The organism is Acinetobacter sp. 70_2 (genome assembly GCF_056736115.1).
Genome location: NZ_JBWZIP010000001.1, coordinates 173,015 through 228,383, shown reverse-complemented (window position 1 = coordinate 228,383; position 55,369 = coordinate 173,015). Strand labels below are relative to the sequence as shown.

Sequence of the window (55,369 nt, the reverse complement as noted above, 5' to 3'; positions counted from 1 at the left end):
GTCAAGTACTTGCTAAACCAGGTACAATCAAGCCGCACACTAAATTCGACGCAGAAGTATACGTACTTTCTAAAGAAGAAGGTGGTCGTCACACTCCATTCTTAAATGGTTACCGTCCACAGTTCTACTTCCGTACAACTGACGTAACTGGTGCGATCCAGTTGAAAGAAGGCGTTGAAATGGTAATGCCAGGTGACAACGTTGAAATGTCAGTAGAATTAATCCACCCAATCGCAATGGACCCAGGTCTACGTTTTGCGATCCGTGAAGGTGGCCGTACTGTAGGTGCTGGTGTTGTTGCGAAAGTAACTGCATAATCACTTTTCAGTGAAAAAGCGCTCCTTTTGGGGCGCTTTTTTTATGCTTAATTGTTCGACAATTCAATAGAAAGCTGGCCTTAACTGATACTTCAATGTCCCTATTTGCACTTAAGCCTTTTTATTAAGTTTGTATGATAAGAATCAAGAAAATGAACAATAAAGTTTAAGTAACTATGGTTACTAGCAAGGAGCTTTCACTATGAACGCTAAAGTGAATATTACGAATCGTGCCGGAGCAAGCTTTCCTGTACGTCGTATGAACTTTGACTTTAATGATGTACCAGAATACTGGATGGATGGTTCTGCTGGTCTTACACATTTTATGACAGCATTATCAGCACTATTTCCTGCTGGTGAGAAGTTCTTTATTGATAGTGTACGTGCAGTGCGTTATCACCCAGCGATTAAAGATAATGAAGAGCTACAAAAAGAAATTAGTGCTTTCATTGGTCAAGAGGCGATGCATACCCAAGAGCATGTGAACTTTAATGCATCTGCACAAAAGTTTGGCCATGATGTCGAGACGTTGGAAAAATTTACTGATACAGCTATTCAGACTGCGCGTAAGACTTTTGCAAAGATCGTAAAACCATTTGGTATGACGCAAGAAATGGTAGATTTAACTGCGACTACGGCTCTTGAGCATTTTACTGCAACGATTGCATCTCAGCTTTTAGTTAATACCCATATTCAAGAGTTGATGACAGATAAAACAATGTCAACGATGTGGTATTGGCATGCAATAGAAGAAAATGAGCATAAAGCCGTTGCTTTTGATGTGTACGAGGGTGTATTCGGTAAAGGTGTTAAAGCTTATGCATTACGCACAAGCTCACTTGTATTTGCGATGGCACTTATTTTCGCAATTCAATCTTCGTTTGTGCTACGTCTTTTAAGACAAGATAAAAAATTAAACTTAGATGAATTGTCTGTGATTTATAAATATGGTTATAGCCCATCCAAAGGTATTATTACGGGCATGGCTAAAGAAATGTTGGCTTATTTTAAACCAGGTTTTCATCCGAATGATTTAGACACAGTGGGTCTATTAAAAACATGGAAAGCCAAACTTGGTCTTTAAGTTAAAAACAAAGTGAAAAGGGCTGTTAGCAGTCCTTTTTTTTGTCTTGAAACTACTGCTCATTTTTTAAAATGATAGGAGTTCATTTTGCTCCAGAAAGGGGCTGGTAATGACCTCATCTGATAATTTGCTGTCCTCATCTGCACTTAAATAGCACTTTTAAAGGCGTATTATTATAAATATTAAGAAAATAAATAAGGATATAAGTGAATTGATGGTTCACTTAAAGGAGTCTGACATGAATGCTAAAGTAAATATTTCTAATCGTGCTGGAGCAAGCTTCCCTGTACGTCGTATGGACTTTGAATTTGCTCAAGTCCCACGCTATTGGGCAAATTACGATGCAGGATTGACTCACTTTATGACAGCATTATCGGCTCTTTTTCCTGAAGGTGAGCAGTTCTTTGTAAATAGTACGCGTGCAGTGCGAAATGATCCTAAACTAGCTGACCCAGCTCTTCAAAAAGAAATAAGTGCTTTTATTGGTCAGGAAGCTATGCATTCTAAAGAACATTTAGCATTTAACGCTTCTGCGCAAGCGTATGGATATGATGTTCGCAAAATGGAAAAGCAAACAGGTACAGTCATTAAAATGGGGACAGCAGTTGTAACCAAGTTAATGAAACCTTTTGGTTATACTAAAGAGATGATTGATTTAACCGGTACCTGTGCTCTAGAACATTTTACATCGACGATTGCAGCTGAACTTTTACAAAATCCTGAAATTCAAGCCATGTTCCAAGATGACACCATGTATCACTTATGGATGTGGCACGCGGTAGAAGAAAATGAACATAAAGCTGTGGCATTTGATGTGTATACAAGTATGTATGGACAAGGGCCAAAAGCTTATTTTATGCGCTCAACTGCTTTAATTATTGCAATGGCTTTAATCTTCGCAACTCAATCTTATTTTACTGCTAAATTACTCAAGACTGATGACAAATTAACTTGGAAAGACACCAAGTACATGCTTAAGTTTATGTATGGCCGTAAAGGTTTTATGACACGTCAAATTCCAGAGTTACTTGATTTCTTAAGACCAAAATTTCATCCAAATGATTCGGATACAAGGGCTTTATTAGCAACTTGGCGTGAAAAGTTAGGGCTTTAACAAACGTATTAAAAAAAGAGCAATTTAATTGCTCTTTTTTTTGCTCGTTTTTTCTATTTAAGTTTCTATAATACGTTTACTTTGAAATCTGAAAATGTGTTGAAACTCATGATTCGTACTATGCAAGCCTCCGATATTGATAGTGTTGCTCAAATTGAGAAGCTTGTTCAGACACATCCATGGTCTAGGCAGCAATTTGTAGAGTCTGTGAACTCTTATCAATGTACGGTAATTGAGTTAAATAATAAGGTTGTTGGTTTTTGTATTTTACAACCTGTGTTAGATGAAGCGAATTTATTGCTTATGGCAATTGATCCTGAAATGCAAGGTAAAGGCTTGGGATATCAATTGTTAGATGTATCGATTGAGCAGTTAGAAAATCAACCTGTACAAATTTTTTTAGAGGTTCGTGAAAGTAATAAAGCGGCAATAGGGCTATACGAAAAAATAGGTTTTCATCAAATTGATGTGCGTCGCAATTATTACCCAATTCAAGAGGGTGGGCGTGAAAATGCCGTTATTATGGTAAAAAGCTGTACCGATGATTTCGCTTCTTTATTTTAAAATGGCTGTCTTGCTGCAGACTTAACAGCAAGACAGAATCGAGCTATTTAATAATTAAATTATTCCACTCAGAAGGTAATGTCGTCATGAGAGAGTTACCTAACTGATTGATCTCTTCAGGCGATAATGATCGATTTAAGCGGCGCCATTGCCCGTCTAGTAAAAGTTCTAGGGGGGTATATTGAGATTTATAATTCATTTTGGCTGAGTGTGGCACCCAATAGCCTAAGTAAAGATATTCTAAACCAAGTGATTTTACATATTCGATTTGATTCAAAATTGAATAAACACCTAAAGATCTACGGTGTTCATCTGGATCAAAGAATGTATAGACCGCAGATAATCCATCATCCATTAAATCACAAGTAGAAACGCTAATAAGACGGTTATCTTTCCATAGTTCCAAGAAGAAACTATCTGTACAGCTATGAACTAGAAATTTTTCAAACTGATCTAAACTTGGTGGAAACATATCACCATCGGCATGGCGCTCGTTAATGTAACGTTCATATAAATCATAATGAATTTGTGCAGCTTGCCGTGTTGGCAGAACAGTCATGGTAAGGTCTTGATTTCGTTTCCATGCTTTTTTTTGCATATTGTTCATTTGGAAGTCGGCAACTGGTACACGACAAGACAAACACTGTCTGCATAAATGACATTCAGGACGATATACAAAGTCACCACTACGACGAAAACCTAATCGCGATAACTCTGAAAGAGTCACCACATCAATTCGGTGAATCGGGTCTAAAAAGACCATACGTGCTGACTTATTTTCTAAATAGCTGCAATCGTGAGGTGGGGTAATATAATATTGCAGATCATTTAAAAGGGACTTCGGGTGATATGATTTCATGATTGGTCCCTCCTGTTATCATTCCATTAATTTTGCATTTAATGCTATTGTTTTACTTGAAAATACACGTTCTTGATACTTTTTCCAATTGATAGAGGGGTGAATAATTACATCTTGTAACGATTTAAGATATTCCTGCCGAGAAAGTGTACAAGCCCCAAGGCTAATTAAGTGACTATTTACCAGTTGGCAGTCGACCCAAGGAAGCTGATTTTCTTGACCGATTAACATTAAAGTATAAAAAGCCATTTTAGAAACATCGGTTTGAGTACTAAACATAGACTCGCCAAAACAACCCTTACCGATCGTTACCCCATATAAACCACCTACCAGCTGTTCGTCTTGCCAAACCTCTACGCTATAGCCATAACCTGAATTAAATAACGCACCATATCCCTGAATAATATCTTCGCTAATCCAGGTTTCGTTTGCATAGCTTCGAGGTAGTGAACATGAGCGGATGACTTGTTCAAAAGCACGATTTACCGTAATGGTGTAATCATGCTTTTTCATGTTCCGAATGAGCGATTTACTTGGTTTATAGTTTTGAGGATAAATCACACAGCGTGGTTCAGGACTCCACCAACAAATAGGCTCATCTTCATTAAACCAAGGAAAAAGTCCGTGGGTATATGCTTCATAGAGCGTAGAAGGGGAGAGGTCAGCACCAATACAAATTAGACCATGACCATCTGGATCGGCTTCCTCTGGATCTGGGAAAATATATTGAGATAGAGGTAGTGTGTTCATAAGACTAAAATAATGTGTGCTTAAGGGTTATGCTATAAAAATTAATTTGAGACAGCCAGTAATTATTATAAATGATAAAAAAACAGCCGTTATAAAACGGCTGTTTGAAATATCTAAATTTAAAGGTTATCTAGATATTTTTCTGCATCTAATGCTGCCATACAGCCTGAACCAGCTGAAGTAATGGCTTGGCGGTAGATACTGTCAGCCACATCACCCGCAGCGAAAACACCTGCTACAGAAGTTGCTGTTGCATTACCTGAAGTACCACTTTGTACTTGAATATAACCATCACGTAAGTTTAACTGGCCTTCAAACATTCCAGTATTTGGCTTGTGACCAATGGCAACGAATAAGCCTTGAACTTGGATATCTTGTTTGCTTTCATCTTTTGTAGATTTTAAGCGAACACCTGTTACACCAGTATTGTCGCCAAGAACTTCTTCAACTTCATGGTTCCAAACAATGCTGATTTTGCCTTCTTTTTCTTTAGCAAATAAGTGATCTTGCAAAATCTTTTCAGAGCGTAAAGAATCACGACGATGAACTAGCGTTACATGTTCAGCAATATTTGATAAATAAAGCGCTTCTTCAACAGCAGTGTTACCACCACCTACAACCATTACTTTTTGGTTTTTATAGAAGAAACCGTCACATGTTGCACATGCGCTCACGCCTTGGCCCATAAAGTTTTGTTCAGACTCTAAACCAAGATATTGAGCTGTCGCACCAGTTGCAATAATTAATGCATCACAAGTGTACTCATCCATATCACCTTTAAGAACAAAAGGACGTACATTTAAGTCCACTTCATTAATATGGTCATAGACGAGTTCAGTACCGAAGCGTTCAGCATGTGCTTGCATACGGTCCATTAAAGCAGGACCAGTCAAACCTTCAGGATCGCCCGGCCAGTTGTCAACTTCGGTTGTTGTTGTAAGTTGGCCGCCAAGTTGTAAACCAGCAATAAGTGTTGGTTTAAGATTTGCACGTGCTGCATATACAGCTGCACTATAACCCGCAGGACCAGAACCGAGAATAATTAACCGAGAATGACGAGCACTCATTGAGGGTATCCTTATTTATTTCGAGAATTTTGAAAATTATACGTGAAATTGCCGACCAATAGCGTGAAATCAATGTGGATAATATTGATCAGGACAATCGAATTAAGTTATATAACAATATAGAAGAGCCTTATGTTAACAACAACTGTAAAGAATCATGCACCTTTTTTGTAAGAACAGGTGCATAATATAAAGTTCATTCGTTGAAGATCTGAAATGTAGGTCTTCACATCTCTAAACCAATAATTAAATGGGTTACAGGACAGTATATGACTGCGGTGTCAAGTGTTTATGCACAGCGCTTATTGATGACATTATTCTTGGTCTCTTTTGGTATTTATATGTTTCTGGCGACAGTAACATATACGCCATTTGATCCGGGCTGGATGCATATTTCAAGTGATACTCAGCAAGTATCCAATGCAAGTGGTATTGCCGGTGCATGGATTGCAGATTTGCTGTTTGGCTTTTTAGGTTGGGCAAGTTTACTTATTCCAATTTTTCTATTTGTTGAAGCTATTCAAGTCTGGTGGCCGCATAGTTTTCTAAACCGTCCATTCCGTTATGCTGCTCAGTTCTTCTTGATTCTTGTTGTGTCGAGTTTGCTTTACTTACATTGGAATGTACCCGCAGATACTTTAGATAATGCGGCAGGTGGGATTATTGGTTATGAGTTGGGACAAAGCTTATCTCAACTGTTAACGATTTATGGTGCGACCTTATTTTTATTGGTTTTCGGAGTGGTATTGTTCACTTTGGCATTTGGGGTGCAGTGGAGCAAAACATGGGTTACGCTCAAAGCGATGCCAAGTTATTTACAAGATTTATTCTATAAGAACGTATCGCCAAATGAATCTGCTTATGACTTAACTACACAGCCTGCAAATAAAACAGCAACGGTAAAAGTTGCCGAGATGCCTAAAGCTGAAGTTGCTGATGAAGCAGAGCTAAATGTTCAGTCAGAAAAAACTCAAGCCAAAGTTGGCTCTACACGACACGATGAAATGGCGGAGCGTTTATTTGCCGATGTGTTAGCGAAAGAGCAAAATCAGCCTGAAACTGTTGAAGAAAAACCAGCTCTTCAGCCAGAAAACTTTGAGCGTACACTTGAACAAGCTCAACAGCTTAAAAAAGACAGTGAGCGTTTAGTGGCGACAGGTGAGGTTTGGCGTGCTTTACAGCGCGATGATGCAAGTCATAAGCAAGAAATTGATGCATTGTTAAGAGCTGCGGATGATTCAAATGAACATCCAAGTCATGAGCAATTCCAAGAAACGGCTTATCAGGCTAAACAAGCACAACCTCAAGCATCGAATAGTCATCAAGGTTTAGATTGGAATGATGATGAGATTTTTGATGAATTGCTTGCCGCAGTTCCAAATAGTAAAACTGCTACTGATGTACATACGCCGTTCGTTCAAGACCATCATGTTGAACCAGCAGTAGCACCGCAAACACCTCATACATCAGTTGAAACATCTGTACCTGTATCGAATTTAAATCAGTCACCTAAAAACTTATCAAATGAACAGGTGTTTGATGATTTCGATGACTTATTAATTGATGAAGATATTGCTCCAGCAGCTCAACCGGTCAAAGCAAGTAGCTATGCGCAATCTTCAGCATTTGTAAAAGCACCTATTCAAACTACGATTGGTGCAGAGAAGCTTTCGAAAGAAGAATTTATTGAAGCTTGGCAAGAAACTGCCGGAAAGCCGGAAGATGATCTTGAAGATGAGTTCGATTTTGATGCGCCATTAACTGATGCATCAGGCCGACCAATGTCTCGTGCAATGCAGGTAGCCAAGAAGCGTTTAGATTTACCAACATTACCAGGCTTTGAACTGCTTGATAAGGTTGATCCAAATAAGAAAGTTAACTTTACCGAAGAGCAGCTTTCGCGTTTGTCTGAATTGCTTGAGATTAAATTACAAGAGTTTAATGTTAAGGCTCAGGTGGTTGAAGCTCAGCCAGGCCCAGTTGTTACGCGTTTTGAATTAGATTTAGCACCGGGTGTGAAAGCATCTAAAGTGACTAATATTTCCCGTGACTTGGCGCGTTCAATGTCTATGGCTTCGGTACGTGTTGTAGAAGTTATTCCGGGTAAACCATATATTGGTATTGAAGTACCAAATAGTGCCCGTGAAATGGTACGTTTGATCGAGCTATTGGAAACTCCAACATATCGTGACCCAAGTGCACTCATTAGTATGGCAATGGGTAAAGATATTTCGGGTAATCCGGTATTAACCGATTTAGCAAAAGCACCGCATATGTTGGTTGCGGGTACCACAGGTTCGGGTAAATCTGTTGCAGTTAACTCGATGATTTTATCGATGTTACTTAAGTATACGCCAGACCAATTGCGTTTAATTTTAATTGACCCAAAACAGCTTGAATTGGCTAACTATAACGATATTCCGCATTTATTAACACCTGTAGTCACTGACATGAAAGATGCAGTTAGTGCATTAAACTGGTGTGTAAATGAAATGGAACGCCGTTATAAACTTATGTCGTTCCTTAAAATTCGTAAGTTAAGTGACTACAACCGAAAAGTTGAAGAAGCGATTGCGAATGGAGAAGACTTGATTGATCCAACATGGAAACCAAGTGATTCAGCGACACAAGAGCGTGCACCTCGTTTAACGCCGTTACCATCAATTGTAATTGTGGCGGATGAGTTTGCCGACATGATTATGCAGGTAGGTAAGAAAGCAGAAGAAATGATTACGCGTTTGGCGCAAAAATCTCGTGCTGCCGGTATTCACCTTTTACTTGCAACTCAGCGTCCATCGGTAGATGTTATTACGGGTCTTATTAAAGCCAATATTCCAACGCGTGTAGCTTTACGTGTAAACAGTAAAATCGACTCACGTACTATTTTGGATGCTGGTGGTGCAGAAGACTTGTTAGGTCATGGTGATATGCTGTTCTTAGGGCCAGGTAAGATTGAGCCAGAACGTGTACATGGTGCATTTATTAGTGATGATGAAGTTAACCGCATTTGTGACGCATGGCGTGAACGTGGTGAACCAGACTACGTAGATGAGATCTTAACGCCATTTGATGAAGAACCTGCATCTCGTGGCTTTGAAGAAGGTGAGGGTGGTTCAGACCGTGATGCACTTTATGACCAATGTGTATCGTTTGTCCTAGAAACTCGCAAAGCATCTACATCTTCATTACAGCGTAAGTTTAGCCTAGGTTATAACCGTGCTGCCCGTATTATCGACCAAATGGAAGAGAACGGTATTGTGAGTGCTATGGGTGCCAATGGTAAGCGCGATATTTTAGTTTAATATCTTCACTTGAAATTAAGCCTCTTCGGAGGCTTTTTTTGTGGTTAAAAATAATAGCTCTGAACTGAGAGTTTGAGATTTTATCAAATAGTAAAAAATGCTAATGTGTGCTTCTAAATAAAAAACAATGAAACAAATCAGGAGGACAACATGTTAGTCGCGTTAATTACGTTAGCTTTTATTCATTTTTGTGCGCTTATTACTCCAGGGCCTGATTTCTTTCTGGTATCGCAGACCGCAGTGAGCCGATCTCGTAAAGAAGCCATGCTGGTTGTTGCAGGAATAACAGCAGGTGTTATGTTTTGGGCATCTTTAGCACTGATGGGCTTAAATATTATTTTTGAGAAAATGGCTTGGTTAAAGCAAGGTTTACTCATCGCAGGTGGTTTGTACCTATGTTGGTTAGGCTATCAAATGTTGCGTTCAGCATTTTCAAAAAATCAGCAGGAAGAGGTTACAGCTGTTGAGTTGCCTAAAGCACCTTACTTATTTTTTATGAAAGGATTACTCACCAATTTATCAAATCCGAAAGCTGTAATTTATTTTGGTAGTGTGTTTTCTTTATTTTTAGCTAACCCTCAGCTTGATCAAGTTCATTGGTTGCTTTTTATTATTGTGTCAGTTGAAACGATTTTATGGTTCTGCTTTGTGACGTTTATTTTCTCCTTACCGAGTTTCAGAGTGGCTTACCGTAATTTTTCAAAATGGATTGATGGTATTTCAGGTGGTATTTTTACCGTATTCGGTATTTTCCTGATTGGAAACCGGTAAATCCAGACAATAAAAAAAGCCTCTTAAAGAGGCTTTTTTTAATTACTAACTTTTAGATCACTTATATAGGAATGATATAACAAAACCGATAAAAATCAGTAGCCATATAATAGATCCTATAATAATTAAAATGATTTGAGAGGTATTGAATTTCTCTTGCTCAATTGTCGTTACTATTTGTTTTTGTGCATAGTTCAGTGCTTTAAATGCGGGTATTAAAAATATAATGTCGCAGAGAGAGATGAGCCAATAAGGATCAGGTAGGCGAACCAGTAAAGATGTAATGAGATATCCTAGATACATCCAACCTGAAGAGAAATCATTAATATACCCTTGTTCTTTTGCATAGTTTTTTATACGATTAAATAGTGAATATAAAAAGAATATAGAAAAAACTGCACGGGCAGCAGGCATAATATTTAATTTATCTTTGATTAGAAAAAATCGCTATGCTTTAAATATCCACCAAATTTGGTATAGGCCAAAGGAAATTATGGATAGAACGATAAACTTATTAAGGCTAATAACTTTTAAATTTTCTATATGATTTGATTGGATAGATTGTGTTTGATTTAAATTAATAGGTTCTGGATTCATGAATTTATATTTGGAATGAAATAGTGCTGATGACTTTATGATTATTTTTTATAAAAGTAAATAATTTAGATACTTGAATAAACCACATAATCTATCTACTAAGTTTTACCAAGATAGATTATGCAGTCTTATTCAAATAAAAAAAGCTTAAGCAAACTTTGCTAAAACTTCTAAAAACGGCGCTGATTGACGCGGAAATTTAGCAATTACGTCATGAATGCGTTCGCCTTCAGAGTTTGTTGCATTGATATCTCGTCCATCTGCAACAAATTTAGTCAAAAGACGTTCATAGTCATTTGGACGCATATGTTTGAAAGCATGGTAGAGCACGTGAAAATCTGCGTTCACACCATTTGGAGGAAGTTGGTTGAGGTAGGCAAAAACACGCTCATCGGACCATTCTTCATTGAAAGTTGCTGGCTGTGATAATGCCATGACAATCTCCTCATTTTAAAAAAGGCAAAATAACTTGCGTTATTTTGCCTTGATTCTGATTTGTTGAATAGTCAGAAATAGAATTATCGTTCTTCAGGTAAATTGATATTCATTTCTAACATTTCGATATTTGCTTCAGAACGAACTTGCATTTGGATATGCTGTTCGCCTACACCGCTTACATAACGACTCACCACCTGCATGATTTCTTTCTTCATTTGGTCAATCTTGTCTTGGCTTAAACGACGGCCTAAACCTTGTTCTGATGCAACAATAACTTTTAAACGATCTTTGGCAGTTTGAGCACTTGATGGTTTTTCTTCACTGCTAAATAATTTACTCCAGAATCCTGCCATATCTACGCTCCAAATAGTCGTGCTAACCAGCCTTTAGGTTGAGCTGTGATGTGTCGATAAGGGCGGTCTTCGCCAAGAAAGCGAGCAACCAAGTCATCATACGCTTGTCCAGCTTTAGTTTCTGAATACAGAATAACTGGCTTACCTTCGTTTGATGCTTGTAATACACTTGGACATTCCGGAATAACACCTAATGTCGGTACGCGTAAAATATCTTTAGAAATATCATCAATCGTCAGCATTTCCTGACGGTCAGCACGTTCAGGGTTAAAACGTGTAATACATAAATGCTTACGTATACGTCCTTCGTTGTGTTCAACTTTTTTAGTTTTGCTGTCTAACATTCCGATGATGCGGTCAGAGTCACGTACTGAAGAAATTTCAGGGTTTGTCACAATGATTGCTTCATCTGCATGGTACATTGCTAAAATTGCACCACGTTCGATCCCCGCAGGTGAGTCACAAATAATGTAATCAAATTCTTGAGCAAGCTCATCAATTACACGAGCAACACCTTCGTCGCTCAAAGCATCTTTATCACGGGTTTGTGAAGCCGGCAAAATATAAAGGTTTTCGATATCTTTATCGCGAATAAGTGCTTGTTGCAGACGTGCTTCATTGTTAATTACATTGACGAAATCATAAACAACACGACGCTCACACCCCATAATTAAATCAAGGTTACGTAAGCCTACATCAAAGTCAATCACAACAGTTTTATGACCACGAAGGGCTAAACCTGTTGCAAAAGATGCACTCGTTGTAGTTTTACCTACACCACCTTTGCCTGATGTTACGACAACAATTTTGGCCACCGAATCCACTCCTATTATGGTCATACATACACCCTTAAAAGGGCTGTTTTTTGGTGATTTGTTTAATAAACTAAAGTTCTAGAGCTTCAAATTCAAGCTCTTGCTTTTCATTTAAATAAATATGTACTGGCTTTTTTACCACATGTTTAGGGATATCATCTGCGACACAATATGTTCCGGCAATGGAAACGAGTTCAGCCTCTAAAGATTGGCAAAAAATGCGTGCAGCAGCGTGCCCACCCGCACCAGCAATGACTCTACCACGAACCGTGCCATAAATATGTATATTTCCTGAAGCAATCACTTCAGATCCACTATTCATGCCAGCTTTTAAAATAATATCGCCTTGGTCTTGTACAAGAGATTGGCCTGTACGCAAAATTTCATCATGATAAGAGGTAATATGGGCAACTGCATTATTATTTAGTGGTTTTTTTGTTTCTGGTGAAGCTTGTGCAGGTGTCGGTTTCTCTACAATTGCAACTTGCTCTGTGGTTGCTTTGATGCGTTGTAATGGCTGGTCGGCTGGTAATACAGGGAACTGAATGGCGCGTGCCTCATCACCTAAAATGCCGTCAATGACCGCCATCGGTTGCAAACCTAAGCTTACTAACAGCTGAATTAAAGCAATAAGCTCTTGCTCAACTGTACTATCTATAATAACGACGGTTCCCTGATAGGAACCTTCATTTAGAATATTTGATAATTGCTGGCGGATCACATCATGATCATTCGTATCGAAGGTTATCCTGCTAAAGTTAACCATTCTGCCGGTAATCCGGATATCAGCCATAAGTCTTCCTTCAAGGCGTTAAAACGAGCTGTAATATCGTTAAGTTTATTGTAAATAGAGCAAATGCTAGAACAAATCGTGCCAATTCTCTAGCGTGTTTCATAAAAAATTAAGTAAATGCTTATTCTTTGATTCGATCACGCTCCGCAAGGGTTTGTTGCCATTGTTTGACTTTAACTTGTTTGCGAATTGCTTCAAGACTTTCAAACACCACAGACTCTACAAGTTGCTCAAGCTCACGGTTATTAATATTCACGTTACTTATTTTTTCTGAAATTAATTGATATGTTGCATTGGGTTGATCTTTTGATCCTTCAATTAAAGGTTCAATTAAACCGGCACTGATATTTTCACCGAGTCGCTGACCAATACTTTGAATTTGCTGTTCGATACGGCCACCCACTAAAGGAATTAAGCGTAATAATTGGGTTAACTCTGGCGTATCTTCTATTGCTTGATCAACAATTTGTCCCACACCTTTTGTGATTGCAGGTTTTTGTTCTTTTAAAGCAGTTGCTAAAGATTCTTGCAATATAGAGGTTAGGGTAATCGTAAATTGTTCGCGATGATGATTAACCAACTCATGAATAATTTGCTTATGTGTTGAGCTAGTTTGAAGCTCATTACGAATGCCATCAATAACCGTAATAACAACACGGTCAGATAACTCTTCCATAACAACACGGTAATAAAATAGTCCAGTTTTTCTCCAGCTTTCAGGAATAACAGGATAACCTAGTTCATATAAGCGATACGCGATAATACCAGCACGAAATAAACGTAAAAAACGTAACTGAGGAATGATGGCTAAAATTTCATACCAGTGAATGAATGGAAAGAAAAACCAACGCTTGTGGTGTTTATAAATAATTGAAATGCCCCAGCGGACAACAAATTCAGTAATTAAAAAGCCAATAAACCAAGCTTCAGTCGTAATTACCCAAGGGTGTAAATAAGTTTTATAAAACGTAAGTACTTGGGGCAGGTGAATATGTTCAAAAAACCATGCCCCAATACTGCTCATTAAAAAGAAATTTGCTGCAAGACAGAACAGATTGAAAATAATGATAAACACCATAAAGATGTCATAAATCAAAAACAGCTTAAATGAAGCGCTGCTTGGGTCCATATGGTAATATTTTGCTTGTTTTCTGGAACTGTTTTGCATAGCTATAAATGCTTTTAATGAGTTGAAGTAGTATATCGAGCTTTCATTTGTTCGATGAGTTGATCTTTTTCAGTCCAGAGTTCATGTACCCATTGTTGAAAACGTTCACGGTACACTGGGTCATCTTCATAGTTACCGCCGAGTACCCAAGCTGGTATTTCAATTTTACGAAGATTTACCGCAATTTGTGAAACATCACCTAACCAGAAATCGCCATAACCCGGTACACCGTCAGGGTAGACAATCGTCATATCAACTAAAGCATCAATTTTGTCGCCCAGAATATTTAAAGCCAGTGCCAAACCACCTGCTTTAGGTTTTAGTAAGTGTTTATATGGCGAATTTTGTTGATCATGTTTTTCCTGAGTAAAGCGTGTACCTTCCAAATAGTTTAATAACGTAAAAGGTTGGCTCAAGAGTTGCTCGCACGCTTTACGTGCTTCCATCATATCGCGGTCTTTAAGCTCAGGGTTTTTCGCAATTTGCTCTTTGGTATGACGCTTCATCATTGGAAAGCCTAAAATTTTAAAGGCTTGACCAACGAAAGGAATAAAGATGAGTTCCCATTTAGTAAAAAAGCGGGTAAGGGGCATACGGGTTAAGCCGAAGTACTGATTTACGGTAGTATCCACCCAGCTTTGATGGTTACAGGTCATTAAGTAACGGCCTTGCATACTTAAATCAAGACCTTCGTCGATCGTAATATCCCATTTTAAATTAGGTAGAACATGGTCAATGAGCCAATTATTGACACTGAGCCAGCTGTTTGTAATTTGAATGTTGGTTTCATCTACTTTGGATGATTTTTTAAATAACTTGGTTAAGCCCAAAGCCAATACAGGTGGTCCATGAAAAAAGGTGCTACCTGTGATGACTGTACCTACAGTGAGTCCACGTGTAATTTTTTTTAGCGCAGATTGCTTATTGGGTGCAGTTGACATATAAATGGCCCCGAATATCCAAAATCCATAGAAAGTTGTTCAACTATAACTATCGTGAAATGAAATACAACGATATCTTAGACAACAATGAAGAAATTGTGATGAGTGCACGTCTTAAAGTGCATCAAAATATTACAAAAAACTAACTAAACTGTTTATTATTAACAAAATATCAATGTTTTATACTTCCTTTTTGTTTCATTATTCACTCAACAACAAAACACTCAAAGTGAGGAGGCATGCAATGCGTGCATTAGTTATTTCAACAGTGGTAGGGGCAGCAGTAGTACTTTCTGGTTGTCAAACAACAGGTAACAACCTTGGTGGCGTTGAATACGATAAAGCCGCATTAGGTACATTAATCGGCGCAGCAGCTGGTTACGGTATTTCTAAATCAAGTGCAAACTCTAGCCGTCAAAACAACCGTGCTGCGGCAATCGGTGCAGTTCTTGGTGCAGCTGGTGGTTTATACCTTGACCAAAAAGAGAAAAAATTACGTCAACAAATGGCTGGTACTGGCGTAGAAGTTGGTCGTAATCCAGACGGTTCTGTTCAATTGATCATGCCTGGTAGCATCACTTTTGATACAAACAAATCAAACATCAAGCCAAACTTCTATGCAACTTTGGATAAAGTAGCGCAAACATTGGCTGAAGATAACAAGAGCGCGATTTTGGTAACTGGTTATACAGATAACACTGGTAATGACTCTATCAATATCCCATTATCTCAATCACGTGCTCAATCAGTTAAAAGCTATTTAGCTGGTAAAGGCGTTCCATCTAGCCGTATCGATGCACAAGGTTATGGTTCTTCTAACCCAATCGCAGACAACTCAACTGCTTCTGGTCGTGAACAAAACCGTCGCGTAGAAATCAGCATTTATGCTAAACAATAAGATTTAGTTTATTGTTTCAAAAACCACCTTCGGGTGGTTTTTTTATGGGTGAAGTACAAGAAATAATCACGACATTCTGCGGCGCATAAATTGCATTATTAGACATCATTTATACATATCCGTAGATTTACTATTGGGATTCTAAAAAAGAGATGACTATAATCATGCTCGAAAAATTAAGAGGTAATACACGATGTCATCTGCCAGTCAACTGAACAACAAGCAAGAAGAAGCCATGAAATATACTCAAGGCCCTTTATTGGTGCTTGCTGGCGCTGGTTCAGGTAAAACATCGGTAATTACGCGTAAAATTGCCTATTTGGTGCAACATTGCCGTATTCCTGCGCATCGTATTACAGCGATGACCTTTACCAATAAAGCTGCGCGTGAAATGAAAGAGCGTGTGACCAAGCTTTTATCTCGTGAAGAAGCAAAAGGTTTATCCGTTTCGACTTTCCATACTTTTGGTTTAAATCTTTTACGTTTAGAACTTAAAAATTTACCTTTAAAAGCTAATTTTTCGATTTTGGATGCAGATGACTGTAAACGCATTTTGATGGATTTGATGCATCGCGATAATTTGTCGGGTGCGGAGAGTAAAGAATTAATTGCCAAGGCAATGAAGAAAATTTCAGATTGGAAGAACGATCTGATTTTGCCTGAACAAGCACATTCGACGTGTGAAACTCCTGAAGATGTGCAGTTTGCTCACCTTTACCAACTTTATGAACGTAATTTACGTGCCTACAATGCTGTCGATTTTGATGACCTCATTGTTATGCCAACGCGATTATTGCAAGAAAATGCAGAAGTACGTGACAAGTGGCAAAACCGTGTTCGTTATTTATTGGTCGATGAATATCAAGATACCAACACCGCGCAATATATTTTAGTGAAACTGTTGGTTGGTGTAATGGGGCAGTTTACAGCTGTGGGTGATGATGACCAGTCAATTTACGCATGGCGTGGAGCGAAGCCTGAAAACATGGCTTTGCTTAAACAGGATTTCCCAAATTTACATATTATTAAGCTTGAGCAAAATTACCGCTCGACCAGCCGTATTTTGAAAGCTGCGAACTGTGTAATTCAAAATAACCCGCATATTTTTGATAAGAAATTGTGGAGTGATAAAGGGCATGGCGAGGTCATCCGAATTATTACCTGTCGTAATGATGATGATGAAGCAGAACGCGTAGTCAAAGACTTACTTACTCATAAGCTCATGAACGGTAAGAACTGGAAAGATTACGCTGTGTTATACCGTGGAAACTTTCAGGCACGTGTATTAGAAACCCAGCTTCGCCAAATGCAAATTCCGTACAAACTCTCTGGCGGTACATCGTTCTTCGCTCGTGCAGAAATTAAAGACGTGATGAGCTACCTGCGTTTGATTATTAACCCTGAAGATGACAGTGCTTTCTTACGTATTATTAATACCCCTAAACGTGCGATTGGCCCAGTTACTCTTGAGAAGCTAGGTTTATTTGCCCAAGAAAATAATTTGTCTTTACTTGGTGCTTCTTCTGACCAACGCTTAAGCATGGTTCTTCCTAAAAAAGCAGAAACACAATTGCACGAGTTTGCAGACTTTATCGCGACATTTACGCGTGAGTTGTTAGAAGATGATGAGCCTGTGCCTAAAGTTCGTCAAATGATGAATGAAGCGGGTTATATCGATTATATTCGTGAACAGTCAGCAACACCTGCTCAAGAGAAAAGTAAACTCGATAACATCGAGAATTTATTTACCAGTATTCAAAATCTGATTAATCGTGCAGAAGATGTTGATGAAAAGAACATTGAAAGTGTTATTCGCAAACTGGTTTTACTTGACCTGTTAGAACAACAGCAAGAAGAAGAGGACACTGACAAAGTAAACCTACTTACTTTGCATGCAGCAAAAGGTTTGGAGTTCCCATATGTGTACATTATGGGACTCGAAGAAGAGCTTTTACCGCATAAAAACTCGATTGCAGCTGAAACCATTGAAGAAGAACGCCGTCTTATGTACGTGGGTATTACCCGCGCACGTCAGGGCTTAACTTTGACTTTGGCAGAACAGCGTAAAAATGGTGGTCAAATGAAACAAATGACCCCAAGCCGTTTCCTTGATGAGCTTCCACAAGACGAACTCGAATGGTTAGGGCGTAAAAAGAAAATTGCAGCAAATGTTGATCCTAAAGAACAGGCTCAACAATATTTGGCAAATTTAAAAGCTTTATTAAAGCGTTAATTTTTTTAATTTTTAGGAAATCCCATGAAAGTTCAAGTTAAATTGCTCGATCCGCGTTTAGGTAAAGAATGGCCTTTACCTTCGTATGCAACAGCAGGATCAGCAGGTTTAGATTTGCGTGCCTGTTTAGATGAAGCAATTGAAATTGAACCAGGCCAAACTGTATTAGTTAAAACAGGTATGGCAATTTATATTCATGATGTGAATTTTGCTGGTTTAATTTTACCGCGTTCAGGTTTAGGCCATAAACACGGTATTGTTCTTGGTAATTTAGTTGGGTTAATTGACTCGGACTATCAAGGTGAATTGATGGTTTCAGTTTGGAACCGTGGTCAAACGACATTCCGTTTAGAACCAGGCGAGCGTTTAGCACAATATGTTTTAGTCCCAGTTGTTCAGGCTGAGTTTGAACAAGTAGAGGAATTTGAAGAAACTTTACGCGGTGCGGGCGGCTTTGGTCACACGGGTAAACAATAATTAACTTATAAAAAATAATGAAAAGAAACGCCTGTTTTACAGGTGTTTCTTTTTATACCTTGAATGTTACAATGAATTATATTACAACACGCTTTACTCATACTCTTTTAACTTTTTTAGCAAATACCCTTTTGAATACTCTATGTTTTTGCGATAGATCAGATTGATCTTTAAATAGAAGATACGCTATGAATGTAAGACACTCATTCCCAAAAAATATTTTCCGTGCTTACGATATTAGAGGCAAACTTTCTTATTTAACTACGGACGTCGTCCGTTCAATTGCCTATGGATTGGCACAACAATATAAACAAGCAGAACAAACTCAACTGGTCATTGGTTATGATGCCCGCCTTACCAGCCCCGCTTATGCGCATTTAATCGAAGAGATACTAGTAGAGCAGGGTTTAACAGTTACAAACATTGGTTGCTGCTCGACCCCGATGATGTATTACATTGCACGTGAGTTTGGTGGTAACGGAATTATGGTGACAGCTAGCCATAATCCGAAATCAGATAATGGCATTAAATGGATTTTAAGAGGTGAACCTCCATCTCCTGAAATGATTCAGCAAGTCGGTGAGTTTGCGCAAACTTATGTTCCAACTCATCCAATTTCATTATTAGAATTATCAACTCCTCAATTTAAATCAGAATTTTGCAAAAAATACCAACAAGCTCTCTTTAATGATATTCAACTCAAACGCCCATTAAAAGTCGTATTAGATGGTTTACACGGTTCGGCAGGGCATTGTGCGAAACTGGTACTTGAAAAAATGGGTTGTGAGGTAATTGCCTTACGTACTACTCCAAATGGCGAGTTCCCTGACCACGCGCCAGACCCTTCACATGCTGCCCATTTAAAAGAATTACGAAAAACGATTATTGAGCAAGCTGCCGATATTGGTATTGCGCTTGATGGTGATGGCGATCGTGTCGTACTGCTCGATGAGAAAGCCAATATACTTACAGCTGACCGTTTATTGTCGCTATTTGCACAAATGTGTCTGGAACAACAGCCAGATAAAGAAATCGTATTTGATGTGAAATGCTCGCTGATGGTCCAAAGAACCGTAGAGCGACTCGGTGGTAAACCGAAAATGATTCGTACAGGTAGTAGTTTTCTTCGTTCTTATTTATCCAAGTCCAAAGGTCATGCCATTTTTGGTGGTGAATATGCTGGCCACTATGTGTTTAATGACGGACGTGGTTTTGGATATGACGATGGTATATATGCTGCACTACGTATAATGGAATATTTCACCGAGTCTAGTGCGGCAACAGTTTCGGATTTATTTTCTATTTATCCTGAAAGATGCTGTACCGAAGATACCTATATCAGTACTCACCAATCAGACCCTAAGCATGTATTGCAAGATATTGAAATTTTGAGCCATCGTTTAGGCGCTCATATTAGTAAAATTGATGGCGTACGTCTTGATTTTGATGATGGTTTTGGCATTATTCGAGCATCAAATACGGGTGAGTATTTTACCGTAAGATTTGATGCTGATAGTCCTTTGCGTTTAAAGGAAATTCAGCAAAAATTTATTGATATGTTGCAAGAGCGTTACCCGCAAATTGCACAAGAACTTTCTGAGGCCTAATAAGGAGAGGCGCAATGCCACAACATCAGCATCTTGGCGTCGACAAAGCAAAAATCTTGATTGAAGCTTTGCCATATATTCAACGTTTTTCTGGTAAGACGCTGGTGGTGAAATACGGTGGTAATGCGATGACTGATCCGGAATTGGAAAGTTCATTCGCTCGCGATATCGTTTTACTTAAAACTGTGGGTTTAAACCCGGTTGTTGTACATGGTGGCGGCCCACAAGTTGACTCTTTCTTAAAACAATTAGGCCGTGAGTCTGATCGTATTGATGGTATGCGTGTGACCGATCAAGCCACTATGGAAGTGGTTGAAATGGTATTAGGCGGTAGCGTAAACAAATCTATTGTTAATTTAATTAATAAACATGGTGGACGTGCGATTGGCTTAACAGGTCAAGATGGCAATCTATTACGTGCCCGTAAATTATTAATGGAAAAGCACGAAGAAGACGGTTCTATCAAGCATATCGACTTAGGTATGGTGGGTGAAGTGACTGGGGTAAAAACAGACGTATTAGAGATGTTTACCCAAAGTGACTTTATTCCAGTTATTGCACCATTAGGTGTCGATGAAAAAGGTAATACCTACAACATTAATGCTGACTTGGTCGCTGGTAAGGTTGCTGAAGCATTAGGTGCAGAAAAATTAATTCTGCTTACCAATATTACTGGCGTATTAGATGAAAACAAAAATCTTTTAACTGGTTTAACTACACAAGAAGTTGACCGTTTAATCGAGACAGGCGTGATTTACGGCGGAATGATTCCTAAAGTAGGTTGTGCGCTTGATGCTGTAAAAGGCGGTGTTGTGAGTGCACACATTGTAGATGGTCGTGTACCACATGCAACATTACTTGAAATCTTTACAGATCACGGTGTGGGTACACTCATTTCTAACCGCTCAAATGCATCTCACTAAAGTGAGTATTTTGATTAAAAGACCACGCTAAGTGGTCTTTTTTTATGTCATTTAATTTTGGTCATTTTTTTGTCATGAGCTTTGACTAGTGTAAGGGGTGTCACTAGGAGCGTTCATTATGCTGGAAAAATTTAATCAATATCGCCAAACGTGGACTTTACCTCTAAATCGTCATAAGACTACGAATCAAACACAATTTCGCTTTGAATGGGTTGATAATTTAAAAGAATTACAAGATGTACAACGGTTTCGCGCACAACAATTTAGTAAACAATTCGGTATTCATTTTGAAGATAACTTAGATCAAGATATTTACGATTTTAGCTGTGAGCATGCAGTATTACGTGAGAAATGGACAGGAGAGATTGTGGCTTATACACGACTCAAACTCTTCCAAGGCCATGAAATAGCGCAAAGCTATAGTGCTCATGAGTTTGATATTGTTCCTCACTTATCCCATTTGCCAAATGTATTAGAAATAGGGCGTACCTGTGTACATCCACGTTTTCGTAATGGTAAGGCACTTTCAACGTTATGGCTAAATCTAGCACCTAAAGTGTTGTGGTCAATGCGAGCTAAATACTTGATGGGCTGTGTAAGTATTCACCTGCAAGATAATTTGGCCAGAGCGTACTATACGCACCGCCAGATTCAACAATTACCAGACAGCAAAACTATCGATATTCGTTCTAAAAAAATTTATGAACCTGAATATCCAGAGTTCAGTTTTCCTCAAGATGAACGTATGCCAAAACTGTTCCAAATGTATTTGAGTATGCAATCTAAACTGTCTAAAGATGCCTTTTTTGATGCTGAATTTAACTGTCTCGATTATTTTGTATTTTTGGAAGTAAATAAAATTGCCACTTCCTTTGTAATGAACAAAATGGCTCAACGATAAAGATATCTTATATTTTGTAATAGCGAGCGCATATTGGGATTTACAAGCTATTTTACTCTCATGCACAATAGTATGTATGAGGTAATGAAGCGAAAAGTTTAGAACAATATGTGCCAGCTATTAGGAATGAATTGTGCAACACCAACGGATATCACTTTTTCTTTCCGTGGTTTTTCACAGCGCGCAGGAATTACCTCGGACCATAGTGATGGTTTTGGTATAGCCTTTTTTGAAGACAAGGCATGCCGTTTATTTGTAGACAACCAGTCTGCGGTTGAATCTCCAATAGCTGATCTTATTCGTAACTATCCCATCAAATCACGTAATGTAATCGCCCATATTCGTAAGGCGACCCAAGGCAAAATCACGCTTGAGAACTCACATCCTTTTATTCGTGAGTTATGGGGACGTCACTGGATTTTTGCCCATAATGGCGATTTACATGATTTTAATCCACCTTTGAGTGGACGTTTTACACCTGTAGGGAATACAGATAGCGAAAGAGCATTTTGTTATTTACTCGATCAACTGGTAGAAGTATTTGGTTATGAAGAGCCAAGTCTTGAACAGATATTTGAAGTGTTAGAGAAAATTTCTCCGCAAATTGCAGAATATGGCACCTTTAATTTCTGTTTATCTAATGGCAAAGCTTTATTTAGTTATGCCATTACTAAATTACATTGGTTAGTTCGCGAATATCCATTTAATAATGCACATTTAATTGATTTAGATGTCGAAGTTGATTTTAGTCAGGTGACTACTCCTGAAGATCGAGTTGCAGTAATTACAACTGAGCCTTTAACACATAATGAAACTTGGACAGCTTATCAACCCGGTGAAATGATTTTATTTCAACATGGTCAGCCTATAAAAAAATCAATAACACATGTTGAAAGATTAATACGTGAAGATAAAAACCCTGAACTTAAACGTATTACTCGGGCAGACCAATATTAATTTTTAAGTAAATGAGTGTAAATGCTTAATTAATATATATATTTACTTAATTAATAATAAAGTATTTTGTTTAAAAAATACTTTATTGTTTTAGTCGGTTAATATTATTTAATTGTTTAAAAATCAAAAACTTAATTCATTATCTATTTTTATTTATATAAAACCGACGAAATAGGTTTGTTTTTATTTATACCCTTTAAAGATAAGATGCGGCTTATGCAACAGTCATTGAACATCATTGGGGGTGGTGTATGAAAATGAAATGGGCTTCAGAATATAATACGGGTATTGATGTTATTGATGAGCAACACAAACGAATACTTGATTATATTAATGAGATTGATGATGTAAAAGATGATGAGGATAGACGTCGTATTAAAGATGTTTTAGATAATATTATCGATTATACGCAGTCACATTTTACCTTTGAAGAAAGTTTGCAAGAAGAAGCTGATTATAAATATAGAGTACCTCATAAACGTGTACATGACTTGTTTATTAAGAAAATAGAGTTATATCGTGAACGTTTTGAAATGGGACATACGATTGAAGCTGAATTACAAGAAATTTTGGCTAAATGGTTAATTAATCATATTCAACATGATGATGCTGATTATGTAGGGGCAGTAAAAGAAAATATGATGGGGATTATTAGAGAAAAAGAAAAGAAGAAAGGAAAGAACTGGTTCGCCCGTTTTTTCTCATAACTTTAACTGGAAGAACTCTAATATACAGTTAGCGCGGCAAACTATCGTTTCGGTGGTTTGCTTTTTTTTATGGCGCAAACTTTGATTTTCATGCATGAGACGGGCAAAATATCTAAAGACTTTTTCAAGGAATGCATAATGCAGGACATACCTATGTCACGTTGGTTATCGCCTCTTATGGCGTTTTGCTTATCTTTTGTCATCATGGCCACTTTGGCACCAACCATGGGCATCCAGATTGATCGTCAGCTCGATTTCTGGTTATTGTGGTTTGGCACAATGTTGTTATTGGCGTTACCAGTTTGTTATTTGGAAATTGCTTTAGCAAAACGATCTAAAACAACCGCTTTAAATGCGTTATCGAGTTTAACTCGTGAAGCAGATAGCTCGCCTAAATGGCGCGTGGTTGGCTGGCTTGCTGTTGCTTTTATTCCTTTCTTGGCGGGTAATGTGCTGAGCACTGCAAGTAATATATTGGTTGCGCAGTTTGCTCCAAGCATTTCAGGTCAAATCATTTTTGCAGGCCTTGCAGTTGCTGCCTTGGTCTTATCATTTATTCCTCGTCAAATTCTTGTTTTGTTAATGACCTTAGGGGTAATCGCTTCTATTGTGTTAGCAAACATGATGGGTACGACTTTACAGCCTTGGCATTGGACCAATGTAGAGTTTAAAGAGTGGGGGAATGCAACTGTACTTGCACTTGTAGCAAGTGGTTTAGGTTTAGGACTTTACTGGCAAAATAGTGTCGGCACTGTTCAGACTCAAGAAGGTGCAACTAAAACTGTTCTTCCAATTTGGTTGGCTCAGCTCATTGCTGTAATTGCTTTTGGTTTCTTCTCGCTTCAAGCTCAATTACCTGTCCTTACGTGGATATTTACAGGCGTGATGACATCAGCATTATTTGTGCAGTTGGCAAGAGAGCAACTTGCTCAGCGTCAGCTTATGCCTGTTTTACAATGGGTGATTCTTGTTGTTGCTATTGCAGTTTGGGCGGTGCCTGAACTTCATCGCTTATTTACGCTTGTTCTTATGCTTTGGGGCTTACTCATTAGTTTGATCTATGCAATTTTTGCAGGTTGGATTATGAAAATTAGTCACTTACGTAAATCAATGAATTTCAGCAATGAGCTTTTCTATAATTTATGGCGTATTGCTGTACGTATTGTATTACCACTTTCAATTATTGTGGCAATGATTGCTGTAATTGGGCAAAGTATCTAATGGAACGCATTCAACAAGTTTGGGTGGCATTTGCGGCGCCAGAGCAACAGTTTCTAATCTCTGTTCCATTTGAACAGGGAATGACTGCTTCACAAGCAGTTCAAGTCAGTGGTTTATCAAATCAAGTTGATTTACCTGAACCACTTCAGCTCGGTGTTTTTGGTGTAAAAGTAGAAGCTGATGCAGTACTACACGCGGGTGATCGAGTTGAGGTTTATAGACCTTTAACGATTAATCCAAAAGACATTCGCCGGAAACGTGCCGCGAAGAATCCTGTAGGCAGATACATTAAAGGCAATCGCTTTAAGCAATCAGCTCAATAAGCAAAACCCCTCAAGTTTTTTCACTTGAGGGGTTTCTTTTTATTAGAAAAAACGATTATAGTGGTGGGGCAGTTAAGATCGCTTCTTTAGAAGCAGGTAAACCTGGTTGCGATTCTGGAATAGTCTCTAAACCTTCAATTTTAGTTACAGTTCCAGTTCCATCAAAGTAAATTTTTAAATGCTGACCATGTGCTGCGGGGATTTTCGCTTTTTTAGCATATGTTCCCGGGATATAGTTGTAGATATAGTCCCAACGTTGTGGATTGAGGGGATCAGTCACTGTTGGGCTACCAAGCAAAAAGCGCACTTGCTGGAAATTCATGCCGACTTGTACTTGAGAGGCTTGAGCTTTAGTCAATGGAGTCCCTTGAGGAATATCAACCTTATATACACCAAAGATTGAACAACCAGCTAGGAGTGAAGTGACGAATAACGTCAGCACGAGTTTTTGCATTTTGCTACACTATCCCAATAAATTATGATGCATTTGATCAAAGGATAGATCATACTTCATATAAATTCTATTGCCTATTCCAACTTGAGATTTGTTGAGAGACCTTTTTTCATGCCTATTTCCAATCAAGATTTGCGCAAAGCTGGACTTAAAGTTACCCTTCCACGAATTAAGATTTTGGAATTATTAGAAAATTCAAAACAGCATCATCTTAGCGCTGAAGATATTTACAAGACTTTGTTAGAGCAAGGGGAAGATGTCGGACTTGCGACAGTTTACCGTGTGTTAACACAATTTGAAGCTGCGGGCATTATTCAACGTCATCATTTTGAAAATAACCATTCTGTTTTCGAAATTATGCAAGAAGATCACCACGATCACTTGGTTTGCCAAAACTGTAACAAAGTTATTGAATTTACTAATGATGTTATCGAGAAAGAACAGCATTCTGTAGCAGAACAACATGGGTTCACCTTAACGGGTCACTCATTAAATCTCTATGGTTACTGTAATGAACCTGAATGTCAGGATGCATTGCGCAAGAAATAATCGTTTTCACATAAAGAAAACAAATAAAAAAGGAAGGTTACGTTTAACCTTCCTTTTTTTATGAAGAAATTACTGACGGTCGAAAGTTAAATGTTGTTTTTCGTCTGTAATTTGATCAGGACCTTCATTTGCAAGCTTAATCGTTAAACGTAAATCGTTTGGTGAGTCGGCATGTTTAAGGGCATCTTTATAAGTAATTTGGCCTGCTTTATATAAATCAAATAAAGCTTGGTCAAAGGTCTGCATACCCAGTTCACGTGAGCGTTTCATCAAGTCCTTAATTTCATGAATTTCGCCTTTACGGATATAGTCTGAAATTAATGGTGAGTTAATTAAAATCTCAATCGCTGCACGACGTGAATTACCATCTGGCGTTGGAATAAGCTGCTGAGCAATCATGGCTTTTAAGTTAAGCGACAGGTCCATGTAGAGCTGGCTATGTCGGTCACTTTCAAAGAAGTGAATAATACGGTCGAGTGCTTGGTTGGCGTTGTTGGCGTGCATTGTTGCTAATACAAGATGACCTGTTTCAGCAAAGCCAATTGCATAGTCCATCACTTCACGCGAACGGATCTCACCAATTAAGATGACATCGGGTGCTTGTCGTAACGTGTTTTTTAAAGCAATTTCAAATGAGTCCGTATCAATACCGACTTCACGTTGAGTAATAATACAACCCGCATGTTCGTGAATAAACTCAATCGGGTCTTCAATGGTAATGATATGGCCTTTAGAGTTATGGTTACGATGGCTGATCATTGAAGCCAATGAAGTCGATTTACCTGTACCTGTTGCACCTACGAAAATAATAATGCCACGTTTGGTCATCGATAAATCTTTAAGCACAGTAGGTAACTGTAAGTCATCAATCGAAGGAATTTTAGTTTCAATTCGACGTAGAACCATACCCGGCATATCGCGTTGCTGAAAAGCACTCACACGAAAACGCGCCGTTTTATCGCGGTTCATAATGGCAAAGTTACATTCACGAGTTTCTGCAAATTCTTTACGCTGTTTGTCACTCATGATGGAATGTAAGAGCTGTCCAATTACTTCGCCAGAAAGGCTATTCTTTGAAATTGGAACAATTTGCCCGTTAATCTTCATTGATGGTGCAACGCCATCTGTAATAAAAAGATCCGATGATTTTTTTTCAACCATGAGGTTGAGCAAGTCATTAAAATCCATAATTGTATTCTCGCTATTTTGTTATTTTTATAGGAATGATTCAGGCTGTTTTGCAGCAGTACGAGCCGTTTGCGGGCTAATTACACCACGAGACACCAAGTTTTTTAAGCTTTGGTCGAGGGTCGTCATACCATGGTTGGCACCCGTCTGAATAGCTGAATACATTTGTGCGACTTTATTTTCACGGATTAAGTTACGAATGGCAGGAATACCAATCATGATTTCATGTGCTGCCACACGACCACCACCGTTCTTTTTAAGTAGAGTCTGCGAAATAACGGCTTGTAAAGATTCAGACAGCATGGCACGAACCATGTCTTTTTCTTCGGCAGGGAATACGTCAATTACACGGTCAATAGTCTTTGCAGCTGACGTGGTGTGAAGCGTACCAAATACCAAGTGACCCGTTTCAGCAGCAGTAAGTGCTAATCGAATCGTTTCAAGGTCACGCATCTCACCGACCAAAATAATATCAGGGTCTTCACGTAGTGCTGAACGAAGTGCTTCATTAAAGCCATGTGTATCACGATGTACTTCACGCTGGTTAATCAGGCATTTCTTTGACTGATGTACAAATTCGATAGGATCTTCAACTGTTAAAATATGGTCATAACGGTTTTCATTAATATAGTCCATCATTGCTGCAAGCGTGGTTGATTTACCCGAACCTGTTGGACCTGTCACCAGTACAATCCCGCGAGGATAATCACAAATATCCTTAAAGATTTGACCTAAGCCTAAATCTTCCATAGTAAGTACTTTAGATGGAATGGTACGAAATACTGCGCCAGCACCACGGTTTTGGTTAAATGCATTCACACGGAAACGTGCAACATTAGGTACTTCAAAAGAAAAGTCAGTTTCAAGCTTTTCTTCATAGTCACGGCGCTGTTTATCGTTCATGATGTCATAAACAAGGCGGTGGACATCTTTATGTTCTAAGGCTGGTAAGTTAATACGACGAACTTCACCATCGACACGAATCATTGGTGGCATGCCAGCAGATAAGTGTAAATCGGATGCGCCATTTTTCACAGAGAAGGCGAGTAGCTCTGTAATATCCATAATTTCCCCAAGTAAATCAAAATATGTCATTATTTTGTAGAATAATATACGGCTTTCACCGAGGCTTACCAACACCTCGCTTTAGGTGAAAAGCAAAAAAGTTTTTTGAAAATGAGAACCTTGTCAATGAATTACCTGCAAGATGCGCGACAGCACGTATTACAGCAAATCAGAACTGCTTGTGAACATGCTCAGCGTGCGCCTGAAACTGTACAACTTTTAGCCGTATCAAAAACACATCCAAGTGAAAGATTGCGTGAAATGTATGCAGCAGGGCAAAGGGCATTCGGAGAAAATTATTTACAAGAAGCTTTGGACAAAATTGAAGCTCTACATGACTTAGACATTGAATGGCATTTTATTGGACATGTTCAACGTAATAAAACTAAGCATTTAGCTGAAAAGTTTGATTGGGTACATGGTGTAGACCGTTTGATTATTGCAGAGCGATTATCTAACCAACGTGGTGATGACCAAGCTGCACTTAATATTTGTTTGCAAGTGAATATAGATGGGCAAGACAGTAAAGATGGCTGTGCACCAGAAGAAGTTGCGGAATTGGTTGCTCAAATTAGTCAACTGCCGAAAATTAAACTACGTGGCTTAATGGTCATTCCGGCACCAGACAATACCGCTGCTTTCGCAGATGCCAAAAAGTTATTTGATGAGATGAAAGGGCAACATGCTCATGTGCAAGACTGGGATACATTAAGCATGGGAATGTCGGGCGATTTAGATGCCGCAATTGCCGCAGGTTCAACCATGGTCCGTGTAGGTACAGCTTTGTTTGGTAAGCGTGACCCGATTGAGAAAAAATAACTTTTAAGGGTTAGTTAAATATTTTGTGGTGGAACTGTAATCAATTAATTTAAATTTAATTTTCCTCGCTTATAACCCAGATATTTTAATATTTGAGTGTGTAATGTATGGATTTGTTGCATGTTTTCATTCTGGCAATCATTCAGGGCTTTGCTGAATTATTGCCAGTTTCTAGTTCCGCACACGTTATTTTAGCTGAAAAGTTAATGGGGTATGATCCATCTGCACCTGACCTGACATTCTTACTTGTAATGTTGCATACAGGTACGATGTTTGCAGTGATCGTTTACTTTTGGAAATCTTGGCGTAAGACCTATTTTTCTTCTTGGGAAAGTTTTAAAAAACAAGCCTTCTATATTATTTTGGCAACCCTAATTACTGGTGTACTTGGTTTAGCGCTCCAATCTATTATTAAACATGTATTCTTCGGCGGCGCGAGCAGTTTCGAAATTGAGCATTTGTTTAGTAACTCAAAACTCATGGCAGCTGCACTAATTTCGGCAGGTGTTCTGATTATTTTATCTTCGCGTTTAGATCGTGGTCAGCAGGGTGAAATCAGTTTGCGTAGTGCTTCTATTATTGGGGCAGTGCAGGCGTTATGTTTACCTTTCCGTGGTTTTTCACGTTCAGGTGCAACCATATCTACAGGTTTATTTTTAGGTGTATCTCGTCAAAAGGCTGAAGAGTTCAGTTTTGCGTTGGCTGTGGTATTAACACCAGCTGTGATTTTAAAAGAATTATATCGTTTAGTTCACGCTCAAGGCTTACAAACAGTTGCTCATGGGCAAGTGTTTCATTCGATGGTTCCAAGCTTGTTGGGTATGTGCTTTAGCTTTGGTGCTGGTCTTTTGGCATTGAAATGGTTGTCTTCATGGTTAGAACATGGCCGCTGGCATTTATTTGGTCTGTACTGTATTGGTTTCGCAATTGTCGTACTCTGTGTGAATTAATTTTTTGATGTTTTAAAAATAAAAATTATTGCAATACCATACAAGAAAGGGGCGTAAATGATACGCCCCTTTGTTATATAAGATTCAATCAAATTTAAGATAAGTACCTACATTAAATTAACCTACGACTTCAATGGTGCTCGCACCAGCACCCAGTGGTTTCACTTGTATTTGTACAGGAATACGTTCATGCATTTCTTGAATGTGTGAAATGAGAATGACCTGACGACCCTGATTTTGCAATTGATCTAAAGCATTCATAACCATGTGCAAAGAAGAAGCATCCAAAGTACCAAAGCCTTCATCAATAAACAGCGATTCAATTTTCATTGAACCCGAGGCCATATTGGCAATCGCTAAAGACAAGGCAAGGGCAGTTAAGAACGACTCACCGCCAGATAAAGATGCAACTGAGCGGGTTTCTCCATCCATATCGTGGTCAATAATCGCTAAACTTAAAGACTGATCTAGACGTTTTAGCGTATAACGTTGCGATAGCATCGCCAATTGCTGGTTGGCATGTTCAACTAAAATATCTAGGTGATATTGCTGCGCATAATCACGGAACTCTTTACCTTTAGCGTCGCCAATGAGACCTGAAATTTTGCTCCAGCGATGTTCTTCTTGCTGAATATTTTGAATTTGCTCGGCGTATTGTTGCTGTTTAGCAAGATTTTGTTGATGCACTTCAAGCTTAAGCTTCAGTCGATCGCGTACTTCAAGTTGGGCTTTAAGCTCTGCAATATTGTCCTGAATGAGGCTAACAAGCTTTTCATGCTCAATATCTGGCTGAGTTTGTAAATGCTCGCTTAATTGCTCTTGCATGGTTTTTAGGGCAGAAGAAGCTTCACTTAATAGACGCTCGGCATGATTAAGACGGTTACGAATGTCTTGCTCTTGTGCAGAATTAATCTGTATGAGCGCCGTAAGATCAGATACCTGAAAATCAGTATGGGCTTTTAACCAGTTTTGAATTTGCCCATCAATCTGCTGTTGATGTTGTTCTGTGTGTTGATACTGATGTTTAAGTTGATCGAGCGCCTGTTTTTGCTGCTCAAAATGCTGTCTGGTTTGTTCGAAGCGTTGTTTAGCTTCATGATACACCGTTTGTTGCTGCTGGCGTTTAGCATCATGCTCAATTAACCATTCATGCGGTTTAATGTCAGCGCGGCCTGTCATTTGCTGAATGAGCGACACTGCTTTTTCATTATTTTGTTGGCCTTTAAGCGTAATCTCTTTGAGATTTTGATCAATCTCATCAATTTGCTTGGTCAATTGCTCAAGGTTAGCAGCTAACATTTTAAGGTCTTGTTGCTGTTGTTCAAAACGCTGTGAAAGCTGTTCTTGCTGCTCAAGTTGTTTCGCACGTGCATCAAGAATAGTCCAAGTTTGCTTAGCTGTTTGGCTACTTGCTTGCTGCCATGCGTGTTGTTCAGTTTCCGATAAACACTCAACAATATGTTGAACTTGTTGTTGCCATTGCTGTGCCGTATTGAGCAAGCTTTCATTACGCTGAATAGATTGAACAAGCTGATTGTGTTGTTTAATGGCTTGGGTTAAACGCAAGTTTTCTGAGTCAAATGAACTTAAAACAGTTTGCGCAGCTTGTCTAAGCTCATTAAGTGTTTGCAAGATTTTTTCAGGAGCTTGATTAAGCTCAATGTGTAACTGATTGAGGCTGAATTGCTGCTCAAGTTCTTGCTGTAAGTTTGTTTGTTTGACTTGAAGTTGAGTTAAGTACTTCTGAACCTGTTCAAGTTCGGCACAGCACTGAGTAAGTGCATGCTGTTGGGTTTGCCATGCATTAAATTTAGTTTGCTCTAATGCAATAGCTTGTTGCTCTTGCTGTTGCTGCAAGTCGAATAAAGCTTTGGAAACTGCACTGTCATCAACACGGTAGGGATGGTGTGTGCTTCCACACACTAAGCAAGCTTCGCCATCTTTAAGATTGGCCCGTAACTGCTCAATATTTTCGGTGTGTAATAAACGCTGCTGTTGCAGAATGTGCTGTAACTTTTCACGTTCAGTTTTAGCTGTTTGATAGTCTTGTTCAGCTAACTGGCAAACGGTTTTAAGCTGCTGCTCTTGGGCTGTGGCTTGGGTATGTTTTTCTGTGAATTGCTGAAGCTCAGCATAGAGCTCATGATAAATTTTTATTTTCTGTTGAATCAGATCTAACTGAGTGATTTGAGCAAGCTTTTGCTCTTTACCTTTATGTTGTTGTTCAAGTTTTAACTCAATTTGTTCAACTGTGCCGAGTGAAGCTGTCAGTTGTTCAAGTTCACTTTTAGCTTCCGATAGCTTTTGGCGAGCAAGGGTAGGGTTACCGAACTGTTCTTCAATTGCTTGGTAATTTTGAATAAATTGCCCAAGTTGATGAAGATGCGCTGAAAGGCCCTTATCTAATACCGCATATTGCTGAGTCTGGAGCAGCTGCTGTTGTAGATGAATTTTGTTCTGCTCAAGCTGTGCAATATGCTGTTGTACAGCGTTTTGCTGCTGTTGTAGTGGGCTTAGTTTTTGCTCAAGTACATGTCTTTTTTCTTTGCACTTTTTATATTCATCGGCAATAAAAGCACGTTCTTGAATGGACTGTCGAACTTGATTTAAAGCTTGTTGATGCTGTTGCTCGAAATCCAGCGTTTGTTTGAGCTGTTGTTCTGCAAGTTGATATTGTTTTTTTTCCGTTTCAAAAACTTGCACCAACTCATTAAACTTGGTCTGAGCTTGCTGAATTTGCGGCTCAAGTTGTTGTAGTGTTTGTAAATTTTGAGCTTGCTGAAAAACTTGTGGGCGTATTTCAGAGAAAACTTCGAGTCGTTTTAATTGCTCGCGTTCACTAGCCAGTTGTTGATATTGATTTTGCTGAGTTTGAAACTGTTGCTGTTTAGCCTGAACTTCTTGCTCAAGTTTGGCTTTACGCTCAAACCATTGTTGTTGTTTGTCTAAGACATTTTTTTGTTGTTCTAACTGTTGATGGTTTTGCTCGGCTTGCTGATATTGTTCGGTAAAAGCCGCAATCTCTTCATCAGATAAAATTTCAATGTGGCCTAAGAATTCTTCAAGCTGTTTACGCTGCTTTGCAATATCTGCTGTTTTACGAAAAGCCAGCTCACCGATTTTAGCGAAGATACTGGAGTTGGTTAGGTATTCAAGTAACTCACCCCGTTCGCTGTCTCGTGCTTTTAAAAATGCAGTCACTTCTGACTGGGCAAGTAATACGGCACGCGTAAACTGTTCAAAAGAAAGCTGGGTAATTTGTTTAACTTTTTCATCAACCGCTTTGGCTTTGTCGGCGAGTACTACACCATCGGTCAGACATTTTAAATGGCGTTGCACGCTTTGTAATTTACCATTTGGGTTTTCACGTGCACGTTTAATTTCCCAACGTGCCAAATAGCGTTTTTGATCTTGTGCGATAAAGCAAAGTTCCGCAAAACCATGTCCTGTACCACGGCGTAAGACAGTCAAAGGTGAGTTAGTGAGTAACTCGGAACCATCAACATCTTTTAACTTACCATCGCTGTCTTTCAAGCGAGGCACCCGATTAAACAAGGCTAGACACATCGCATCTAAAATGGTCGATTTACCTGCGCCTGTTTTCCCTACAATTGCAATGAGACCCGCATGGGCGAGAGGTGCGTTTTCAAAATCAATAAAGTGTTCATCAGAAAGAGATGCCAGATTTTTTATTCGAATGGATAAAATTTTCATGACATATCCTTAGGGGGTTGCATCATTTTCAAGATTTTTTTGTGCTTCTTGTACCAGACTTAGAAAATCTTTTAAGACCGCAGCATCGGCGCTGTAACCTTGTTTTTCCCAGATAGTTTGAAAGAGTTTTTCTGGTGTTGGCGGTTCAAGAGCGATTTGCTGAGTGGTATTTGAATCGGTGGTGTCTTTATTCACATATTGACGTGAAATACGCACTAAGCGGTAGCGGTCAGGCGGTAGAGCCGCTTCAAACTGCTGACGTAAATTAGGTTGTGGCGGCGTTAAACTATAATATTCAATATCGACATATTCACGGTGGTCAATATTCTCAATCACGCCGTTTGGCAGCGCTTTGAGTTGTTGCAGCACTTCGTTTAATTCACCACGAATGCGGTGCAATTGTATGCAACGTGGAATTTCTACAGCTTCAAATTGCAAACGGTTGTCTGTCTCTTGAGTCGGGTCGATTTTGACCTCAACCACTTGATGCTTATAGTTAATTTCACTAAAAGACAGTGGAATAGGCGAACCACTATAACGAATGTGCGGCTGGCCTACTTTTTGTGGTTTATGTAGATGCCCTAAAGCGACATAGTCGACAGCATCTTCAAATAAAGTCGTTGAAAGTGCCTCTTCATTACCAATAATAATTGGGCGTTCAGAGTCAGATGTTTCTCCACCTTGCATGTGGGCATGCGACATCAAAATCAGGGCTTGGTCTGGTGTCTTACGACGTTTGGCTTCGGCAATGAGTTGCTGGTGCAAATAGGCAATCGCATTTTTGCTATTGGTGGTATGCTCGTTAAAGCCCGTAATTTCGGCTGAACGTAAAAAAGGCAGGGCAAGGCACCACGCCACAATATCCTGATTTTGATTATAAATAGGCAAAAGTAGTCGATCGAGATCTAGGGTTTTATCTTCATTCCAGCGAACCACGCCCACGGTTTTTGCATTGTATTTTTCTAGAAGCGGTTCGACCTGTTCAATACGGTAGCCTGAGTCATGGTTACCCGCAATCATGAGCGTTTGCATGTGCGGTGCAATGCGATGTGCATCTGCTAAAAATTGGTAGAGCTGTTTTTGTGCTTGAGAGCCCGGGTTAATGACATCAAAAATATCACCAGCAATGAGCAGGGCATGCGGTTGTTTTTCTTGTATTTGAGTGAGTAACCAGCTTAAAAATTGTTGGTGTTCGTAGTGGCGTGAATGATTATAAAAAAACTGCCCCAAATGCCAGTCAGAAGTATGTAGAAAATGTACGGACATAGAAACAGACATCAAGCCAAAATAAACACAGATACGTTAGCATAAATTGGCAGGAGATTTTATCAAGACATTTTAAAGTGCTCGTTATTTAAGCCTGCCGTAAAACCTGAATTAAATTGTTCACTTTAAACGCTGCTTTGTTACTATCAGGTCAAACCAAGAACTTTGAGAACAAAATGACTATTCATAAATATGAAGTAAAAATACAGTGGGAAGGCAATACGGGCAAAGGCACTTCATCTTATCGTTCATATAAACGAGATTTTAGTATTCAGCATCCGCAAAAGGCTACCATTCAAGGTTCATCAGACCCAGCCTATTTAGGTGATGTGACCAGATGGAACCCAGAGGATTTATTGGTTGCATCAGCTTCAGCTTGTCATAAGCTTTGGTATTTGCACCTATGTGCAGTCAATCATATTCACGTTGTGAGTTATATCGACAAAGCAGTTGGCTTTATGGAAGATGCAGATCCCGTTAAACGCGGTCACTTTACCCACATTATTTTAAGGCCCGAAGTTGTTTTGGAAAAAGGTGCTGACCAAGAGCTTGCTGCAAAACTGCATGAAGAAGCACATCATGAATGTATGATTGCCAATTCGGTAAATTTCCCAATTACATGTGAAGCGAGTTTTAGGTTTGCTGAATAATTAATATGAAATAGCCACCGATAAAAAGGCGGTGGCTATACATTAAAAATAAATAGAGTTATTAGATAAAATCTTTAAGCTGCATTTTCATCGGCTTGAAAAATACCAAAAACGTTGTGGTCTAAATCGACAAAGTAGCCATGCCAAGCGCGACCGGGAATGGCGAATTTATCCATTGCGACAATACCGCCTTGGGCTAAAATTTTTGCAGCAACTTCATCGAAGTTTTCCACATGAACTGAACAGGTAAATGCATTGGTGCCATATTCCATTGGAGGCGTTTGAGCGGGACGTTTTAAAAGGCCGCCCATAATTGAAGGGGTTTCGATACGGTAGTATTCAATTGGTAAGTTTGGATCTAATTCAAATTGCCAGCCGAACACAGCTTGGTAAAACTGCGCGTCGCGAGCAGGGTTTGAAGACTGGATTTCAAAATAGGCAATATTGTTCATATTATTTAAAACATATTTTTATGGTGTAAAAAGTATACGCATGGCTTTCATGGCTATGAAATAACGATTGTGTATGTTGAGCGTAAAATGAAAGTGCTAGAAAATAAAAACCGACGATTCGAGTGATGAGAGAATCGTCGGTCAAAGACTTCATCAAGGGTTTGGCTGCTAACAAAACCTAATCTGAAGGAAGAAAGAGTCGTAATGAAAGGTCACCGAAACAAATTTGCGGATGCCGTGCAAAGGAAGTATTCGGTTGCTGCGACCTTGTTACTCTATATAACGTCAAGAGATTCGGATTGGTTGACAGAAAAATGAAAAAAAATCGAAAAAAATTTATAATTATTTTTTGAACCCATAAATTAGGCAAAAATATGACCAAATTACGTTCTTACTTTCTCTGGTTTTTTGCTATATGCATCATACTTACCTTAATTGTAGGCGTTGTTGCAGCACTATTGCCAGCGAGTGTAGGTGGTATTTTAACAGCCGTTCCATATTTAGGCGCAATGATTTTTGTCCTGTTTAAATTTTTAAAGAAAGAACGCCGTGCTCCGACTGTACAAGAAAAAAAGAAATTTACTTTAGGGTTTACCCTTATATTTTGGGGCTATAACTTATGCGGTGTTTTATTTGGTCTATTTTTATTTTCAAGACAAGACCCTGAAATTTTGCAAAACTTTATGCTTTACCTCAAGCAGCCTCAGTTCTTAAGTATTATGGTCATTATGATTTTAATGTTGGCTATTCCACTTTATTTAATTACCTACTGGTTTTATGGTAAACAGGCACAGCGCATGGCTGACAAAATGTTGAATGTGCAATAGATCACTACAAAAACAGCTACGATTAAATATAAATGAGTTTTATATAATGGAATAAAACAGTTGTCCTCAGCTTAGGAGGAAATATGAATAAGAATGTATTAATCACGGGTGCTAGTGGTTTTATCGGAACGCACTTAATTAAGTTCCTACTACAAAAAAATTATAATGTGATTGCTGTAACACGGCAGGCTGGGAAGACATCTGACCATCCTGCCTTACAGTGGGTACAAAAGTTTGAAGATATTACGACCCGTCAAATTGACTATGTGGTGAATTTGGCTGGTGCAAATATTGGCGAGAAACGCTGGACCGAGTCACGTAAAAAACAACTCATCGAAAGCCGTGTCAATACGACCCGAAAATTGTATGCATGGCTCAAACAATCTGAAATTTTTCCTGAAGCAATTGTTTCTGGCTCGGCCATTGGCTACTATGGTATAGACGATCAAGAAAAGTGGGCAGAGGCGTGCACCGAACAAAGCCCGTCACAACCTATTTTTATGTCTCAGCTTTGCCAAGAATGGGAACAAGCAGCTTTAGCAGACGCTCAGCAAAACACTAAAATTATTCGCTTAGGCGTGGTGTTTGGGCAGGGCGGTGGCATTTTGCCTAAAATGTTATTTCCGATTCGACTCAATTTAGTGGGGCAAATTGGTCATGGGCGTCAGCCTGTGGTTTGGGTACATATTGAAGATGTGTTAAATGCCATCGAGTTTATATTTAAGCATCCTCAATCTACTCAAATTCATAATGTGGTGGCACCAGAAAACGTGACTCAAAAGGTATTTGTTGAACAAGCAGCAGAGGTTTTAAATAAGAAACCAATGTTGTCAGCACCAAGCACGGTTTTTCGCTATTTGTTAGGGGAACAGTCGCAATTGATTTTAAATGGCCAATACGTTAAACCTGCCGCCTTACAAGCAGAAGGATTTGAGTTTGCTTATCCCAAATTAAAAGCAGCTTTAGAAAATATACTCGGCTCAGACTAAGATTTTATTTTGCAAACGCTCTGGAGAATATGCTTTGGCATCAACTAATGTCGGTTGATCCAGCATAAGCTGACGGAGCAATTGCGCAGAGCCTGCGCCCATACAGAGACCATTTCTAAAATGACCAAAGTTTGCCCAGAGGTTATCCATTTCAGGCATTTTGCCAATATAGGGAACGCCATTTGGTGAGCTTGGTCTAAGGCCTGCCCAGCGCTGTACGATCGGGAAATCGGCCAGTTCAGGCACCATTTCTAAACATGCTTCTAAAATATTGTGCTGAGTCGTTTCGTCGGTAGAAGTGTCAAAGCCACGATGTGCCATGCTAGACCCACAGACAATATGCCCGTCCATACGTGGAATCAAATACATGACTCGATTCATACACATGGTCGGTAGCCAGTGAGCAGGGGTTTTAAATAACAGCATTTGACCTTGAACAGGTTCGACTGGAATGTCGAGTTGTAATTGTGAGTTCCAGTAATGGCTCCAAGCGCCCGAAGTTATTACAAAATGATCTGCTGTGTGTTTGCGACCATCTTCGGTTTGTAGCGCCTGTATCACATCACCTTGTTGAATTAGTTTTTTGACAGCAGCGTGTTCAAAAAACTCAACATTTGGATGTTGTTTTAAATAACTAATCAGAGACTGTAATACTCGTGGATTGCGAATATTAGATAGTTCAGGAAAATAAATGGCTTCTTGAAACTGATCAGAGATGTGCGGATTGACTTGTTCTAGCGCATCTCTTTGTAAATATTCACAGCGCTGCATCGGTTCTTGATGCTGCTTGGCGTAAGAAAGTCCAACGTCAAAATCTTCTTCATCAAAAATCAGCATGCCTGTGTCATGTATTTCAAAATCAATCCCTGTAACAGGGTAGAGCTTTTGGTTCCATGCTTGATAAGAGGCTTTGCCAAATTGAGCAAGTTGGTTCACTGCATGCACATAACGCCACGGGTACATCGGAGAAAGAATACCTCCTCCAGCCCAAGAGGCTGCTTGTCCCGCTTGTTGTTGATCAAAAATGCTGACTTTACAGCCTTGTTCAACCAACTCCAGCGCAGACATTAATCCACTTATGCCCGCGCCAATAATTGCAATATGCATGCAGTGTTATCCTTTCTCTGCGAACTTAGTTCATTTCCTTGAGTTTTTCAGCAGCGGTTTCTGCAAAGTAAGTCCAGATTCCGTCTGCACCAGCGCGGCGGCAGCACATGAGTGATTCTAAAATCACTGAATCTGATAACCAGCCATTTTGAATTGCGCCCGCTAACATGGCGTATTCACCACTTACTTGATAAATGAAGGTTGGAACACCAAAGGTATCTTTCACTTCACGTACCACATCCAGATATGGCATGCCCGGTTTTACAATCACCATGTCGGCGCCTTCTTGAATATCAAGCGCGATTTCATGTAACGCTTCGGCACGGTTGGCAAAGTCCATCTGGTAGTTATATTTATTACCACCTTTTAGGTTGGATGCAGAGCCAACAGCATCACGGAATGGGCCATAAAAGCTAGACGCATATTTCGCAGAGTAGGCCATGATGTTGGTATAGATGTGACCATTGGCTTCTAAAGCCTGACGAATCGCGCCAATACGGCCATCCATCATGTCACTTGGAGCAATCACTTCGGCACCTGCTTCTGCGTGACTTAAGGCTTGTTTAATTAAGCATTCTACAGTCTCGTCATTGAGCACATAGCCTGTTTCATCAATAATGCCGTCTTGACCATGCGTCGTGTATGGGTCGAGAGCACCATCAGTGATTAACACCATTTCTGGTAATTCTTTTTTAAGCAAACGGCAGGTAGTTTGTACTAAACCATCTTCACGCCATGCAGCTTCTGCGGTCAGGCTTTTATCTTCTTGAGGGGTGACTGGAAAAAGAGCCAGTTTTGATACGCCTAATTCTAGAAGTCTTTCAGCTTTTTTCAGTAACAAATCTGCCGACAAACGCTGAATGTTCGGCATACTTGGAATATCTTGGGTCTGATTTTGTCCCGGTAATACAAATACTGGATAAATCAAGTGATTGGTAGTGAGCTGTGTTTCGCTGACCATCGCACGCAACTGGTCATTTTTACGGATACGGCGCATGCGAGTAGCTGGAAATGCAGGACGATTGAACGTATAAGTCATAACAATCTCGATGTTCGGTATTACACTAGGATAGGTTGGCGGATATTCCATTACTGTCAACCGACTGCTGTATTGTAGCCCCATAATGCTGGATTTGTACAAAATTATGGGTGTTTATCATGCTTTTAAATTTAGGCAACGTATGAGTGATGAAAAGAAAAATTGGACTGGGAACATCCATTTAGGTGCAAAAACTGACCTGACTGTGGTGCTCAACCAATTATGTAAGGCGTTTAATAGCTCTCCTTTTTTTAAGCATAGTGGAATGATTATGCGTGTGGTAGATGGTCACATTGAAGGTTATATCGAGATGCAACCTAACCTGATTGGTAATCTGGCATTTCAGATTTTGCATGGCGGCGTTGCTGCAACTTTGCTCGACAGTATTGGTGGAATTGTAGCAATGGAACATCTCTATCGCCGTTCGACCCCAGAAACTTTAACCGAAACCATTAAGCAAGTATCGCGATTGGCAACTGTAGATATGCGTGTAGATTATTTAGCGCCGGGACGCGGTAAGTATTTTATTGCACGCGCGGAAGTGTTACGTTTAGGTCGTAAGGGCTGCACTATGCGTATGACGATGGTCAATGATGAAGATAAAGCCATCGCTGCGGGTATCGCTTCATATGCCTATTAGGCGATGAATTGAACGATTTAAAAGCGCCATGTGCGCTTTTTTTAATGCTTGAAAAGCTGGAATTTTCATAAAAATCTTGAGATAAACATTAATTTAATTAGAACGAACGCATGAGTTATATTTTTTTATTCTCATATCATGAGGTTTTAGCGTTAAAATTGACTGCTTTGACAATGCGATATGTCTTGTTCATAGAATAATAAAAACTCTATAACAAGGTGTAGTGCGAGATTGATGGCAAAGCCAACTCATCTTTAGGAACATACCATGACTGATGCACAAAGCAATGTACAAGAAACAGTGCCAACAACATCTGCCTCGGATGACAACAACCAAAACAAGCGCAAAAAATTTCTTGGTTTTTTTGCGCTGATTTTATTGATCGCCGCTATTTTATATGCAATTTGGGCATTATTTTTAAATCACTCAGTGAGTACGGATAATGCCTATGTCGGTGCAGAAACCGCGCAAATTACCTCAATGGTGAGTGGTCAGGTCGCTCAGGTTTTGGTAAATGATACTCAAACAGTACATCGGGGTGATGTGCTGGTTCGTATTGATGACCGTGATGCCAAAATTGCATTGGCACAAGCCGAGGCAGAACTTGCCAAAGCAAAACGCCAATACAAACAGACTGCGGCAAACAGTAGCTCATTAAACTCTCAAGTTGTGGTTCGTGCTGACGAAATTAACAGTGCTAAAGCACAGGTTGCTCAAGCACAGGCCGACTATGACAAAGCTGCTTTAGAGCTTAATCGCCGTGCGCAGCTTGCTGCTTCTGGTGCGGTATCTAAAGAAGAACTGACTAAAGCACAAAGTGCGGTTGAAACTGCTAAAGCAGGGCTAGAGCTTGCCAAAGCCGGCTTGGCACAAGCGACTTCTAGCCGTAAGGCAGCCGAAAGCACCTTAGCTGCTAACGAAGCCTTAATTCAGGGTGTAAGCGAAACCTCGACTCCGGATGTACAAGTTGCACAAGCACATGTGGAACAAGCTCAGCTTGACTTGGAACGTACGGTCATTCGTGCCCCAGTCGATGGTGTAATTACCCGTCGTAATATTCAGGTTGGTCAACGTGTGGCACCGGGTAGCAGTATGATGATGATTGTGCCGCTGAACGAGTTATATGTAGACGCTAACTTCAAAGAAAGTCAGTTGAAAAAAGTTCGCCCAGGTCAGCCAGTGACATTAACGTCAGATTTATATGGTGATGATGTTGAATACCACGGCAAAGTGGTGGGCTTCTCTGGTGGTACAGGCTCTGCCTTTGCCTTAATTCCGGCTCAAAATGCAACAGGTAACTGGATTAAAGTGGTTCAACGCTTACCAGTTCGTATTGCACTTGACCCGAAAGAACTTGCTGAACACCCATTGCGTGTTGGCTTGTCGATGGAAGCAAAAGTCGACTTATCTGCGAAGTAAACGCTTATGAAAACGCAAACACCTTTTGCCGAGTTAAGCGGTGGACGTTTACTACTGGCAGCGTTTGTTATTGCCTTGTCGAACTTTATGGTCGTACTTGATACGACCATTGCCAACGTTTCTGTACCGCACATTACCGGTAACCTTGCTGTTTCAAGTACACAAGGAACATGGGTCGTTACTTCATATGCAGTTGCAGAAGCGATTTGTGTACCTTTAACGGGCTGGCTGGCTGGCCGTTTTGGGACGGTACGGGTCTTTATTTTTGGTTTAATTGGCTTTACGGTCTTTTCTTTCCTATGCGGTTTGGCAACATCGTTAGAAATGTTGGTATTTTTCCGTATTGGACAAGGTCTTTGTGGTGGTCCACTTATGCCACTCAGCCAAACCTTGCTTATGCGTATTTTCCCTCAAGAAAAACATGCACAGGCGATGGGCCTATGGGCAATGACTACAGTCGTTGGACCAATTTTAGGTCCAATTTTGGGTGGTCTAATTAGTGACAACCTGTCTTGGCACTGGATCTTCTTTATTAACTTACCGGTTGGTATTGTCTGTGTATTAGCAGCAATGCGCTTGTTAAGAGTAGCTGAAACAGAAACCATTTCTTTAAGAATCGACACGGTCGGTTTAGGCCTGTTAATTCTCTGGATTGGTGCGTTACAGCTTATGCTCGACTTGGGGCATGAACGCGACTGGTTTAACAGTACGAGTATTGTCGTTTTAGGCTTAACTGCCGCTATTGGCTTTGTGGTGTTCCTGATATGGGAACTCACCGATAAACATCCCGTGGTAGATGTCAAAGTCTTTAGGCATAGGGGCTTTGCAATTTCGGTACTGGCCTTGTCGCTTGGCTTTGGCGCATTCTTTGGCAGTATTGTACTGATTCCGCAGTGGCTACAAATGAACCTTTCCTATACCGCCACGTGGGCTGGTTATTTAACCGCAACCATGGGTTTTGGTAGTTTGACCATGTCACCGATTGTGGCAAAACTTTCGACCAAACATGACCCACGCGCACTGGCGAGTTTCGGTTTAATTTTGCTGGGTATAGTGACCTTAATGCGGGCATTCTGGACCACAGATGCCGACTTTATGGCACTGGCTTGGCCGCAAATTTTGCAAGGTTTTGCAGTACCGTTCTTCTTTATTCCACTGTCAAACATTGCACTTGGTTCGGTACTCCAGCAAGAAATTGCATCTGCTGCGGGTCTCATGAACTTCTTAAGAACCATGGCAGGGGCGATTGGTGCTTCAATTGCTGTAACGGTATGGGACGACCATGCCAAAGTTGCCCGTAGTGAAATGGTATCAAACCTGAACCCAACCGAAGTACAAAATAACCTTCTGCAAAATGGTTTTACGACTGACTCGACCTTAGGAATTATTTCTAACCTTGTCGATAAAGAAGCCATTACCATGTCGGCAAACCATGTGTTTTTGTTATTTGCGATTGTGTTTGTCTTTGCGGGGCTGGTCATTTGGCTGTGTCCAAAACCCAAACAGGTCAGTGGTATGCCTTCTCACTAAACATCAAAAAGCATCTCTTCGGAGGTGCTTTTTTTAGGCCTGCTACAAAATGAGCGAGTTTATGAATAGCAGATTTTGCCTGTATTTAAAGAAATAAAACATGCCAGAGTTGAGCAAATCAGTTATAAAAGAGTGTGATATCAAGCGAGGAGGCATAACACAGGGCACAAAATAAACACCCTTAATCATTTAATATTATTAAAACTTTATTTTTATCAAAGATTAAAAAACTGAAGACCTGAAAACAAAGAAGCTTGCATGGCAATTGCATGGATAGGCAGGCGTATATATTGGAGTTATCACGTGAATAAAAGATATTCATTTTTGTTCAGTAGTTTATTAGCAGTCGGTTTATTACAAGGATGTGGAGATGACTCCTCGTCAGATCAGCCCAAGGATGATTCAAATACAACCCCGCCCAATTTAATTGTAGATAATGACCCGACCAGTTGTAGCAAACTGGCACAAGACGGTTCAAGCGTGGTGGTCGGTTCAAACCAAAATGGTGACCCCGCCGCGCCAGAGGGTGCATCGGGTTATAGACTCGGTAACACGGTTAAATACGCAGATAAATATATGGTGGTGGCAAACACGCCACTTGCAGTAAAAGCAGGTTGTGATGTTTTAAAAGCAGGCGGTAGCGCAGTCGATGCAGCCGTAGCGGTACAAGCGGTGCTGGGGTTAGTCGAGCCACAGTCGAGTACCATTGCTGGTAGTGGCTTTATGATGTATTACGACGCTAAAACCAAACAGGTCACTGCTTATGATGGCCGTGAAACCGCACCAGCAGCAGCCAACGAATTTTATTTAATTCGCCAAAATATATATGACCCAAATTCACCTCCGCCAGTACCAAGTGCGCGACGTAGTGGTCGCTCGATTGGTGTGCCGGGTGTGATGCGTTTACTTGAACAAGCCCAAAAAGAGCATGGCAAACTTAAATGGAACCAGCTTTTTGGTGAAGCGATTGGTTTGGCTGATAACGGTTTCCGCATACCGGGACGTTTGGCAGATGCAATTGCAAGTAATGCGAGCAACTTAGCACTCGATGCAAATGCAATGGCGACTTATTTCTACCCAGATGGATCACCACGCAAAGTCGGTGAGACCATGACCAATAAAGCCTATGCCAGAACACTTGAAGCACTTGCTTCACAAGGGGCAAATGCTCTCCACACTGGACCTATTGCACAAGCCATTGTGGCAAAAGCAGGGCAAACCGTAGGGGATGACCCAGCAAAAACTCCAATTACCCCAAGTTTGATGACCTTGCAGGATTTATCGAACTATCAGGTTAAAAAACGCGACCCAATTTGTACAACGTACCGTGACCGTTACTATGTATGTACCATGCCACCTCCATCTTCGGGAGGAATTGCGGTTGCGCAAACACTAGGTATTTTAGAAAACTTTGATATGTCGCTTTATCCACCTAAAAACCCTGAAAATGAAGGTGGTGTGCCAGATGTGATGGGCGTGCATTTAGTGTCTGAAGCAGAGCGTTTGGCCTACGCTGACCGCGATAAATATGTGGCAGATACTGACTTTGTTGCTTTACCAGCACAGGGTATTGCAAGCTTTATTGATAAAAATTACTTGAAACAACGAGCAGCATTGATTAACCCGAACCAAAGTATGGGCGTTGCGCCAGCGGGTAATTTCAACCCAGCTTCGGGAGTCGACACCACTGTTGAACACGGGACAACTCAGTTCACGATTGTAGATGCCTATGGCAATGTGGTTTCAATGACATCGACGGTTGAATCGAGCATGGGTTCATTCCACATGGTGGATGGGTTCTTGCTGTCGAACCAGTTAACAGACTTTAGTGCCAACCCGTTAGACAGCACGGGAGCACTGGTTGCCAACCGTGTGGAAGGTGGCAAACGCCCACGGAGTACCATGGCACCAACTTTAGTGTTTAAAGGCACCACGCCAGATGAGTTTTATATGGCAACAGGTTCACCAGGAGGCGGCACCATCATTCAATATGTGGTTAAAACTCTGGTCGGTGCGCTGGACTGGAACTTAAATGCACAGCAGGCCACTTCACTTGTTAACTTTGGTGCGACCAATAGTAAAAACACCAATGTAGATAGCTCGAATGTGCAGCTTTCTTTAGTTGACCTGATTGAAGGTTTAAAAGCAAAAGGGCATGGCATATCGAACACTGCACAAACCAGTGGTATTTCAACGATTATGAAAGTAAATATAAATAATCAAAGTAAATATGCAGGTGGAGTAGACCCACGCCGTGAAGGGATCGTGTTAGGCAATGGTGCTTTATAGAGCAAGCTTTTAAAAAAAAGCTGTCATTTTTGGCAGCTTTTTTTATAAGGGGCCTTGAAAAAAACAAAAGGCACTCAATTATGTAAGTATGTTCATCAGTGGCAGACTGTTGATAAAATGCACAGCATTTTATTTTAGTTATGCTATGATGTGCAGACATTCATGGGGATGTTATTGGCTTCGACGCCGGTGATGAAACTCATAGATGCATGCCGAGAGCGCATTTTCTCTCGTAAATAAAATTTGCATTTAAATAGTCGCAAACGACGAAACTTACGCTCTAGCTGCCTAAGGGCCGCTTGTCCGCTTCCTAGAATACTTGTGGTCTGGGAACCCGACCGTAGCGCACGCACACAAGTCCGTATAGAGTCAAGCCTCGGGGCTTTATACCAAACTTAGAGGATCGCACCTTGTACCCTGTTCGTCGGGTCACTTGGTGTTAAAACAATAGACGATATCTAAGCATGTAGTATTCTCGAGCGTAGTGCTGGCGGACGCGGGTTCAACTCCCGCCATCTCCACCAAATACTTAAATTTATATAACTCAATATGACGTTATATAAGACTAAAAGCCTTAACTATCAATAGTTAGGGCTTTTTTTATGCCGTTATATAAAGTTATATGCAGATAAATACAGTTTGTGTCCCTGTATCCTATATTGTATCCTTTGAGTTTGATTTGTTTAGGGATACAGGAAGTTGAAAAAATCAGAGATTAAACGTCGTCCTTTGTCTGATACTGTATTAGCTAGTCTTGAACCTGAATTAAAAGAATATCGAGAACCTGATGGGGCTGGTTTATATTTCCGTGTAAAACCTAATGGAAATAAATCATGGCAATTACGTTATAAAAATCCACAAACGGGAAAAGACTCACTTTTGGGCTTAGGAGGGTATCCAGCTGTCAGTGGTAAGTTAGCGAGGCAAAAGGCAGAAGATGCACGACAGCTAATTGCTAGTGGTATAGACCCTAAAGAATATAAAGAAGAGCAAAGACAAGCATCATTAAATAGCGACCAATATAGTTTTGAAAAATTAGCTATTGAGTATTGTGGTAGTAGAACATGGACTAAAGAAACAAGGGTCCGTAATGAGGGGGCATTGAAGAACCATATTTATCCAGTAATGGGTAACCGAGATTATAGAAAGATTACTAAAAAAGAATGGTTGAACCTTATCCTTGACATACAAAAAAAGCCTCATCCGAAAACAGGTAAACCAATTATTGAAATGGGAAATAGGATTCGTGGGCTGTGTAAAGATATTTATGATCTTGCAGAAGTGACAGAGCGAATTGATCATAATCCTCTATCAGGAATTGATAAATTTATTGATAAGCATAAAAAACAAAATATGCCACATGTCACAGTGGATGAATTACCTGAGCTATTACAGGCAATACGGAGCTTTCCAAGTCGACAGACTTCAATAGGTTTACAACTTTCTATTATGTTTGGATGTCGTCCCAGTGAAATGAGGAAAGCGGTTTGGAGTGAATTTAATTTTGATAACCAGCTTTGGGTGATACCAGCTCACCGAATGAAAAAAAGGATTGAGCATACTATCCCATTATCAGCTCAAGCATTAGAACTGCTGAAAGAGTTAAGACAATATAGTGGTAAAAGTCCTTATTTATTTCGTGGTCGTGATAGTGCAGATAAGCCTATTTCTAACAATACCTTTGGCAAGGCATTAAAGGAAATGGGATACAAGGGGAAACAAACCCCACATGGTTTTAGGCATATTTTGAGTACTGCTTTACGTGAACATGGTTTTCAGCGCGAATGGGTTGAAGCTGCATTAGCTCATAAAGTTGGTGGAGTAGAAGGTGTATATAATAAGGCTGTATATCTTGAACCAAGACGGATCATGATGCAGATATGGGCTGACTATTTAGATAACTTAGCTGAAGGCAAAGTTTCAAATCATACAATATTAGATTCAAACGATATGAGTATTAGATTAGGTGATCTGGCTGAAGAAATGAAATTAACCGATGAACAAAAAATGAAGCTAGAAGGAATCATTAGTTCTGAAAGTGAAAGTTGGAATTTTTCAAATAACAAGGACATTGCCTAGAAAAAATTAACTCATAGTAAGTCTTGAAAAGTGTTTTAAGGCAGTTATGAAGCGATTTAAGCGTGTTTGTAGTGTCTTTTGTGTAACCCTACATTGTTGAGGTTGAAGTATCTAAGATCGCATCTCAGTGAGTTTTATTGGGTGTTGGATTATAAGGTTTGCACAGTCATCTCATTAGTTATTTAATTTAAATTTTATATAATCTTACCGCACTAATCCGCCAAAAATTAAATTCAAATTTATAGGTATTTTAGTTCAGTATAAGGTAGCTATAAGCTTTATATTACAAGGGTTATAGCACTATTTTTTATAATCGTTTTTACAGCGATATTCATATTGAAATTAGTGTAGGTTATAGGATAGTTGAAGAGTATCTCTTTAAGTGTCAATTTTAAGGAGTAGATAGTGTCAGAGTTATCAAAAGATAAGACTAAAAGAAGACTAACTAGTGTGATGAAAGATTATCAATGGAGATATCAATATAGTTTATTTCCTAGAATAGAAGGATTTGATAAGAATGAAGACAAAGAGAGAGCAGAAGACCTAATATTATCTGAGCTAAATATCTTTAGGGATAAGCTTAGAAAAAGATTTTTAGATATAGGTATCTTATTAGTAATAAAAAAAAGGACCTTATCTGAAGGTTTTAGAGTTAACTATAGGAAAGATTTTCAACAAATCTACCTTACTTGGTATTCATCTGAAGAAATACCAAAAGATAAACTCAAAAAAATTATAGATTCTGTTTATGGTGATGAAGTTAATTTGTTAACTAAACAAATGACAGTAGAGAAGATAGAGAAATCTATAAGTTCAATTAAAGAGCAAAGACTGCATGATTTAACGAAATACTTTGATTATGCAGGTAAGAGATTTGATCGTTTTAGTTGTCTTAATCTTAGTAAGTTTGTTGATTTAAATTGATGTTATTCATTGTGATAAATTGTAACTGAGATACAGAATTTCTATTTTCAGCTTACTTATTTTGATTTCTTCATTATTTGAAATATATCAAATATATAGCCTAAGTTAGATTGTATTAAAAGTAATGATAAAGATGACAAGACAAAGCTTAATTTAAAGCAGATTCTAGTATTGTAAATGCACTAAAACTTATAGTTAAACAGGCTTTTATTCTTGTGGGTTGGAATTTATTTAGTATTAAGGTGTGTTTTTAATTGATAGAAATTTTGAAATAAAATTTTGGTTAAAAAATAATAGACTTTTGAACTTGGCAGGAGATATTTCAAAAATGCATGTCATCTAATTATTAGGGGGTAGATTGAATGGTTCAATACAGACAGTGAGAGGACCCGTAATCTAATTCTAAATTACAGGTTTTGTTCGAGTTAATAGTTTTTATGGTTGAGTTTGTTTTTTATCATCATCTTCTGCAATAGGGCTAACATTGTAATTTTCTTTATCAGTAATAAACAAGGTATCACTAATCTCTTTCTGAGTATCGCTTATATGCTTATTAAGTATTTCGTTTATACTTTTCTTAATTAATACATTTTGAGGTAATGGATAGGTTTCTTCTTTAATATTAAATGTAAATGGAATTGTTTGGAAATTTGAACTATAGAAATTTATATAAGTATTAATCTTAATTTTGAGATTTTTAGTTAGTGGTGTTGCGTGATCGTAAGATAATTTATCTTTATCTGATCTTTCTAAATTTAATTTATCAAAATATTTTGTAAAAGCCTTATCTGTTGATTGAGACATATCATAATAGCTTCCACTATCTACAAGTTTCTCAGTTAGTCCTCCTTGATCATTGTCTATTAAAACTAGATCAAACATGACTTTTTCAGCAAATACATTACCCAAGCGAACAGGGCCATAATTAGTATTTAATTGGGACTTAGGTTCGTATTTAAGATAGAACGTCGCCCCTAATGTTGAAAGTATTATAGAAAAACATATAGCAATGATGTGCCAAGTTCTCATGAATCGTTATCCTTTTATATTCGTTAATATAGAGTTTTTTATCAGCATAGAGCTGTCGCTAGAAGGATGATAAGTATATATATATTCGAATGATTAATTATTTAGCAGTAACAATTATATTTCCACCTTTATCTTTGATCTCATAAGTATAACGGTGATTATTACAATATAGAGTATACCCCGTACTCATGGTAAAAGGGACTGCACCTGATACGGTGTCACATTTATAACCATTTATTTGAACTAATTGCACAAGTGCTCTGATAGCATCATCAGTAACTCGATCACCAATGATGGCATCTTTTTCTATATTAGATGATAAGTTGTTCATGCTCTCTTGAGATACTTTTTTATCTATAGTTTTAGTATTGTTACCACAAATGAAATTAAAAGTATCTCCTGCGCTAGCACCTGTTTCAGGCGTAAACCATGTACCTTTTTGTAGATAGTCTTGAAGATTATCTAGTGAATCACTTCCTTCACCTAATGTTCGCATTTTTTCAGTTTTACAATTAACTTCGTATTTGCTAAATGTAGTTTGTTCTATCCCAACTCTTTTATAAACAATAATAAAGTTTTTACCTTTCTGTTCTTTGCTAATTAAGAAATAGGTCCCTTTATCTGAAGAGTCGCTAATGGGAATTTGAACTTCTTGCTGTATTGATTCAAGTGCTTGTTGTTGGATTTCTCTAGCTTGAATTCTTTCAGACTTCGCTCTAGCTTCCTCCATTTGCTTTTGAAGATCAGCTGTATGTTCTTTGGAGCATGCTATTAGCATTAATGATGAGACGAGAGTCGGAATTAGCAATTTGTGAGCCATTAGCATTTACCCCTTATAAATTTTGCACCTAAAACGGGTGCAATATAGCATGCACCTATATTAGGTGCAATGAAGACACTTAAATTATCAGTTCACTCAACTGAACATATTTGGCTACGACAACTTTTTATAGCTAAAAGAAAAGAGCTTGAGTTATCACAACGTGCTTTAGCGGAACGTTTAGGAGTTGTTTATTCATTTATTGGAAAGGTTGAAACAGGTGATAGAAGGTTAGATATATTTGAGTTTATGGATTATTGCCGTGCATTAAAGCTAGACCCAATAGAAGTTCTTAATGAGATAAAAATTAACTTTTATAATGACTTGACTCTAAATAATTAGAATGTATAATTTCAATCCTATTTTTATTAGTGTTGGAATAGCCTATTGGTAAACAATAGATAGTAGAAGGTAGTTTTTAGGCGTTAAGTTTTTTCTCCAAAAGCAATTTAGCTTTATGGGGATTTTTTGTATTTAAGGACTTTGGTTTTTTGAATGTAAAAATTAAACGTTAAAGACAGAGTAAGTGAATGGTTGGGAGTAAAATTTATGAATCAAGTGGAGCAATTAGCAAAATATAATCATCAGCATTTACCAAAGTTAAGACTGACAATGAATGAAGTATGTGAAATGCTGAATGTAAGTAGAGATAAATTATCTAAGATGGAAAGGGAAGACCCAACATTCCCTAGATCGTGGAAAGATGGATCATCAAGACAAGCAGCTAGATTCTATGATTATCGAGAAGTTTTAGAATGGTACGAAAAAGATAAAGAAAAAAAACGAAATTTGTATAGTTGATATGAAACGGCGTATTGAGACGCCGTATTTTATTACTTTTGAGATAATTTATGATGATTGATTGTGTGAAGATTGTTTAGATAAAGATACGTAAGCAATCTCTTAGCATTTGACTACAAGTGTGAATCTATTTAGGGCAATATATTAAATAAATTACGTGTGGCAATGAGTCTTTTATTAAGTCACTGGCATTCTCTTTAGTTGGTAAATTTGGTGGTTTGGGAAATGATGAAAGATATTCCAAATCATTGTTCACAATTGTATCCCCACCATTAAAATAGAATGTCTGGTTCTTACAATTAACAGAAATATTAGACTTTAAAATTTTATTTTCTTCTAATGTAGTATAGGCAACGAATGTTACTCTAGCTGGATTTTTTAGAACTAGAATTGATTCTTTATCAAATTTTAGATTGTCTCCAAAAGATATCATTTCAGCATTTGTATATGAAATACAGGTTAGGAGAGTTAGGGTAATTGGTATTTTTTTACTTAACACTGTATTTTCCTTATCTTAGTTGATTTGAGTATACTTTAAAAATTTATACTCTTAACCTTACAGCGATGTTCTTAATAATTCTATTCTAGCTTTATGTTAGTAGTAAAGATTTTAAGATGATAATTAAGGGAAGAAGAAATATGTAAACCAATTTGTCATGGTGTTACTATTAAATATATATTTTCTAAAGGAGTAATAAATGGGGAATGGTATTTTTAATTGGGAACTGGTATCAAAATTTATACCATTAGTAGCGCCAATAGTAGCTTGGGTGATATTTAGTCAATGGAATAAGCAGAAGGGACGAGAAGTCATAGCACACGAATGTAAGGAGGGATTTAAAGATATTTTAGAAATAGCCAAGATATTGAGTGACATAAATATTGATCTAAAATCACCTCCTTCCAAGAAAATTGAAGAAAAAATAAATAGTGATATTGAGCATTTCGAAAGTATTAATAGGAGAATTATTAGAAATTTATTATTTGTGGATTCAACGATAATAGAAAAAAGTCTGTACGATAGTATATTGAAATATAATGAAAGTTATAATGATATGAAATTAATGCTTGAAATTAAGATGAAAACTTATGGTCTTAAAGGGGAGTGTCGAACACAAGAGTTTTTTGAAAAATTTATCAAAAGTATGAAGGGGATAACTGATATATATCAAAAATATGCTTTATACCAAAAAATACCTAAATTTAAAAATGAGAAAAAGGTGTGAGGTTACCTTAGAAAAGTATTCAAAATTAAGATTTAATCCTATGATATCTTGGTCGAAGGCCTTAATTTAATTCATTATCTCAAAATAGGGAGGCATCAAGTTTTTCCCTCTCTGAAAAATAAGGTTGTAGTCCATTTATGTGTTTTTGGAAAAATTGATAAATGGTATTAGGCTATCTTTAACTTTATTTATATTTACTAATACAACATTCTTTTTTACAAGTTCTGGTATTTCTCTACTATTAGAATATCTTTTCAGCATAAGCTGTTTATTGAATGAGGCTAGATTATTATCTAATAAACTAATACTTTGTAATACATTTCTATCATTATTAGTTAGTTTTTTTATTAAGCTCATTTTGGATAAATTTTCATATATCCATTCTTTTACATCACTAAAAAACTTTTCTTCAATTGTATGTTGATCGTGAGCACTTAGGGCGTAAGACATTATTTCACCTAATCTCTTATAAGATTTTTCAAGATCATCTAACTTATACCATAGGTCTTTACATTCATTTGCTATAACTTCTTTTTGCTTTTGGGTATGCCATTGATGATATAAAAACCAAGTAATCCCAATGGGTACTAGCCCCGTAATTAATGGAATAAATTTAGAAGCTAACTCCCAATTGAAACTACAAGCATCCATTATTAATCCTTCAGAATTCTATAAACAGCAGCAATGACACAATTAACAGCTTTAGCTATTTCATCTTATGTTAAGTCTTTATTGATTAACTCTTTGATTATAGCATGTTTTACTATATTAGATTTTAATTCATAGAATGATATCAACTGATTTCTAAACCTTATTTTGTACATTTTTAACTTGTAAATTATCACTATTCATTAACTCATATAAAAGTCGTTTAAAAAAGATAAATTATTATTAAATTATATGGTCCAATGATATATGTTAAGCTAGGGCATTACACCTTTATAAATTTCATAATTAAAGTGATTAAATTACTTATCCTATCTCTTTTGTTTTTTTCCTTTCAGGTAGCTGCTCTCAGTCCAGAGCAGGCCAAGATCAAAATGATGCAACAGAATAGCCAAAATGATGGCTTTTTAGTTGAAATGTATAAAGTTCTCGACTACAAAAGAGATACTTTACGGATTGATCAGGCTTTTAATACTCTTCAAACAAAGATTTCAAAAACCTCAGATACAAGTGAGCTAACAAGACTTTATTGTGTGGAATATCGCAAGCTTAAACAGCAGAGTTTAGATGCCAATAAGAAGTTTCATGTTACTACTTACAAGGAAGATGAAATATATGCTGAATCCTTGAATGAGTTAAACACACTGATAGCAGCCTGTAGAAATAATAGCATTACTAAGTTTCATGCAAAGGCAAATGATACCTACTTAAAGTATGGTAAATATCTAGTAGCTAGCTTCCATAAACGTCAAGTGGAATATAATCAATATAACGATACGAAAAATCTATTTGAAGATATGCATGTCACTAGAAAACGAATGTTGGAAGAAACTGATAAGGTTGCAGCACAAGATATGTTATGTATTGAATACCTAGGGAAAATGAGTGAGCTAAGCAATAAATCCATAGTATGGACGAATTCTCCATTAGTGCAGTTGAGAACTCAGATCAAAGAAAGCACAGCCAAACTAAAAATGAATTGCCAAGCACGAGGATATTAGAAAAATTTATACTAAGAAGGCTGTATCCGTGTATAGATATGTTTTCTTTGCATGAATTAATAAGTCTCTTTATTTATAGTACTATTCTTGGTTCAATGTTGGCGCAGCTGACTACAGTTATGAGGGATAATAATTAAAGATTTGTATCCTATTTTGTATCCCTTGATATTTTTATTTTTAAATTTTTAATAAAAACATAAACTTATATTTTGGGTGTGGTAGACGCCATCCCACCAAATACTAAAATTTATATAACTCAGTATGACGTTATATAAGACTAAAAGCCTTAACTATCAATAGTTAGGGCTTTTTTTATGAAGTTATATTAAAAAATAAATTTATTATAGTTAATATTAAACGGCACATTAGATGACTGATATAATGGAGCTATGGGCATTTTTTTATTCGTTAATAAGGGTGATTAAATTAAAGAGTTATTACTCAATAATTCTCATATATTGTATAATAATAATGTTCTAAAATATCAAAATTTATTATTTACCTATAAGTTGTTTTTTAGTTTGAGCGAGTTTTGATATTATTGTATTGAAAATTAGATCAGGAAACATAATGACAAGTCCTATTTTTTTAAAAGACCTTCCTATTGAACAATTAGAAAAGCTTTCAGAAAATGATATTCAACAAATTTCTAATGCTGAACAACTCTATTGGAATAATAAACCTCATATTATTTAC

Annotated in this window: 54 protein-coding genes, 1 other RNA gene and 1 pseudogene (1 of these 56 only partly in view); 34 read left to right on the top strand and 22 right to left on the bottom strand. The window is 38.4% G+C overall.

The window, feature by feature from the left end:
• From AC1PJ9_RS00980 to rimI, 4 genes are all read left to right on the top strand, one after another.
• On the top strand, positions 1-317 hold a 317-nt coding region (locus tag AC1PJ9_RS00980; RefSeq protein ID WP_032017488.1), incomplete at its 5' end, for an EF-Tu C-terminal domain-related protein.
• Positions 318-519: 202 nt separating this feature from the next.
• On the top strand, positions 520-1,401 hold the full coding sequence (locus AC1PJ9_RS00975) for a metal-dependent hydrolase (protein ID WP_311086473.1): 882 nt from the start codon (positions 520-522) through the stop codon (positions 1,399-1,401).
• Positions 1,402-1,639: 238 nt separating this feature from the next.
• Complete coding sequence (locus tag AC1PJ9_RS00970; protein ID WP_311086472.1) at positions 1,640-2,515, top strand: metal-dependent hydrolase; 876 nt, start codon at positions 1,640-1,642, stop codon at positions 2,513-2,515.
• Between the two features lie 108 nt (positions 2,516-2,623).
• The gene (gene rimI, locus AC1PJ9_RS00965; protein WP_311086471.1) at positions 2,624-3,079 is read left to right on the top strand and encodes a ribosomal protein S18-alanine N-acetyltransferase; all 456 of its coding nucleotides are present in this window, start codon (positions 2,624-2,626) and stop codon (positions 3,077-3,079) included.
• A gap of 43 nt (positions 3,080-3,122) precedes the next feature.
• Here rimI and AC1PJ9_RS00960 read toward each other — a convergent pair whose 3' ends face one another.
• The 3 genes from AC1PJ9_RS00960 to trxB all read right to left on the bottom strand — a co-directional run bounded on the left by AC1PJ9_RS00960 (position 3,123) and on the right by trxB (position 5,755).
• Positions 3,123-3,938, bottom strand: a complete 816-nt coding sequence (locus AC1PJ9_RS00960; RefSeq protein WP_311086470.1) for an arginyltransferase — start codon at positions 3,936-3,938, stop codon at positions 3,123-3,125.
• 18 nt (positions 3,939-3,956) lie between these two features.
• On the bottom strand, positions 3,957-4,688 hold the full coding sequence (gene aat / locus AC1PJ9_RS00955; protein ID WP_311086469.1) for a leucyl/phenylalanyl-tRNA--protein transferase: 732 nt from the start codon (positions 4,686-4,688) through the stop codon (positions 3,957-3,959).
• Positions 4,689-4,807: 119 nt separating this feature from the next.
• Entirely contained in the window at positions 4,808-5,755 is a 948-nt protein-coding gene (gene trxB / locus AC1PJ9_RS00950; RefSeq protein ID WP_311086468.1) for a thioredoxin-disulfide reductase, read from the bottom strand.
• Positions 5,756-6,024: 269 nt separating this feature from the next.
• Between trxB and AC1PJ9_RS00945 the strand changes: the two genes are divergently transcribed.
• Positions 6,025-9,057 (top strand): DNA translocase FtsK, encoded by a 3,033-nt coding sequence (locus tag AC1PJ9_RS00945; protein WP_311086467.1) that lies wholly within the window; start codon positions 6,025-6,027, stop codon positions 9,055-9,057.
• 150 nt (positions 9,058-9,207) lie between these two features.
• Positions 9,208-9,828 (top strand): threonine export protein RhtC, encoded by a 621-nt coding sequence (gene rhtC, locus AC1PJ9_RS00940; protein WP_087606707.1) that lies wholly within the window; start codon positions 9,208-9,210, stop codon positions 9,826-9,828.
• Positions 9,829-9,885: 57 nt separating this feature from the next.
• Here rhtC and AC1PJ9_RS00935 read toward each other — a convergent pair.
• From AC1PJ9_RS00935 to AC1PJ9_RS00905, 7 genes and pseudogenes are all read right to left on the bottom strand, one after another.
• Positions 9,886-10,425: pseudogene (locus tag AC1PJ9_RS00935) on the bottom strand (hypothetical protein).
• A 147-nt stretch (positions 10,426-10,572) separates the two neighbouring features.
• Positions 10,573-10,860 (bottom strand): PA4642 family protein, encoded by a 288-nt coding sequence (locus AC1PJ9_RS00930; RefSeq protein ID WP_022575112.1) that lies wholly within the window; start codon positions 10,858-10,860, stop codon positions 10,573-10,575.
• Between the two features lie 83 nt (positions 10,861-10,943).
• The gene (gene minE / locus AC1PJ9_RS00925) at positions 10,944-11,216 is read right to left on the bottom strand and encodes a cell division topological specificity factor MinE (RefSeq protein WP_000896934.1); all 273 of its coding nucleotides are present in this window, start codon (positions 11,214-11,216) and stop codon (positions 10,944-10,946) included.
• Positions 11,217-11,218: 2 nt separating this feature from the next.
• Positions 11,219-12,031 (bottom strand): septum site-determining protein MinD, encoded by an 813-nt coding sequence (minD, locus tag AC1PJ9_RS00920; RefSeq protein ID WP_134262941.1) that lies wholly within the window; start codon positions 12,029-12,031, stop codon positions 11,219-11,221.
• A gap of 70 nt (positions 12,032-12,101) precedes the next feature.
• The gene (gene minC / locus AC1PJ9_RS00915) at positions 12,102-12,824 is read right to left on the bottom strand and encodes a septum site-determining protein MinC (protein ID WP_311086466.1); all 723 of its coding nucleotides are present in this window, start codon (positions 12,822-12,824) and stop codon (positions 12,102-12,104) included.
• Positions 12,825-12,945: 121 nt separating this feature from the next.
• Entirely contained in the window at positions 12,946-13,992 is a 1,047-nt protein-coding gene (locus AC1PJ9_RS00910) for a preprotein translocase subunit SecA (RefSeq protein WP_263613086.1), read from the bottom strand.
• A gap of 14 nt (positions 13,993-14,006) precedes the next feature.
• Positions 14,007-14,933: an acyltransferase gene (locus tag AC1PJ9_RS00905; protein WP_002051994.1), complete on the bottom strand. Its 927-nt coding sequence runs from the start codon at positions 14,931-14,933 to the stop codon at positions 14,007-14,009.
• Positions 14,934-15,177: 244 nt separating this feature from the next.
• Here AC1PJ9_RS00905 and AC1PJ9_RS00900 point away from each other — a divergent pair, with 244 nt between their 5' ends.
• The 10 genes from AC1PJ9_RS00900 (at position 15,178) to AC1PJ9_RS00855 (ending at position 25,180) form a co-directional block, all read left to right on the top strand.
• Positions 15,178-15,831: a YiaD family glycine zipper/OmpA-like lipoprotein gene (locus tag AC1PJ9_RS00900; protein ID WP_263613087.1), complete on the top strand. Its 654-nt coding sequence runs from the start codon at positions 15,178-15,180 to the stop codon at positions 15,829-15,831.
• Positions 15,832-16,024: 193 nt separating this feature from the next.
• Positions 16,025-18,064, top strand: coding sequence for a DNA helicase Rep (rep, locus tag AC1PJ9_RS00895; protein ID WP_263613088.1), 2,040 nt, complete (start codon positions 16,025-16,027; stop codon positions 18,062-18,064).
• A 24-nt stretch (positions 18,065-18,088) separates the two neighbouring features.
• Positions 18,089-18,541 carry a dUTP diphosphatase gene (dut, locus tag AC1PJ9_RS00890; protein WP_000868152.1) on the top strand — a complete coding sequence of 151 codons (453 nt, stop codon included), beginning with the start codon at positions 18,089-18,091 and terminating at the stop codon, positions 18,539-18,541.
• 188 nt (positions 18,542-18,729) lie between these two features.
• Complete coding sequence (locus AC1PJ9_RS00885) at positions 18,730-20,148, top strand: phosphomannomutase/phosphoglucomutase (RefSeq protein ID WP_311086465.1); 1,419 nt, start codon at positions 18,730-18,732, stop codon at positions 20,146-20,148.
• Positions 20,149-20,162: 14 nt separating this feature from the next.
• A complete protein-coding gene (gene argB, locus AC1PJ9_RS00880) occupies positions 20,163-21,071 on the top strand; it encodes an acetylglutamate kinase (protein ID WP_263613091.1) in 909 nt (302 codons plus the stop codon).
• Positions 21,072-21,189: 118 nt separating this feature from the next.
• Entirely contained in the window at positions 21,190-21,972 is a 783-nt protein-coding gene (locus tag AC1PJ9_RS00875; protein WP_114271870.1) for a GNAT family N-acetyltransferase, read from the top strand.
• Positions 21,973-22,080: 108 nt separating this feature from the next.
• Positions 22,081-22,929 carry a class II glutamine amidotransferase gene (locus AC1PJ9_RS00870; RefSeq protein WP_263613092.1) on the top strand — a complete coding sequence of 283 codons (849 nt, stop codon included), beginning with the start codon at positions 22,081-22,083 and terminating at the stop codon, positions 22,927-22,929.
• Between the two features lie 251 nt (positions 22,930-23,180).
• Positions 23,181-23,636 (top strand): bacteriohemerythrin, encoded by a 456-nt coding sequence (locus AC1PJ9_RS00865; RefSeq protein ID WP_000782976.1) that lies wholly within the window; start codon positions 23,181-23,183, stop codon positions 23,634-23,636.
• A 153-nt stretch (positions 23,637-23,789) separates the two neighbouring features.
• The gene (locus AC1PJ9_RS00860; RefSeq protein WP_263613093.1) at positions 23,790-24,857 is read left to right on the top strand and encodes an SLC5/6 family protein; all 1,068 of its coding nucleotides are present in this window, start codon (positions 23,790-23,792) and stop codon (positions 24,855-24,857) included.
• Positions 24,857-25,180 carry an RnfH family protein gene (locus tag AC1PJ9_RS00855; protein WP_263613094.1) on the top strand — a complete coding sequence of 108 codons (324 nt, stop codon included), beginning with the start codon at positions 24,857-24,859 and terminating at the stop codon, positions 25,178-25,180. The genes AC1PJ9_RS00860 and AC1PJ9_RS00855 overlap by 1 nt, the downstream gene beginning before the upstream one ends.
• Positions 25,181-25,235: 55 nt before the next feature.
• Here AC1PJ9_RS00855 and AC1PJ9_RS00850 read toward each other — a convergent pair whose 3' ends face one another.
• A complete protein-coding gene (locus AC1PJ9_RS00850) occupies positions 25,236-25,634 on the bottom strand; it encodes an outer membrane protein assembly factor BamE (RefSeq protein WP_001170994.1) in 399 nt (132 codons plus the stop codon).
• Between the two features lie 111 nt (positions 25,635-25,745).
• On the opposite strand from AC1PJ9_RS00850, the gene fur reads away from it, so the two are divergent.
• Entirely contained in the window at positions 25,746-26,183 is a 438-nt protein-coding gene (fur, locus tag AC1PJ9_RS00845; protein ID WP_002052029.1) for a ferric iron uptake transcriptional regulator, read from the top strand.
• A gap of 69 nt (positions 26,184-26,252) precedes the next feature.
• Here the strand turns inward: fur and AC1PJ9_RS00840 are convergent, their stop codons facing one another.
• Positions 26,253-27,371 carry a PilT/PilU family type 4a pilus ATPase gene (locus tag AC1PJ9_RS00840; RefSeq protein ID WP_151763478.1) on the bottom strand — a complete coding sequence of 373 codons (1,119 nt, stop codon included), beginning with the start codon at positions 27,369-27,371 and terminating at the stop codon, positions 26,253-26,255.
• 27 nt (positions 27,372-27,398) lie between these two features.
• Positions 27,399-28,436 (bottom strand): type IV pilus twitching motility protein PilT, encoded by a 1,038-nt coding sequence (locus AC1PJ9_RS00835; RefSeq protein WP_107972265.1) that lies wholly within the window; start codon positions 28,434-28,436, stop codon positions 27,399-27,401.
• Positions 28,437-28,562: 126 nt separating this feature from the next.
• Between AC1PJ9_RS00835 and AC1PJ9_RS00830 the strand changes: the two genes are divergently transcribed.
• Both AC1PJ9_RS00830 and AC1PJ9_RS00825 read left to right on the top strand, forming a co-directional pair.
• Positions 28,563-29,255 carry a YggS family pyridoxal phosphate-dependent enzyme gene (locus AC1PJ9_RS00830; protein ID WP_311072220.1) on the top strand — a complete coding sequence of 231 codons (693 nt, stop codon included), beginning with the start codon at positions 28,563-28,565 and terminating at the stop codon, positions 29,253-29,255.
• Positions 29,256-29,362: 107 nt separating this feature from the next.
• Positions 29,363-30,205, top strand: a complete 843-nt coding sequence (locus tag AC1PJ9_RS00825; protein ID WP_311086464.1) for an undecaprenyl-diphosphate phosphatase — start codon at positions 29,363-29,365, stop codon at positions 30,203-30,205.
• Positions 30,206-30,322: 117 nt separating this feature from the next.
• Here the strand turns inward: AC1PJ9_RS00825 and AC1PJ9_RS00820 are convergent, their stop codons facing one another.
• Together AC1PJ9_RS00820 and AC1PJ9_RS00815 are read right to left on the bottom strand one after the other, a co-directional pair.
• Positions 30,323-33,919, bottom strand: coding sequence for an AAA family ATPase (locus AC1PJ9_RS00820; protein ID WP_311086463.1), 3,597 nt, complete (start codon positions 33,917-33,919; stop codon positions 30,323-30,325).
• Positions 33,920-33,928: 9 nt separating this feature from the next.
• Positions 33,929-35,197, bottom strand: a complete 1,269-nt coding sequence (locus tag AC1PJ9_RS00815) for an exonuclease SbcCD subunit D (RefSeq protein WP_311086462.1) — start codon at positions 35,195-35,197, stop codon at positions 33,929-33,931.
• Between the two features lie 164 nt (positions 35,198-35,361).
• Between AC1PJ9_RS00815 and AC1PJ9_RS00810 the strand changes: the two genes are divergently transcribed.
• A complete protein-coding gene (locus AC1PJ9_RS00810) occupies positions 35,362-35,835 on the top strand; it encodes an OsmC family protein (RefSeq protein ID WP_311086461.1) in 474 nt (157 codons plus the stop codon).
• Positions 35,836-35,909: 74 nt separating this feature from the next.
• Here AC1PJ9_RS00810 and AC1PJ9_RS00805 read toward each other — a convergent pair whose 3' ends face one another.
• Positions 35,910-36,287, bottom strand: coding sequence for a VOC family protein (locus AC1PJ9_RS00805; protein ID WP_077165701.1), 378 nt, complete (start codon positions 36,285-36,287; stop codon positions 35,910-35,912).
• Positions 36,288-36,661: 374 nt separating this feature from the next.
• On the opposite strand from AC1PJ9_RS00805, the gene AC1PJ9_RS00800 reads away from it, so the two are divergent.
• Both AC1PJ9_RS00800 and AC1PJ9_RS00795 read left to right on the top strand, forming a co-directional pair.
• Positions 36,662-37,114: an ABZJ_00895 family protein gene (locus AC1PJ9_RS00800; protein WP_191106893.1), complete on the top strand. Its 453-nt coding sequence runs from the start codon at positions 36,662-36,664 to the stop codon at positions 37,112-37,114.
• A gap of 83 nt (positions 37,115-37,197) precedes the next feature.
• Positions 37,198-38,103 carry a TIGR01777 family oxidoreductase gene (locus AC1PJ9_RS00795; RefSeq protein WP_311086460.1) on the top strand — a complete coding sequence of 302 codons (906 nt, stop codon included), beginning with the start codon at positions 37,198-37,200 and terminating at the stop codon, positions 38,101-38,103.
• On the opposite strand, the gene AC1PJ9_RS00790 is transcribed toward AC1PJ9_RS00795, so the two are convergent.
• Together AC1PJ9_RS00790 and hemB are read right to left on the bottom strand one after the other, a co-directional pair.
• Entirely contained in the window at positions 38,095-39,210 is a 1,116-nt protein-coding gene (locus AC1PJ9_RS00790; protein WP_311086459.1) for an NAD(P)/FAD-dependent oxidoreductase, read from the bottom strand. The two genes, AC1PJ9_RS00795 and AC1PJ9_RS00790, sit on opposite strands and share 9 nt — an antisense overlap.
• A gap of 25 nt (positions 39,211-39,235) precedes the next feature.
• A complete protein-coding gene (gene hemB, locus AC1PJ9_RS00785; RefSeq protein ID WP_004748084.1) occupies positions 39,236-40,249 on the bottom strand; it encodes a porphobilinogen synthase in 1,014 nt (337 codons plus the stop codon).
• 142 nt (positions 40,250-40,391) lie between these two features.
• Here hemB and AC1PJ9_RS00780 point away from each other — a divergent pair, with 142 nt between their 5' ends.
• The 7 genes from AC1PJ9_RS00780 (at position 40,392) to AC1PJ9_RS00750 (ending at position 49,130) form a co-directional block, all read left to right on the top strand.
• A complete protein-coding gene (locus AC1PJ9_RS00780; RefSeq protein ID WP_004703260.1) occupies positions 40,392-40,889 on the top strand; it encodes a thioesterase family protein in 498 nt (165 codons plus the stop codon).
• A gap of 267 nt (positions 40,890-41,156) precedes the next feature.
• Complete coding sequence (locus AC1PJ9_RS00775; RefSeq protein WP_004710210.1) at positions 41,157-42,308, top strand: EmrA/EmrK family multidrug efflux transporter periplasmic adaptor subunit; 1,152 nt, start codon at positions 41,157-41,159, stop codon at positions 42,306-42,308.
• Positions 42,309-42,314: 6 nt separating this feature from the next.
• Positions 42,315-43,838: a DHA2 family efflux MFS transporter permease subunit gene (locus AC1PJ9_RS00770; protein ID WP_032010880.1), complete on the top strand. Its 1,524-nt coding sequence runs from the start codon at positions 42,315-42,317 to the stop codon at positions 43,836-43,838.
• 303 nt (positions 43,839-44,141) lie between these two features.
• On the top strand, positions 44,142-46,127 hold the full coding sequence (ggt, locus tag AC1PJ9_RS00765; protein ID WP_311086458.1) for a gamma-glutamyltransferase: 1,986 nt from the start codon (positions 44,142-44,144) through the stop codon (positions 46,125-46,127).
• 164 nt (positions 46,128-46,291) lie between these two features.
• Positions 46,292-46,651: a transfer-messenger RNA gene (gene ssrA, locus AC1PJ9_RS00760) on the top strand.
• A 175-nt stretch (positions 46,652-46,826) separates the two neighbouring features.
• Entirely contained in the window at positions 46,827-48,206 is a 1,380-nt protein-coding gene (locus AC1PJ9_RS00755; protein WP_311086457.1) for a tyrosine-type recombinase/integrase, read from the top strand.
• A 405-nt stretch (positions 48,207-48,611) separates the two neighbouring features.
• Positions 48,612-49,130, top strand: a complete 519-nt coding sequence (locus AC1PJ9_RS00750; RefSeq protein ID WP_206239793.1) for a hypothetical protein — start codon at positions 48,612-48,614, stop codon at positions 49,128-49,130.
• 435 nt (positions 49,131-49,565) lie between these two features.
• On the opposite strand, the gene AC1PJ9_RS00745 is transcribed toward AC1PJ9_RS00750, so the two are convergent.
• Together AC1PJ9_RS00745 and AC1PJ9_RS00740 are read right to left on the bottom strand one after the other, a co-directional pair.
• A complete protein-coding gene (locus AC1PJ9_RS00745) occupies positions 49,566-50,159 on the bottom strand; it encodes a hypothetical protein (RefSeq protein ID WP_311086456.1) in 594 nt (197 codons plus the stop codon).
• A gap of 97 nt (positions 50,160-50,256) precedes the next feature.
• On the bottom strand, positions 50,257-50,979 hold the full coding sequence (locus tag AC1PJ9_RS00740; RefSeq protein WP_311086455.1) for a hypothetical protein: 723 nt from the start codon (positions 50,977-50,979) through the stop codon (positions 50,257-50,259).
• Between the two features lie 69 nt (positions 50,980-51,048).
• Here AC1PJ9_RS00740 and AC1PJ9_RS00735 point away from each other — a divergent pair, with 69 nt between their 5' ends.
• Both AC1PJ9_RS00735 and AC1PJ9_RS00730 read left to right on the top strand, forming a co-directional pair.
• The gene (locus AC1PJ9_RS00735; protein WP_266128536.1) at positions 51,049-51,321 is read left to right on the top strand and encodes a helix-turn-helix domain-containing protein; all 273 of its coding nucleotides are present in this window, start codon (positions 51,049-51,051) and stop codon (positions 51,319-51,321) included.
• Positions 51,322-51,528: 207 nt separating this feature from the next.
• A complete protein-coding gene (locus AC1PJ9_RS00730; RefSeq protein WP_266128537.1) occupies positions 51,529-51,780 on the top strand; it encodes a helix-turn-helix transcriptional regulator in 252 nt (83 codons plus the stop codon).
• A gap of 127 nt (positions 51,781-51,907) precedes the next feature.
• Here the strand turns inward: AC1PJ9_RS00730 and AC1PJ9_RS00725 are convergent, their stop codons facing one another.
• The gene (locus AC1PJ9_RS00725) at positions 51,908-52,279 is read right to left on the bottom strand and encodes a hypothetical protein (RefSeq protein WP_311086454.1); all 372 of its coding nucleotides are present in this window, start codon (positions 52,277-52,279) and stop codon (positions 51,908-51,910) included.
• A gap of 199 nt (positions 52,280-52,478) precedes the next feature.
• Between AC1PJ9_RS00725 and AC1PJ9_RS00720 the strand changes: the two genes are divergently transcribed.
• Positions 52,479-53,006 (top strand): hypothetical protein, encoded by a 528-nt coding sequence (locus tag AC1PJ9_RS00720; protein ID WP_311086453.1) that lies wholly within the window; start codon positions 52,479-52,481, stop codon positions 53,004-53,006.
• Between the two features lie 135 nt (positions 53,007-53,141).
• On the opposite strand, the gene AC1PJ9_RS00715 is transcribed toward AC1PJ9_RS00720, so the two are convergent.
• Positions 53,142-53,657 carry a hypothetical protein gene (locus AC1PJ9_RS00715; RefSeq protein WP_311086452.1) on the bottom strand — a complete coding sequence of 172 codons (516 nt, stop codon included), beginning with the start codon at positions 53,655-53,657 and terminating at the stop codon, positions 53,142-53,144.
• A 389-nt stretch (positions 53,658-54,046) separates the two neighbouring features.
• Here AC1PJ9_RS00715 and AC1PJ9_RS00710 point away from each other — a divergent pair, with 389 nt between their 5' ends.
• The gene (locus AC1PJ9_RS00710) at positions 54,047-54,673 is read left to right on the top strand and encodes a hypothetical protein (RefSeq protein WP_266128541.1); all 627 of its coding nucleotides are present in this window, start codon (positions 54,047-54,049) and stop codon (positions 54,671-54,673) included.
• 570 nt (positions 54,674-55,243) lie between these two features.
• Positions 55,244-55,369: the start of a PAAR domain-containing protein gene (locus AC1PJ9_RS00705; protein WP_311086451.1), read on the top strand. It continues 303 nt past the right edge of the window; the window shows 126 of its 429 coding nt (coding positions 1-126); its start codon is at positions 55,244-55,246; the stop codon falls past the right edge of the window.

Coding starts and splice junctions, on each gene's coding strand:
- AC1PJ9_RS00975 (WP_311086473.1), top strand. CDS start 520: ATGAACGCTAAAGTGAATATTACGAATCGTGCCGGAGCAAGCTTTCCT.
- AC1PJ9_RS00970 (WP_311086472.1), top strand. CDS start 1,640: ATGAATGCTAAAGTAAATATTTCTAATCGTGCTGGAGCAAGCTTCCCT.
- rimI (WP_311086471.1), top strand. CDS start 2,624: ATGATTCGTACTATGCAAGCCTCCGATATTGATAGTGTTGCTCAAATT.
- AC1PJ9_RS00960 (WP_311086470.1), bottom strand. CDS start 3,938: ATGAAATCATATCACCCGAAGTCCCTTTTAAATGATCTGCAATATTAT.
- aat (WP_311086469.1), bottom strand. CDS start 4,688: ATGAACACACTACCTCTATCTCAATATATTTTCCCAGATCCAGAGGAA.
- trxB (WP_311086468.1), bottom strand. CDS start 5,755: ATGAGTGCTCGTCATTCTCGGTTAATTATTCTCGGTTCTGGTCCTGCG.
- AC1PJ9_RS00945 (WP_311086467.1), top strand. CDS start 6,025: ATGACTGCGGTGTCAAGTGTTTATGCACAGCGCTTATTGATGACATTA.
- rhtC (WP_087606707.1), top strand. CDS start 9,208: ATGTTAGTCGCGTTAATTACGTTAGCTTTTATTCATTTTTGTGCGCTT.
- AC1PJ9_RS00930 (WP_022575112.1), bottom strand. CDS start 10,860: ATGGCATTATCACAGCCAGCAACTTTCAATGAAGAATGGTCCGATGAG.
- minE (WP_000896934.1), bottom strand. CDS start 11,216: ATGGCAGGATTCTGGAGTAAATTATTTAGCAGTGAAGAAAAACCATCA.
- minC (WP_311086466.1), bottom strand. CDS start 12,824: ATGGCTGATATCCGGATTACCGGCAGAATGGTTAACTTTAGCAGGATA.
- AC1PJ9_RS00910 (WP_263613086.1), bottom strand. CDS start 13,992: ATGCAAAACAGTTCCAGAAAACAAGCAAAATATTACCATATGGACCCA.
- AC1PJ9_RS00905 (WP_002051994.1), bottom strand. CDS start 14,933: ATGTCAACTGCACCCAATAAGCAATCTGCGCTAAAAAAAATTACACGT.
- AC1PJ9_RS00900 (WP_263613087.1), top strand. CDS start 15,178: ATGCGTGCATTAGTTATTTCAACAGTGGTAGGGGCAGCAGTAGTACTT.
- rep (WP_263613088.1), top strand. CDS start 16,025: ATGTCATCTGCCAGTCAACTGAACAACAAGCAAGAAGAAGCCATGAAA.
- dut (WP_000868152.1), top strand. CDS start 18,089: ATGAAAGTTCAAGTTAAATTGCTCGATCCGCGTTTAGGTAAAGAATGG.
- AC1PJ9_RS00885 (WP_311086465.1), top strand. CDS start 18,730: ATGAATGTAAGACACTCATTCCCAAAAAATATTTTCCGTGCTTACGAT.
- argB (WP_263613091.1), top strand. CDS start 20,163: ATGCCACAACATCAGCATCTTGGCGTCGACAAAGCAAAAATCTTGATT.
- AC1PJ9_RS00875 (WP_114271870.1), top strand. CDS start 21,190: ATGCTGGAAAAATTTAATCAATATCGCCAAACGTGGACTTTACCTCTA.
- AC1PJ9_RS00870 (WP_263613092.1), top strand. CDS start 22,081: ATGTGCCAGCTATTAGGAATGAATTGTGCAACACCAACGGATATCACT.
- AC1PJ9_RS00865 (WP_000782976.1), top strand. CDS start 23,181: ATGAAAATGAAATGGGCTTCAGAATATAATACGGGTATTGATGTTATT.
- AC1PJ9_RS00860 (WP_263613093.1), top strand. CDS start 23,790: ATGTCACGTTGGTTATCGCCTCTTATGGCGTTTTGCTTATCTTTTGTC.
- AC1PJ9_RS00855 (WP_263613094.1), top strand. CDS start 24,857: ATGGAACGCATTCAACAAGTTTGGGTGGCATTTGCGGCGCCAGAGCAA.
- AC1PJ9_RS00850 (WP_001170994.1), bottom strand. CDS start 25,634: ATGCAAAAACTCGTGCTGACGTTATTCGTCACTTCACTCCTAGCTGGT.
- fur (WP_002052029.1), top strand. CDS start 25,746: ATGCCTATTTCCAATCAAGATTTGCGCAAAGCTGGACTTAAAGTTACC.
- AC1PJ9_RS00840 (WP_151763478.1), bottom strand. CDS start 27,371: ATGGATTTTAATGACTTGCTCAACCTCATGGTTGAAAAAAAATCATCG.
- AC1PJ9_RS00835 (WP_107972265.1), bottom strand. CDS start 28,436: ATGGATATTACAGAGCTACTCGCCTTCTCTGTGAAAAATGGCGCATCC.
- AC1PJ9_RS00830 (WP_311072220.1), top strand. CDS start 28,563: ATGAATTACCTGCAAGATGCGCGACAGCACGTATTACAGCAAATCAGA.
- AC1PJ9_RS00825 (WP_311086464.1), top strand. CDS start 29,363: ATGGATTTGTTGCATGTTTTCATTCTGGCAATCATTCAGGGCTTTGCT.
- AC1PJ9_RS00820 (WP_311086463.1), bottom strand. CDS start 33,919: ATGAAAATTTTATCCATTCGAATAAAAAATCTGGCATCTCTTTCTGAT.
- AC1PJ9_RS00815 (WP_311086462.1), bottom strand. CDS start 35,197: ATGTCTGTTTCTATGTCCGTACATTTTCTACATACTTCTGACTGGCAT.
- AC1PJ9_RS00810 (WP_311086461.1), top strand. CDS start 35,362: ATGACTATTCATAAATATGAAGTAAAAATACAGTGGGAAGGCAATACG.
- AC1PJ9_RS00805 (WP_077165701.1), bottom strand. CDS start 36,287: ATGAACAATATTGCCTATTTTGAAATCCAGTCTTCAAACCCTGCTCGC.
- AC1PJ9_RS00800 (WP_191106893.1), top strand. CDS start 36,662: ATGACCAAATTACGTTCTTACTTTCTCTGGTTTTTTGCTATATGCATC.
- AC1PJ9_RS00795 (WP_311086460.1), top strand. CDS start 37,198: ATGAATAAGAATGTATTAATCACGGGTGCTAGTGGTTTTATCGGAACG.
- AC1PJ9_RS00790 (WP_311086459.1), bottom strand. CDS start 39,210: ATGCATATTGCAATTATTGGCGCGGGCATAAGTGGATTAATGTCTGCG.
- hemB (WP_004748084.1), bottom strand. CDS start 40,249: ATGACTTATACGTTCAATCGTCCTGCATTTCCAGCTACTCGCATGCGC.
- AC1PJ9_RS00780 (WP_004703260.1), top strand. CDS start 40,392: ATGAGTGATGAAAAGAAAAATTGGACTGGGAACATCCATTTAGGTGCA.
- AC1PJ9_RS00775 (WP_004710210.1), top strand. CDS start 41,157: ATGACTGATGCACAAAGCAATGTACAAGAAACAGTGCCAACAACATCT.
- AC1PJ9_RS00770 (WP_032010880.1), top strand. CDS start 42,315: ATGAAAACGCAAACACCTTTTGCCGAGTTAAGCGGTGGACGTTTACTA.
- AC1PJ9_RS00745 (WP_311086456.1), bottom strand. CDS start 50,159: ATGAGAACTTGGCACATCATTGCTATATGTTTTTCTATAATACTTTCA.
- AC1PJ9_RS00740 (WP_311086455.1), bottom strand. CDS start 50,979: ATGGCTCACAAATTGCTAATTCCGACTCTCGTCTCATCATTAATGCTA.
- AC1PJ9_RS00735 (WP_266128536.1), top strand. CDS start 51,049: ATGAAGACACTTAAATTATCAGTTCACTCAACTGAACATATTTGGCTA.
- AC1PJ9_RS00730 (WP_266128537.1), top strand. CDS start 51,529: ATGAATCAAGTGGAGCAATTAGCAAAATATAATCATCAGCATTTACCA.
- AC1PJ9_RS00720 (WP_311086453.1), top strand. CDS start 52,479: ATGGGGAATGGTATTTTTAATTGGGAACTGGTATCAAAATTTATACCA.
- AC1PJ9_RS00715 (WP_311086452.1), bottom strand. CDS start 53,657: ATGGATGCTTGTAGTTTCAATTGGGAGTTAGCTTCTAAATTTATTCCA.
- AC1PJ9_RS00710 (WP_266128541.1), top strand. CDS start 54,047: ATGATGCAACAGAATAGCCAAAATGATGGCTTTTTAGTTGAAATGTAT.